The organism is Vulcanisaeta distributa JCM 11216 (assembly GCF_001315985.1).
Lineage (GTDB): Archaea > Thermoproteota > Thermoprotei > Thermoproteales > Thermocladiaceae > Vulcanisaeta > Vulcanisaeta distributa_E.
On record NZ_BBBI01000017.1, the window covers coordinates 1 to 46,022 of the forward strand.

At 42.8% G+C, this 46,022-nt stretch carries 57 protein-coding genes, 1 tRNA gene and 10 pseudogenes; 37 read left to right on the forward strand and 31 right to left on the reverse strand.

Annotated features, from left to right (window positions below; all coding sequences use genetic code 11):
- Positions 1–73: 73 nt before the first annotated feature.
- The 5 genes and pseudogenes from JCM11216_RS11350 to JCM11216_RS11360 all read left to right on the forward strand — a co-directional run bounded on the left by JCM11216_RS11350 (position 74) and on the right by JCM11216_RS11360 (position 4,157).
- Positions 74–1,660: a hypothetical protein gene (locus JCM11216_RS11350; RefSeq protein WP_243676187.1), complete on the forward strand. Its 1,587-nt coding sequence runs from the start codon at positions 74–76 to the stop codon at positions 1,658–1,660.
- 87 nt (positions 1,661–1,747) lie between these two features.
- Positions 1,748–1,866, forward strand: a tRNA-Ala gene (locus JCM11216_RS19400).
- Positions 1,867–2,199: 333 nt separating this feature from the next.
- Positions 2,200–3,117 (forward strand): MFS transporter, encoded by a 918-nt coding sequence (locus JCM11216_RS11355; protein WP_054854259.1) that lies wholly within the window; start codon positions 2,200–2,202, stop codon positions 3,115–3,117.
- Between the two features lie 86 nt (positions 3,118–3,203).
- On the forward strand, positions 3,204–3,341 hold the full coding sequence (locus tag JCM11216_RS19405; protein ID WP_243676160.1) for a hypothetical protein: 138 nt from the start codon (positions 3,204–3,206) through the stop codon (positions 3,339–3,341).
- A 44-nt stretch (positions 3,342–3,385) separates the two neighbouring features.
- Positions 3,386–4,157: pseudogene (locus JCM11216_RS11360) on the forward strand (ATP/GTP-binding protein).
- Here JCM11216_RS11360 and JCM11216_RS19410 read toward each other — a convergent pair.
- Complete coding sequence (locus JCM11216_RS19410) at positions 4,145–4,312, reverse strand: hypothetical protein (RefSeq protein ID WP_243676161.1); 168 nt, start codon at positions 4,310–4,312, stop codon at positions 4,145–4,147. The pseudogene JCM11216_RS11360 and the gene JCM11216_RS19410 overlap by 13 nt on opposite strands.
- A 23-nt stretch (positions 4,313–4,335) precedes the next feature.
- Complete coding sequence (locus JCM11216_RS11365; RefSeq protein ID WP_054854260.1) at positions 4,336–5,154, reverse strand: substrate-binding domain-containing protein; 819 nt, start codon at positions 5,152–5,154, stop codon at positions 4,336–4,338.
- A 102-nt stretch (positions 5,155–5,256) separates the two neighbouring features.
- Here JCM11216_RS11365 and JCM11216_RS11370 point away from each other — a divergent pair, with 102 nt between their 5' ends.
- Together JCM11216_RS11370 and JCM11216_RS11375 are read left to right on the forward strand one after the other, a co-directional pair.
- Positions 5,257–5,502 carry a hypothetical protein gene (locus JCM11216_RS11370; RefSeq protein ID WP_054854261.1) on the forward strand — a complete coding sequence of 82 codons (246 nt, stop codon included), beginning with the start codon at positions 5,257–5,259 and terminating at the stop codon, positions 5,500–5,502.
- A gap of 1 nt (position 5,503) precedes the next feature.
- Complete coding sequence (locus JCM11216_RS11375; protein ID WP_243676162.1) at positions 5,504–5,908, forward strand: HAD family hydrolase; 405 nt, start codon at positions 5,504–5,506, stop codon at positions 5,906–5,908.
- Here JCM11216_RS11375 and JCM11216_RS19415 read toward each other — a convergent pair.
- The 3 genes from JCM11216_RS19415 to JCM11216_RS19425 form a co-directional block, all read right to left on the reverse strand.
- Complete coding sequence (locus JCM11216_RS19415) at positions 5,883–6,551, reverse strand: hypothetical protein (RefSeq protein ID WP_243676163.1); 669 nt, start codon at positions 6,549–6,551, stop codon at positions 5,883–5,885. The two genes, JCM11216_RS11375 and JCM11216_RS19415, sit on opposite strands and share 26 nt — an antisense overlap.
- Before the next feature lie 25 nt (positions 6,552–6,576).
- Positions 6,577–7,128 carry a hypothetical protein gene (locus tag JCM11216_RS19420; protein ID WP_243676164.1) on the reverse strand — a complete coding sequence of 184 codons (552 nt, stop codon included), beginning with the start codon at positions 7,126–7,128 and terminating at the stop codon, positions 6,577–6,579.
- A 152-nt stretch (positions 7,129–7,280) separates the two neighbouring features.
- Positions 7,281–7,859: a hypothetical protein gene (locus JCM11216_RS19425; RefSeq protein WP_243676165.1), complete on the reverse strand. Its 579-nt coding sequence runs from the start codon at positions 7,857–7,859 to the stop codon at positions 7,281–7,283.
- Positions 7,860–7,970: 111 nt separating this feature from the next.
- Between JCM11216_RS19425 and JCM11216_RS11385 the strand changes: the two are divergent.
- Positions 7,971–9,341, forward strand: a pseudogene (locus tag JCM11216_RS11385) (tRNA (N(6)-L-threonylcarbamoyladenosine(37)-C(2))-methylthiotransferase).
- A 7-nt stretch (positions 9,342–9,348) separates the two neighbouring features.
- On the opposite strand, the gene JCM11216_RS11390 reads toward JCM11216_RS11385, so the two are convergent.
- On the reverse strand, positions 9,349–10,509 hold the full coding sequence (locus JCM11216_RS11390) for an ABC transporter permease (protein WP_243676166.1): 1,161 nt from the start codon (positions 10,507–10,509) through the stop codon (positions 9,349–9,351).
- A gap of 301 nt (positions 10,510–10,810) precedes the next feature.
- Between JCM11216_RS11390 and JCM11216_RS11395 the strand changes: the two genes are divergently transcribed.
- The 4 genes from JCM11216_RS11395 to JCM11216_RS11410 all read left to right on the forward strand — a co-directional run bounded on the left by JCM11216_RS11395 (position 10,811) and on the right by JCM11216_RS11410 (position 13,189).
- On the forward strand, positions 10,811–11,995 hold the full coding sequence (locus JCM11216_RS11395) for an FAD/NAD(P)-binding oxidoreductase (RefSeq protein WP_054854263.1): 1,185 nt from the start codon (positions 10,811–10,813) through the stop codon (positions 11,993–11,995).
- 111 nt (positions 11,996–12,106) lie between these two features.
- A complete protein-coding gene (locus tag JCM11216_RS11400; RefSeq protein ID WP_243676167.1) occupies positions 12,107–12,490 on the forward strand; it encodes a DUF1641 domain-containing protein in 384 nt (127 codons plus the stop codon).
- A 115-nt stretch (positions 12,491–12,605) separates the two neighbouring features.
- Entirely contained in the window at positions 12,606–12,851 is a 246-nt protein-coding gene (locus JCM11216_RS11405) for a MoaD/ThiS family protein (RefSeq protein ID WP_243676168.1), read from the forward strand.
- Between the two features lie 53 nt (positions 12,852–12,904).
- Entirely contained in the window at positions 12,905–13,189 is a 285-nt protein-coding gene (locus tag JCM11216_RS11410) for a MoaD family protein (RefSeq protein ID WP_054854265.1), read from the forward strand.
- Between the two features lie 25 nt (positions 13,190–13,214).
- Here the strand turns inward: JCM11216_RS11410 and prf1 are convergent.
- The 3 genes and pseudogenes from prf1 to JCM11216_RS19435 form a co-directional block, all read right to left on the reverse strand.
- Positions 13,215–14,325, reverse strand: a pseudogene (gene prf1 / locus JCM11216_RS11415) (peptide chain release factor aRF-1).
- Positions 14,326–14,412: 87 nt separating this feature from the next.
- Entirely contained in the window at positions 14,413–14,754 is a 342-nt protein-coding gene (locus tag JCM11216_RS19430) for a hypothetical protein (RefSeq protein WP_243676188.1), read from the reverse strand.
- 123 nt (positions 14,755–14,877) lie between these two features.
- Positions 14,878–15,610, reverse strand: a pseudogene (locus JCM11216_RS19435) (thiolase family protein); the annotation flags it as partial.
- 156 nt (positions 15,611–15,766) lie between these two features.
- On the opposite strand from JCM11216_RS19435, the pseudogene JCM11216_RS11425 reads away from it, so the two are divergent.
- The 3 genes and pseudogenes from JCM11216_RS11425 to JCM11216_RS11440 all read left to right on the forward strand — a co-directional run bounded on the left by JCM11216_RS11425 (position 15,767) and on the right by JCM11216_RS11440 (position 19,042).
- Positions 15,767–16,800 (forward strand): annotated as a pseudogene (locus tag JCM11216_RS11425) (polyprenyl synthetase family protein).
- A gap of 85 nt (positions 16,801–16,885) precedes the next feature.
- Positions 16,886–17,653 carry an isopentenyl phosphate kinase gene (locus tag JCM11216_RS11430; RefSeq protein WP_054854266.1) on the forward strand — a complete coding sequence of 256 codons (768 nt, stop codon included), beginning with the start codon at positions 16,886–16,888 and terminating at the stop codon, positions 17,651–17,653.
- Between the two features lie 759 nt (positions 17,654–18,412).
- Positions 18,413–19,042 carry an alpha/beta fold hydrolase gene (locus tag JCM11216_RS11440; protein ID WP_054854267.1) on the forward strand — a complete coding sequence of 210 codons (630 nt, stop codon included), beginning with the start codon at positions 18,413–18,415 and terminating at the stop codon, positions 19,040–19,042.
- Between the two features lie 21 nt (positions 19,043–19,063).
- Here the strand turns inward: JCM11216_RS11440 and JCM11216_RS11445 are convergent, their stop codons facing one another.
- Positions 19,064–19,360, reverse strand: coding sequence for a hypothetical protein (locus JCM11216_RS11445; protein ID WP_054854268.1), 297 nt, complete (start codon positions 19,358–19,360; stop codon positions 19,064–19,066).
- A 130-nt stretch (positions 19,361–19,490) separates the two neighbouring features.
- Between JCM11216_RS11445 and JCM11216_RS11450 the strand changes: the two genes are divergently transcribed.
- Together JCM11216_RS11450 and JCM11216_RS11455 are read left to right on the forward strand one after the other, a co-directional pair.
- Positions 19,491–20,477 (forward strand): ornithine cyclodeaminase family protein, encoded by a 987-nt coding sequence (locus tag JCM11216_RS11450; protein WP_054854269.1) that lies wholly within the window; start codon positions 19,491–19,493, stop codon positions 20,475–20,477.
- A gap of 93 nt (positions 20,478–20,570) precedes the next feature.
- A complete protein-coding gene (locus JCM11216_RS11455; RefSeq protein WP_054854270.1) occupies positions 20,571–21,026 on the forward strand; it encodes a helix-turn-helix domain-containing protein in 456 nt (151 codons plus the stop codon).
- A gap of 35 nt (positions 21,027–21,061) precedes the next feature.
- On the opposite strand, the gene JCM11216_RS11460 is transcribed toward JCM11216_RS11455, so the two are convergent.
- Positions 21,062–21,475, reverse strand: a complete 414-nt coding sequence (locus JCM11216_RS11460) for a roadblock/LC7 domain-containing protein (protein ID WP_054854271.1) — start codon at positions 21,473–21,475, stop codon at positions 21,062–21,064.
- Positions 21,476–21,559: 84 nt separating this feature from the next.
- Complete coding sequence (locus tag JCM11216_RS11465; RefSeq protein ID WP_054854272.1) at positions 21,560–22,039, reverse strand: metal-sulfur cluster assembly factor; 480 nt, start codon at positions 22,037–22,039, stop codon at positions 21,560–21,562.
- A gap of 123 nt (positions 22,040–22,162) precedes the next feature.
- Between JCM11216_RS11465 and JCM11216_RS11470 the strand changes: the two are divergent.
- Positions 22,163–23,253: pseudogene (locus JCM11216_RS11470) on the forward strand (L-threonylcarbamoyladenylate synthase).
- Positions 23,254–23,382: 129 nt separating this feature from the next.
- Positions 23,383–24,312, forward strand: coding sequence for a malate dehydrogenase (locus JCM11216_RS11475; protein WP_054854273.1), 930 nt, complete (start codon positions 23,383–23,385; stop codon positions 24,310–24,312).
- Between the two features lie 35 nt (positions 24,313–24,347).
- Here the strand turns inward: JCM11216_RS11475 and JCM11216_RS11480 are convergent, their stop codons facing one another.
- Together JCM11216_RS11480 and JCM11216_RS11485 are read right to left on the reverse strand one after the other, a co-directional pair.
- Positions 24,348–24,776 (reverse strand): hypothetical protein, encoded by a 429-nt coding sequence (locus JCM11216_RS11480; RefSeq protein WP_054854274.1) that lies wholly within the window; start codon positions 24,774–24,776, stop codon positions 24,348–24,350.
- 36 nt (positions 24,777–24,812) lie between these two features.
- Positions 24,813–25,055, reverse strand: coding sequence for a hypothetical protein (locus tag JCM11216_RS11485; protein WP_054854275.1), 243 nt, complete (start codon positions 25,053–25,055; stop codon positions 24,813–24,815).
- Positions 25,056–25,207: 152 nt separating this feature from the next.
- On the opposite strand from JCM11216_RS11485, the pseudogene JCM11216_RS11490 reads away from it, so the two are divergent.
- From JCM11216_RS11490 to JCM11216_RS11495, 3 genes and pseudogenes are all read left to right on the forward strand, one after another.
- Positions 25,208–25,820: pseudogene (locus tag JCM11216_RS11490) on the forward strand (diphthine--ammonia ligase).
- A 119-nt stretch (positions 25,821–25,939) separates the two neighbouring features.
- Positions 25,940–26,104 carry a hypothetical protein gene (locus JCM11216_RS19440; protein ID WP_243676169.1) on the forward strand — a complete coding sequence of 55 codons (165 nt, stop codon included), beginning with the start codon at positions 25,940–25,942 and terminating at the stop codon, positions 26,102–26,104.
- A gap of 2 nt (positions 26,105–26,106) precedes the next feature.
- Entirely contained in the window at positions 26,107–27,225 is a 1,119-nt protein-coding gene (locus JCM11216_RS11495) for an amidohydrolase (protein ID WP_243676170.1), read from the forward strand.
- Between the two features lie 15 nt (positions 27,226–27,240).
- On the opposite strand, the gene JCM11216_RS19445 is transcribed toward JCM11216_RS11495, so the two are convergent.
- On the reverse strand, positions 27,241–27,600 hold the full coding sequence (locus tag JCM11216_RS19445; RefSeq protein ID WP_243676189.1) for an isoaspartyl peptidase/L-asparaginase: 360 nt from the start codon (positions 27,598–27,600) through the stop codon (positions 27,241–27,243).
- Positions 27,593–28,201, reverse strand: coding sequence for an isoaspartyl peptidase/L-asparaginase (locus JCM11216_RS19450; RefSeq protein ID WP_243676171.1), 609 nt, complete (start codon positions 28,199–28,201; stop codon positions 27,593–27,595). The genes JCM11216_RS19445 and JCM11216_RS19450 overlap by 8 nt, the downstream gene beginning before the upstream one ends.
- 131 nt (positions 28,202–28,332) lie before the next feature.
- On the opposite strand from JCM11216_RS19450, the gene JCM11216_RS11505 reads away from it, so the two are divergent.
- The 5 genes and pseudogenes from JCM11216_RS11505 (at position 28,333) to hemC (ending at position 32,259) form a co-directional block, all read left to right on the forward strand.
- A complete protein-coding gene (locus JCM11216_RS11505; protein ID WP_054854276.1) occupies positions 28,333–28,893 on the forward strand; it encodes a helix-turn-helix domain-containing protein in 561 nt (186 codons plus the stop codon).
- A gap of 90 nt (positions 28,894–28,983) precedes the next feature.
- Entirely contained in the window at positions 28,984–29,484 is a 501-nt protein-coding gene (locus JCM11216_RS11510) for a hypothetical protein (RefSeq protein WP_243676172.1), read from the forward strand.
- A gap of 38 nt (positions 29,485–29,522) precedes the next feature.
- The gene (locus JCM11216_RS11515) at positions 29,523–30,404 is read left to right on the forward strand and encodes a hypothetical protein (protein WP_054854278.1); all 882 of its coding nucleotides are present in this window, start codon (positions 29,523–29,525) and stop codon (positions 30,402–30,404) included.
- A 101-nt stretch (positions 30,405–30,505) separates the two neighbouring features.
- Positions 30,506–31,297: an AAA family ATPase gene (locus tag JCM11216_RS11520; protein WP_243676173.1), complete on the forward strand. Its 792-nt coding sequence runs from the start codon at positions 30,506–30,508 to the stop codon at positions 31,295–31,297.
- Positions 31,298–31,322: 25 nt separating this feature from the next.
- Positions 31,323–32,259: pseudogene (gene hemC / locus JCM11216_RS11525) on the forward strand (hydroxymethylbilane synthase).
- Between the two features lie 344 nt (positions 32,260–32,603).
- Here the strand turns inward: hemC and JCM11216_RS11535 are convergent.
- Positions 32,604–33,338: a hypothetical protein gene (locus JCM11216_RS11535; RefSeq protein WP_054854281.1), complete on the reverse strand. Its 735-nt coding sequence runs from the start codon at positions 33,336–33,338 to the stop codon at positions 32,604–32,606.
- On the reverse strand, positions 33,292–33,762 hold the full coding sequence (locus tag JCM11216_RS11540; protein WP_054854282.1) for a DUF371 domain-containing protein: 471 nt from the start codon (positions 33,760–33,762) through the stop codon (positions 33,292–33,294). Before JCM11216_RS11540 ends, JCM11216_RS11535 begins: the two co-directional genes overlap by 47 nt.
- A 52-nt stretch (positions 33,763–33,814) precedes the next feature.
- On the opposite strand from JCM11216_RS11540, the pseudogene JCM11216_RS11545 reads away from it, so the two are divergent.
- Positions 33,815–34,940, forward strand: a pseudogene (locus JCM11216_RS11545) (tyrosine--tRNA ligase).
- 50 nt (positions 34,941–34,990) lie between these two features.
- Here JCM11216_RS11545 and JCM11216_RS19455 read toward each other — a convergent pair.
- From JCM11216_RS19455 to JCM11216_RS19465, 3 genes are read right to left on the reverse strand one after another with little or no spacing between them, the layout of a single operon-like run.
- On the reverse strand, positions 34,991–35,314 hold the full coding sequence (locus JCM11216_RS19455) for a hypothetical protein (protein WP_243676174.1): 324 nt from the start codon (positions 35,312–35,314) through the stop codon (positions 34,991–34,993).
- Between the two features lie 19 nt (positions 35,315–35,333).
- On the reverse strand, positions 35,334–35,864 hold the full coding sequence (locus JCM11216_RS19460; protein WP_243676175.1) for a hypothetical protein: 531 nt from the start codon (positions 35,862–35,864) through the stop codon (positions 35,334–35,336).
- A 2-nt stretch (positions 35,865–35,866) separates the two neighbouring features.
- On the reverse strand, positions 35,867–36,133 hold the full coding sequence (locus tag JCM11216_RS19465) for a hypothetical protein (protein WP_243676176.1): 267 nt from the start codon (positions 36,131–36,133) through the stop codon (positions 35,867–35,869).
- 54 nt (positions 36,134–36,187) lie between these two features.
- On the opposite strand from JCM11216_RS19465, the gene JCM11216_RS19470 reads away from it, so the two are divergent.
- Together JCM11216_RS19470 and JCM11216_RS19475 are read left to right on the forward strand one after the other, a co-directional pair.
- Complete coding sequence (locus JCM11216_RS19470) at positions 36,188–36,955, forward strand: HD domain-containing protein (protein WP_243676177.1); 768 nt, start codon at positions 36,188–36,190, stop codon at positions 36,953–36,955.
- Positions 36,956–37,004: 49 nt separating this feature from the next.
- Entirely contained in the window at positions 37,005–37,895 is an 891-nt protein-coding gene (locus tag JCM11216_RS19475; protein ID WP_243676178.1) for a hypothetical protein, read from the forward strand.
- Here JCM11216_RS19475 and JCM11216_RS11560 read toward each other — a convergent pair.
- The 5 genes from JCM11216_RS11560 to JCM11216_RS19495 all read right to left on the reverse strand — a co-directional run bounded on the left by JCM11216_RS11560 (position 37,848) and on the right by JCM11216_RS19495 (position 39,326).
- A complete protein-coding gene (locus JCM11216_RS11560) occupies positions 37,848–38,126 on the reverse strand; it encodes a hypothetical protein (RefSeq protein ID WP_243676179.1) in 279 nt (92 codons plus the stop codon). The two genes, JCM11216_RS19475 and JCM11216_RS11560, sit on opposite strands and share 48 nt — an antisense overlap.
- 108 nt (positions 38,127–38,234) lie before the next feature.
- On the reverse strand, positions 38,235–38,600 hold the full coding sequence (locus JCM11216_RS19480; protein ID WP_243676180.1) for a M24 family metallopeptidase: 366 nt from the start codon (positions 38,598–38,600) through the stop codon (positions 38,235–38,237).
- A gap of 44 nt (positions 38,601–38,644) precedes the next feature.
- Positions 38,645–38,779, reverse strand: coding sequence for a M24 family metallopeptidase (locus JCM11216_RS19485; RefSeq protein WP_243676190.1), 135 nt, complete (start codon positions 38,777–38,779; stop codon positions 38,645–38,647).
- Positions 38,761–39,204 carry a hypothetical protein gene (locus JCM11216_RS19490; protein WP_243676181.1) on the reverse strand — a complete coding sequence of 148 codons (444 nt, stop codon included), beginning with the start codon at positions 39,202–39,204 and terminating at the stop codon, positions 38,761–38,763. The genes JCM11216_RS19485 and JCM11216_RS19490 overlap by 19 nt, the downstream gene beginning before the upstream one ends.
- The gene (locus tag JCM11216_RS19495) at positions 39,204–39,326 is read right to left on the reverse strand and encodes an aminopeptidase P family N-terminal domain-containing protein (RefSeq protein ID WP_243676182.1); all 123 of its coding nucleotides are present in this window, start codon (positions 39,324–39,326) and stop codon (positions 39,204–39,206) included. The genes JCM11216_RS19490 and JCM11216_RS19495 overlap by 1 nt, the downstream gene beginning before the upstream one ends.
- A 53-nt stretch (positions 39,327–39,379) precedes the next feature.
- Between JCM11216_RS19495 and JCM11216_RS11570 the strand changes: the two genes are divergently transcribed.
- Both JCM11216_RS11570 and JCM11216_RS11575 read left to right on the forward strand, forming a co-directional pair.
- Positions 39,380–39,976, forward strand: a complete 597-nt coding sequence (locus JCM11216_RS11570) for a hypothetical protein (RefSeq protein ID WP_243676183.1) — start codon at positions 39,380–39,382, stop codon at positions 39,974–39,976.
- 207 nt (positions 39,977–40,183) lie between these two features.
- Positions 40,184–40,579, forward strand: coding sequence for a MarR family transcriptional regulator (locus tag JCM11216_RS11575; RefSeq protein WP_054854284.1), 396 nt, complete (start codon positions 40,184–40,186; stop codon positions 40,577–40,579).
- 55 nt (positions 40,580–40,634) lie between these two features.
- On the opposite strand, the gene JCM11216_RS11580 is transcribed toward JCM11216_RS11575, so the two are convergent.
- The 4 genes from JCM11216_RS11580 to JCM11216_RS11595 form a co-directional block, all read right to left on the reverse strand.
- Positions 40,635–41,390 (reverse strand): carbohydrate kinase family protein, encoded by a 756-nt coding sequence (locus JCM11216_RS11580; protein WP_054854285.1) that lies wholly within the window; start codon positions 41,388–41,390, stop codon positions 40,635–40,637.
- A gap of 135 nt (positions 41,391–41,525) precedes the next feature.
- Entirely contained in the window at positions 41,526–42,260 is a 735-nt protein-coding gene (locus JCM11216_RS11585; RefSeq protein ID WP_054854286.1) for a hypothetical protein, read from the reverse strand.
- Between the two features lie 45 nt (positions 42,261–42,305).
- Positions 42,306–42,743, reverse strand: a complete 438-nt coding sequence (locus JCM11216_RS11590) for a hypothetical protein (RefSeq protein WP_243676184.1) — start codon at positions 42,741–42,743, stop codon at positions 42,306–42,308.
- A gap of 35 nt (positions 42,744–42,778) precedes the next feature.
- On the reverse strand, positions 42,779–42,997 hold the full coding sequence (locus JCM11216_RS11595; protein WP_054854288.1) for a hypothetical protein: 219 nt from the start codon (positions 42,995–42,997) through the stop codon (positions 42,779–42,781).
- Positions 42,998–43,131: 134 nt separating this feature from the next.
- Here JCM11216_RS11595 and JCM11216_RS11600 point away from each other — a divergent pair, with 134 nt between their 5' ends.
- The 5 genes and pseudogenes from JCM11216_RS11600 (at position 43,132) to JCM11216_RS11615 (ending at position 45,164) form a co-directional block, all read left to right on the forward strand.
- Positions 43,132–43,323 (forward strand): hypothetical protein, encoded by a 192-nt coding sequence (locus JCM11216_RS11600; protein ID WP_054854289.1) that lies wholly within the window; start codon positions 43,132–43,134, stop codon positions 43,321–43,323.
- 58 nt (positions 43,324–43,381) lie between these two features.
- Complete coding sequence (locus tag JCM11216_RS11605; protein WP_243676185.1) at positions 43,382–43,762, forward strand: hypothetical protein; 381 nt, start codon at positions 43,382–43,384, stop codon at positions 43,760–43,762.
- 236 nt (positions 43,763–43,998) lie between these two features.
- A complete protein-coding gene (locus JCM11216_RS19500) occupies positions 43,999–44,241 on the forward strand; it encodes a hypothetical protein (RefSeq protein WP_243676186.1) in 243 nt (80 codons plus the stop codon).
- Between the two features lie 5 nt (positions 44,242–44,246).
- Positions 44,247–44,896: pseudogene (locus JCM11216_RS11610) on the forward strand (RimK family alpha-L-glutamate ligase).
- A 55-nt stretch (positions 44,897–44,951) separates the two neighbouring features.
- Positions 44,952–45,164 carry a hypothetical protein gene (locus JCM11216_RS11615; protein ID WP_054854290.1) on the forward strand — a complete coding sequence of 71 codons (213 nt, stop codon included), beginning with the start codon at positions 44,952–44,954 and terminating at the stop codon, positions 45,162–45,164.
- A 14-nt stretch (positions 45,165–45,178) separates the two neighbouring features.
- On the opposite strand, the gene JCM11216_RS11620 is transcribed toward JCM11216_RS11615, so the two are convergent.
- Complete coding sequence (locus tag JCM11216_RS11620) at positions 45,179–45,838, reverse strand: PRC-barrel domain-containing protein (RefSeq protein WP_054854291.1); 660 nt, start codon at positions 45,836–45,838, stop codon at positions 45,179–45,181.
- Positions 45,839–46,022 lie beyond the last annotated feature (184 nt).

Here is a 46,022-nt window from a genome sequence, read left to right on the forward strand (position 1 = left end):
GGAGGGTGAGTTGCGTGGGCTGCAGGGCCGCGCGGCGGAGAGGGGGGGCCCAGCCACCATATGCTGGGGGGGCGTGAAGGTCAAGGGCTCGAGGAGATTGAAGTGCGGTGAATTGGTTGATGACCCAAGGGTCATTGAGGAAACGATGAGACTAATCAACGAGTTCATGAGAAGGCTTGAGAAACATAGGAACGTGTTGCTGAGTGATGAGACAACGCCATTTGACGAGACAATCAAGGCATTGAGTGAGTGGCTACCAAAGATTGAGGAGGAAGTTAATGAAAATAACGATAAAACCATCACTAACCTGAGGAAAACAACGCTCAAAGCCGGCAGGAAGATACTCAGGTATCTAGATCGAGCAAGGAAGAAGTGGCTAAAGACCTACAGACAAGAACTCGAGGAACTAATTAATAAGCTAAGAAGTGGTGAGACGAAGATAATTATTAGCGGTGAGCCGTTTAATGAGGATAAGAGCTTCGCGGTGCACCTATACGCTAAGCACATAGCGATTAATGCGTCGAGGATGGCAAGCTCGGGTGGTGTAGCAGTATTGCTGCGCTTAACCGGGCTCAGGGGGGGCTTTCGCGTTATCACGCCCAAGCTATTCGGCGAAAACAAGCTAAGGGCCATGCGGTGCGGGCTATTGATGACCGATGGAGCAATCGACAAGAAGGGCTACCCAGAGATGGACACAAACCAGGCGTGGCAAGTCTTTGCCTGGTTAATTACGTGGCCCGGGAGGAACAGCATGTATTTACATGGCGTGGGTCTTAATGACCACGTAAGCATTACGTGGAATTTAATGGCTATTGACCATAAGGGCGTGTTCGAGGACAAAGCCGAGGTTTCCAAGCAAGCCGGTGGGTTAGGCTATGATGACTTCATGGCATTCCTACTGTTTGCGATACTCGGTGATGGTGACATCAGCGCTAGGTGGAAGTCAATTAGGCTTGTAATGGGTAAGTCAAAACGTGAAGTGTGGGGGGGTGAAGTTATCAAGAGACTTGAGGGTCTAGGGTTTAAGGAGAGGAAAAGAAAGCATAAAATAACATACGTAATTAAGTCCTCAAAGGCTGCCGAGTTGGCTAAGAAAATGCTCGACAACCCCTCAACCAAGGCATTGATCGAGGATTTGGGCCTACTGCCAGACGCCGAGAAACTTAAGCGATTAATAACGCTGGTTGGCATGAAGAGTGAGCCGAAGGGTAAGTCATCAGTTGAGGTCGCCGGCATTAGAATGACTGTCAGTGTAAATGGCGTTAGTCGTGTTGAGCTTAGGGTCACACGTAGGGACTATGAGGAAGCCAGAGCCATCCTGGAGAGGTTGAAGGGCGCTGGTTACGAGGAGGTTGACCTGGTTAGGCGGGGTAAGAGGTACGTGGTCTACATGGGCATGGATGCGATAAGGAAGCACCCAGAGCTCGTGACCAAGGTCTGCGAGGTGCTGAGGAGGATGCTCGAGGAGGCAGTTAGCGAGGGCAAGGAAAGGAGGGCAAAGGCAATAACAAAGGCAATGGCAAAACTGAACTGCCCCCCGCCCAAAGCCCACGGGCACGATAAAACCACACACCTGGAGTCCAGGCTCATTGGCGTGGTAATACCGATGGTGAGTGCGGATCGCCTTAGGAAAGGCGTCCAGCAAGTAAACAACGAATAAAATAAGGCCCACACCACCACAACGCATAGAGTCACTAACGAACCCACGAAACTAAAAGCTTAAAATTACCCACGAAATGACAATTACCGGCCGGTAGTCTAGCCTGGAAGGATGCCCAGGGGGGGCTAATGCCCCCGCATAGGCTTGGCGCGCGGGAGACGCATATGCGCCCGAAATCCCGGGTTCAAATCCCGGCCGGTCCACCACAATCAATCCTCAGTCATTATGGAGTTGGCTTTTGTTTATTGCCTTGCTCGATGTCTCTGTGGTTGTTGGGTATTGACCCTATGCTCACTTTATGCTTCGGTGGGTTTTGTCGTAACATTTGTAATAGTACTTTTTGTGTTGGTACTGTTCATGGGTGATTTGGCATACCTAATGATTAAAGGTCCTTAGTGGGTAAGTCTTATTTTTATTGTATTTATGGAGTATCTGTGGTGATGAGTACTGGACCAGGATGACCTAGTGATTGGTAGAACCCGGGCTGAATCTGGGTATGGTTTTTAAGCGATTTAATTCATTCAATGGTTAGTTAATATATGGATCATAAGAAATTGAAAAATTACATACTCATCCAGAACCTCGCTAATGGACTTGCATCACCCTTCATGAGTTTCCTAGCCGCCGTAATAGGTGTGCCTAACGTTGGTATTAGTATTGTTTCGTCGGCATCCTCGTTCTTTAGTGGCGTAGTTCAGTTGCCATTGAGGAGGGTTAGGCGGGTTGAGCAGTTGCTGAAGTTCTCAACGCTGTTGCTTGCCGTTCTATGGTTCATAATGGCATTCATAGCCTATGGTAATCCCATAATGTACTTAATAACTTACGTCTTGATAGCCGGTGTTGGTGGTGCGAATTCGTTTGCGTGGGCATTAATAATGGAGAGATTAAGTAGAGGTAGTAGGGGGGGTTGGGTATTGGCTAATTTTGCGTTTTATGGTTCTATAGGTAGTTTATTGGCTACGTTAATTACGGGCGTCATAGTCGGTAGTAATTATGTGGTAATGCACTATGTGTTCATGACCACGGCATCGCTTATTTTCATTAATGCCATTAATGCGTGGGGGGGCATTGAATCGGCGGACCCTAGCGATCAGGTAATTACCGAGCCGTTATCAATGCTTAGGAGTAATAGGAAATTGACAAGGTTCCTCCTCATCAATACTCTATTCGCCATTGTATGGAGCTTTGCATGGCCGCTCTTCCCATTGGCTCAGGTTTATCTGCTTAATATGAATGTTGAGCAGTTGGCTATTGTTAATGTGATTAGTGGTGTGTCAACCCTAGTCCTGCAGAGATTTGTGGGTAGGTGGTTTGATAGGAATAGGAGGTTGGTAATGTTTCTGGGGGGGAGGTTCTTGCTTGTGACGTTCCCGCTATCGTATGCCTTAGCCAATAATGTTTATGTGATTTACCTGGCAAACACGGGTGGCGGGGGGGTTCACGAACTCTGCCTCTAATGTTGCTATATATCCTTCGTATATGATAATTCCGAGGATAGAAGAACGGCGGTTAGCTGTACAACCTATTCTATGGTGTTGGTACATTGATTGGGTCATTAATAGGCGGTGCATTAGTGACTGTGGTTGCCAACTACGTGGATTTAAAGGATAGTATTAGGTACATGCTGCTTGGCGATGCCACGGCCAGGGCATTAACGGCCATGCTCTACGTGAGTGTTTAGGCGGTTCGGAAGTTTTTTATTGGAGTTTTTAACTTCCGTAGTGAATGTTCACAGTATTTATTGTTGGGACCGCCGGATCAGGAAAGACAACGCTCGTCAGTACCTTTGCTGAGTGGCTTGAGAATAATCAGTACGATGTTGCCATAGTTAATTTGGACCCAGCCGTGGAGTACGTGCTACATACCGGATATAGACATTAGGGATGTGGTTTCGGCTCGGGAATTAATGAGGAAGTATAAGCTTGGTCCTAATGGTTCGATAATAGCCGCCATAGACATGCTTGCTGTTAGGGCCCAGGAAATCAAGAGTCAGATAATGGATATTGGTGCGAATTATGTCCTGATAGACACGCCTGGGCAGATGGAGCTATTTGCATTTAGAAGCGTTGGTTCGGTATTAATTAATAGGTTGAGCATGGATAGGTCGGCCGTGGTCTTCGTAATCGATGCGACGCAGGCGCAGACGCCCAGTGGTTACGTGTCATCGATGCTCCTGGCTCTCTCGACGCAGTTCAGGTTCAACATGCCCCAGGTGAATGTGCTCAATAAGATCGACCTGCTTGATAGATCTGTTATTGATGAAGTACTTGAGTGGGGGGGTGAGGAGACGGACCTACTCAGGGAGGCGCTGATGTCTAACCAGGCCAATAAGTTGGAGACCGACCTAAGCATTAGGTTATCGGACATATTGACGGCCATCGGCACCATTCCAAGGCCAATACCAATAAGCGCAAAGACAGGTGAAGGCCTTGATGCGCTTTATAGAGTCCTCCATAACGTTTATGTTGGAGGTAGTGATTATGATTACCTGGAGTAAAACTCGCCAGTGTTCCTAAGCATTATATAACCAGGCCTAGGCCCTACCTTACTTATCCTACGCATGAACTCTCTAACCGTTGGTTTATTAATGCTTGCCCTGGAAATCACTATGTCAAACTCCTCAAGTGCTATGGGCTTAACGGCGAGGCCCATCGTGAGTGCTTGACCGGCAATGGCTATGCCGTAATCAGCAATCCCCTGGCAACCTTTTCAGTGACCTCTACATGTGTTTTAACAACATCGTTATAGCCCTTCACGACACTCCTTATCTCATCCATACTATATCCAATGTGCTTAGCTATTCCGTTGAGTAGGAGCTCCGTTGCCAGCCTTGTGCCTGAGCCTGGATTCCTATTAACCATCCTTAGCCCTAGTATGTCCGTTAAATCGCTAATGCTTAGGTACGGCCTATGCACAATACCCAGCAGTCTCATGTAACCTCTCATTAGGACAGCATTGTCCCAGGCGCCCAATGAATGCATATAGGGTATGTTGTACTCACCGCTTGTTGGGTCGATTAGGTGAATACCGGCTATGTCGGCCAAGCCATTAATGACCATGCTCAATCCACCCATTGAACCAACCCAATAGGCATCAATGCAGTAACCCTCACTCCTCATTTCGTTAATTATGTCCCTAACTATGCAATCATCGCTCCCGGCGTAGACTGTGTCGCACACGGTGCCGTCGGGGGGGCTCCACACATACCTACTCACTATTGACCTATACGTACTCAGCAATTCCCTGCCTTCCGTAGTTAATGACATGCCTCCTTTATAGCCCCTCCTTGAATTAACGATCTTGATGTCCAACCCACTTTCCAACTTATTAATCAATTCCCAAGCCCTTGAATATGGCAATCCAAGGTCCTTAACCACGGATAGCAAAGAACCCTTTCTCTCAAGGATCTCAAGAAGTCTCGCCGTTAGATCATCCATTAGTACCTTCCCATCTTGTTCAAGGATTATTTCGATTCTAAACCTTGGCTTGTTCACTGTATAGTTAAGTTGTGATTTTCTTAATAAGTGTTTTACTCTTCATCAAATGTAGTAAAATGGTTTATTAATGAGTTAAGAAGAAAGCATATTCCCTACACTATGGTTATCAAAGCCGTAATTCTGGATCTCGACATGACCTTGGTAAATACGTTACCTAAGTTCCTAGGCATATTAAGGGAGTGCGCGGCGAGGTATGGCAAGAACGTGAGTGGCGATATTAATTACCTGCTCAATGTTTATTACAGAGATCCATCATTAAGTGAGATACTTGGTGATTTATCGAGGAATTTCTGGTTCTGGCATGAATGCTGGACATTGTACATAGAGAGGGGGAGAATATGGTGAGGTGTTCCCAGGCGTTCTAAGTTCGCTGAAGACACTGCGTAATATGAATAAGAGGTTAATCATAGCCACCGGTAGGGAATTGGAGTGCCCGCGCATGATGCATGAGTTAAGGTATTACGGTTTCACAGAATTCATAGAGGGGGGGTGCGTGTCACTGGGTGATTTAGGCCCCCCCGGCCATGATAAGCTTGACTTAGTTAAGAGGGCGCTCGGTATCCTCAAATTGCCACCCGGCGATGCTGCCTATGTGACTGACCATCCAAGGGATATCCTGCTGGTTAATGGGTTGGGTACAGTAAATATAGGAGTGTCCACATGGGCTAGGGATTTTCCGACAAAGTTCGTGATTAGAAGCGTGGCTGAGCTACCGGACCTTATTGCTACGCTTGACGGAGTTTACGATTAATTACTATGCCCATTGATACTCCAAGGGCCATTGATATTAAGTAGGCAAGTAATGTGTACCAAGGTATCCCCAGAAGGCCTGGTATTACCGTTACATAATACGGTCCGTAGATACTTCGCATGACGTAATTATTACCGGGGGGGTATTGTACAAACACTTCATAAAGGCCAGGTTCAGAGAATTGTATTGAACTTTTCATATAGTATCCATTAATTGGCACTTCATAGGTATTTACAGTTTTGTTTCCACTTCTAATTACTATTGTTAAGTTTCCACCAACATAGTTAATTGGTATGTCCGTCGTGATATTTATACTAAATGTTTCATAGCCACCTGCTGCAATTAAGTTACTACTTCCGTTAACGTAAAGAGTTAATGGCGCCTTCATCACATTTAGCGCATAAGTTGCGCGGCATCCCTGGTAATTAATGTTTCCAGGCCAGGATACTATTATTGTATAATTACCAGGTAGTTTCGGTATGAAGGTATATGTACCAACTCCAGTTGCATTTATGTACATTGTTCCAATTATTGATGAGGTATTACTTATTACTAATACGTTTAATTGAGCGTTTATGATTACCGGCTTCATTTGACTTAAAATGAATATTTCATGCAATACCTCTGGTGTTCCGTTAATCATTATTGATAATGAACAGGGAGCTTTATTAACAATTATTGTTAGGTTTGCGGAGCTTGGTAGGTAATTGGGCGAGTTTATGTAGTAAATAGTTATTAAATATGTTCCTGCCTGCGGCGGAATCCAAGTCACCTGTGCCGTGCCATTTACTGGGGGTATAACTACCTATTGTTCCCATGGTTGTTGTCCCATTGATTAGGTAACTTATGGTTAGTGTTCCACCTGAAATTGGTGGTGATAACTTTACGTAAATACTAACTGCATTACCGTACGTCACATTGGTACTATTCACATTGGCTATTATATACACGGTGCCTGGCTGCACAATGAAGGTATAATTAATGACGGCCTCCTGAAAATACGTGGTGTTAGTAAACGCTACTGTTAATACATGGGAGCCAGGACTATAATTGGCTTGTAGTAAGTACTGCGCGATCCCATAGTTATTGGTTATTAATGATGTTATGTAATTATTATCAACGTAGATACTTAATTTCTGGTTCTGCAGGGGGGGCCCCACGGGCGTTGTTGCATTTATGGTTATGGGCATGTAATTGCCATAATTAACAGTGCCCTGCATGACTAGATTTAGGTAAACCGGTGTTGATACTACCGTGAAAGTCTCTGTCTCTGTCTCGTTCCAGGTATAGCCTCCAGCATCGGTATATGTTATCCTGAATGTTATTGTTGATGTACCCAGCGAGTACGGGCCCGGGGGGGTTATGGTTATGCCTACGTTTGTTGGGGGGGCTTTACGGTAATTACGCCATTACCAACTGCAGCGTTTACTCCGGTCACGGTTATTAATGCTGAGCTTATTGGTATGGGTGTGCTATTCATTATCTCAAACGTAACTACTTGAGGCATGCCACTATAGAGTCTCGTTGTTGTTGTATTTATGGTTATTCCAGGCACCACTGAGGACACCGTGAAGTAGTATTTAATGGTATAACTTACCGTGGATATTATTAGATTTGCATTATAGTTATTCTCGGGCAACGCCGGTACTGTTATATTAAATGAGTTATTCCCTGGCTGTAATTCCCATAGGCCCTGGATTGAGTAACTTCCAATGCTTAGGGTGTAGGAGACATTGATTGGTATTGATAATTCATCATTTACGCTAATCACTAAGGTGCTATTTACATTAACGCCTGTGTATACATGAGTATAATTACCCACGGACTCCGTGTAGGATCCATAGTACCAAGTGATTCCTGTCACGGTGAATGGGGTCTGCGGATCTATCCCAAGTATCGTAAGTATTGCATGTATTATTAATGCCGTTATCATCATGTCCCTAGTACTCAATGAATTACCCATTTAAAAACACTGCCTGTTTTTAACGAAAAAGGTGCCAGAGTTGTGATTATGCGCGCCTGGGTTTTTAAGGGCGTTAATGTTGCCCGTTACTAATGAGGTATGGGCGGTAGGTTTGCCGTGATAACATTTGGTTGTTGGCTGAATAAGGCGGATAGTGACATAGTGATTACTAGGCTTAGGTCATTGGGCTGGGAGTACACGGAGGATGTGGGGGGGTCTGCTGACGTAGTAATCGTGAATACATGCGCCGTTAGAGAAGAGGCCGAGAGGAATGAGCTTAAGCTCCTGAGGAAGTTGAGCAAGGAGTATCAGGATAAGAGGTTAATCGTTATTGGGTGCTTAACCAAGGTCAGGCCAGCAGCCATAAAGGACGCGGCTCCTAATGCTGTGCTTGTCACATCACATGGGGGGGCTGAGCTTATAGATGAGGCTATGAATGGTAATGCGGATATTTATATCTATGATGATAGACCGGCAAAGTACCTGCCCAATTACTACCCCGAGCTTCATGGGCATAGGTACGTAGTACCAATACAGGTTGGTTGCCTAGGTAATTGTAGTTTCTGCGTTACTAAGATTGGTAGGATGGGTTTCGGCAGGGTGAAGAGTTACGACATAGACGATATAATCAATGCCATTGCCAATGCCGTTAGTAAAGGCGCACGGGAGATTTACCTGACGGGGGGGCAGGAGATTAGTGCTTATGGGCGTGACAGAGGTTATGACCTTGTGGACTTACTTGAGAATATTCTGAGAAAGGTTGGTGGTAGATTCATGATTAGGCTGGGCATGATGGAACCCCTTGAGTTAAGCCGAATAATTGATAGGCTCCTTGATGTTGTGAAGTCCGATTGGCGTGTTTATAGGTTCTTCCACATACCAGTGCAGAGCGGTAGTGATAGGGTGTTGATGCTCATGAGGAGGAAGTACTCAGTTGACCTATTTAGGGACATTGTCACGAGGATTAGGAGGGTCTTTCCCGACGCAACTATTGCCACGGACATTATCGTAGGCTTCCCTGGGGGGGAGACCGATGAGGACTTCTGGGCAAGCGTGAAGCTAATTGAGGAGTTGGGTATTGATAAGGTTAACCTGGCCAGGTATAGCCGTAGGCATTTACTGAGGCTGCGTATATGGAGCAGGTGCCTGAGCAGGTTAAGAAGGAGAGGAGCAAAATAGCCACTGACGTGTTTAACAAGGTCGCCCTAGAGAGGAATAAGATGTTCATTGGCAGGGAGATGTGGGGGTATCGTGAGCGAGATTGACTTCAAGGGTGAGAATTACGTTATTCGTTCATACAATTACAAACCGATCGCCGTGAAGAAGGCCGACATTGGCGCATTCGTGAAGGTTAGGGTCACGGACGCAACACCGCAGAGACTCTTTGGTCAATTACTTGAATCGGAGAGCCTAGGTGTCAGGTATAGGGTTGATTTCAGGATAACAGAGGGCCTTGACCTAATTTCCTAAGCTTAATTTACTCAATCCTTAGCACCTCCATAGGTCTGATCTTCGTTATTGACACTAACGACGGTATTGACGCAATTACCGATGTGGCTATGGCTATTACTAATGAGTATATGTATAGCGTTGGTAGTAATATTACGGGTATTATTATTGGCAGGTTTAGCCTAATCATTATGTACCTGGCCAGGTAGGCACCTGCTATGCCGAGTACTATGCCTATTACCGAGCCTATTATGCTCATTATGAGTATTTCAAGGAGGAATATTAGTATTACCTGGTTATTAGATGCGCCTAACGCCTTTAGAATTCCGATCTCCCTAGTCCTCTCCCTAACATTCATGATGGCGGTATTCGCGACACTAAGTCCAGTGACTATTAGGCTTAGCGCTATTATTATCACGAAGAATAGGTTGACCATGGACAACGCATTAGAGATTGAACCAAGGACAGACTTCTGTTCATAAACATCGGCATTAGGGAAATACTCGCTCAGTGCCGTAGCCAATTGATTAAGGTATTCCGGGTTCTCCTGGGATAGTTTTATGAATATTGCATTAACAAAGCCCTCATCATTTAGGTTATTTTGTAACGTGCCTATTGGCGTCACAATCATGTTCAGCTGAAAACCAAGGAAACCACCAAGTATGCTGCTGAATGTTCCAGTGACCTTGAGGGGTATTATTTCGGAGCCTCCTTGAATACCCGTTAGTACCTGGACATAGATCGTATTGCCAATACTTATGTTATCCTTTTGGGCCAGGGTATCCTGTATTATTGCCTCGCCATCGCTCATGGGTAATGAACCACTATCCATATGTACCTCGAAGTATGAGAAGTACTGGCTGGGTATCCCAATCAAGGTGACGGACTGATCATTAACCTGCGCCGTACTTATTATAATCGCGGGGACTACGTAAGACACGTGAGGAAGCTTTGCAATGACTTGAGCCACGGCCTCAGGTATTGAAACACTTTGTGAATAAACCATTAGGTCCGTGGGTAGTATGTTCTCAACCTCACTGGTTATTGCAACCTTGAAGCCGTAGGTCATGGTCTCAAGCGTTATCATCAACGCCACACTATAAATTATTGCGAGCATTGTTAATATAGCCCTCGTCTTTCTACCACCAAGGTTCCTAATCGACATTGTGAATAAGGTCCTTAAGCTCATGAGCCGGTTTAATACAATTACATGGCCCTTAAAAACGCTTCTAACAAGGATAATCAGCCTTCACCTCCCTCCTCATTTTAAGTATCAGATTGTTGATCCATCATCACATAACTAATTATTAGTATGATGTTGATTATTAATAATCTTTATTATTACGTTACTACGTATCGTGGTACTAAATATTAATTTATTTAAATATATTAGTTTATAAAAGTTTATAAATTAATTACTTTTTATTCTTTCGCATGCATATAGCGTAATTAATAATAATGCTTAAATAGTGGCATTCATGTAGGGCCACGTGCCTAAAAAGATACTTATCCTAGGTGGCGGTGTTGGTGGTGTCGTTGTTGCTAAGAGATTAGCAGAGAGGTTGAGGGGGGGTAGGGTTGATGTAGAGATAACGTTAATAGATGATAAGGATTATTATCTATTGCCACCATTGCTCGTTAATATAGCGCTTGGTGATGTAGAGCCTAAGCAAGCACAATTACCATTCTCATTGCTTGAAAAGAGGGGGGGTGTTAAGTTCGTTAAGGCTAAGGTGACTAAGATAGACCCTGATAATAGAGTCGTAGAGACTGACCAGGGGGGGAAGTTCAATTACGATTACCTACTGGCAAGTCTAGGGGGGGTTGAGAATGACTTCGTTTCATATAACTTAGGCGTTGGTTACCATAACTACACGCTTGATGGTGCATTAAAACTTAAGGAGGCACTAAGATCCTTCACCGGCGGCAGGGTCGTCCTAGTGGCGCCTGAACCAATATATAGGTGCGGTGTTTATCCCTTTGAATTTGCCTGTCAATTAGATACGTTATTTAGGAAGAGGGGTATTAGAGATAGAACAAGTATAACGCTACTCTACCCATTCAATAAGCCTCTAGAACCTTTAGGCCCTGAGGCCGTTAAAATATCTGAAGAAATCGGCGCTAAGAAGGGTGTGGAATGTGTAGGTGGTGTTAAACCGCCAATCACCATTGATGATAAGGAGAAGGTCGTTGTTTTATCTAACGGTGAGAAGTATAAATATGACCTATTGATTGTGACGCCACCAGCAAGGTTACCAAAGCCTTTCGAGGGCACTCCATTGGTTGCTGAGACTCCAACTGGAAAATGGACGGCAATAAATGTGTATACAGGTAGGAGCCTAAAGTATGATGATGTGTACTTACCCGGTGAGCACTCAATGCCGTACGTAGGACTTCCAACGGCAGGTGTTCCCGTACACTTCACGGCATTAGCCAGTGCTAGCGCTATTGCAGGTGAGTTGCTTGGTCAACCCGTTGACCCGGCTCAAATAAACGCTATGACATGCGCCTTGGATTATGGTGATGTTGGTATGATGTTTAACTGTGATATAAAACTGGATTTAAGTAGCAATAAGGCTGCGTGGACAGGTAGTTGCTACAGTATATTAACGTCACCACTTGGTAGGTTGATTAAGGATCTATTTTATAAAACCTGGTTAGCAACAACCATGTGAGGTGGTGACCATGGCGCAGGCACAACAAACACAGGTTGAGAAGAGCCCAGACGAGCAGATCGCAGAGGCTCTCAATGTGCTTGTCCAGAATATTGATGAGATTAGGGGGGTTTGCTTGATCAATTAATCGAACTTAAGCGTAGTGGTGTAATTGATGCACTAATGATAATTGTCAATAGGTTTGAGGAGGTTATACAGTATCTATTCCAGGACCCAGCAATATTTAGGCTGTTGTCCATCTTAGTTGATGGTAGTTTACAGGCAATGAATAAATTGGATACCCAGGACGTACTTAGGTTGAAGGGCTTGATTCAGGATATGGGTGGGTGTCTAGGAAAGAATGTGGATCTAGCAAATGCTAAACCCGTAGGTGGCTTAATGGGGGGGCTTTGGAGGGCGTTAGGGGGGGATAAGGACGTGCAGAGGGGGGGTCTTGGTGTTGCAATGGCGCTTTTGAAGGCGTTGGGCAAGTGTTCGGCTCAGCAACAGGGATAATAATTGCCTAAGGCTGAATTAATTAAATCAAGACTTGGTAAAAAGATTTTTATATATTGACATTAATAGCAGAATAATGAAGGTAAAAGTCAAATTTTTGACTTTACTATATGAAATGACTAAGACGTTAAGGACTGAAATTGAATTGCCTGATGGAGCAACACTACTTGACTTGATAAGAAGGATTGATGACATTATATACCCAGGCTTTTCTAAGGTGATCCTTGACTGTAACAATAGGATTAAGGATAAATTCCTGGTTTTGATTAATGGCAGGTCTCCGGAGTTCCTTAACGGTATTAATACGAGATTATCAGATGGCGATGAGGTCACGTTTTTACCGCACTGTGGTATTGCATAATCAATGCTCTTCCGTATTAAGCTTTTTAAACTAATTCTTGTTGCCAAGATTTGATGAAGGTTCAGGTTAAGTTCTTGGCATCATTATACGACATAACCAAGGTACTTAAGACTGAACTTAACATACCCGATAATGCGACAGTTAAGGATCTTATTCAATTCATTGATAATTCAGTAAGTCCCAACTTCTCAAAGGTCATATTGGATGATAATGGTAAGCTTAAGGATCAATACGTGATCCTGGTTAATGGTAGATCAATAGATTTCCTAAATGGCTTAAGCACGAAGTTATCTAATGGCGATGAGGTAGTATTTCTACCACCTGCTGGTGGAGGCTAAGAGATATTTGTAATTATTTTGCATGCTATGAATTATTTCTATCCTGGTCCTCATTAGAGGTCTCAAGAATCCATGATGGTGTTGATAAAATGGCTACGTAACCACCGAACGTCTGTGTTAGTGTCAGGTTTTCCTCAACGGACTTGGGCATTACGAATAATTCGACGTCTCTTCTTCCCTTAAGCGTTAGTGTTAGGTTCATTATCTCATCCTCACCAACGTCCTCACTAACAACAACCACCTTAGCAATGCCCTTCTTAACTGCGTCCATCACGGAGTCCTTACCATAGATTAGGTACTCGGGTTTCTTAACGGCTAGGTACATTATTTCCTCCATTAATTTCTTAGCCTTGACATACTCGGTCTCCTTAAGTTTATCCTCGGCGTTCCTAATAGCCTCAAGGACACCACCAATGTCCGCGCAGCATGCTGATACGATGGCGATGACCTTATCTCTAATCCTATGGTCAAGTTCACCCTCCTCAAGGAACTCCTCCTTCGTTGGTCCTGGTCCAGCAACAACAATGCCTTTAGGCTTGGTATTTCGGTAAATACCTTATTGGCTCTCTCGGCAACTAACTTGTAGAATGTCTCGGCTAAATGCTCCGTCTGTCTCTTGTACCTAAGGGCTGACTGGCCGCCGGCAGCGTGCTTATTTGGTACGAAGAACTCCACCTTATCAACAATCTCCCAGTAATTACCCCCTCAGCAACGCAATGACAGCCTCACCTCTCTCAATAACTATTATACCGTAGGTATCGCTGCTCTTAACCATGCCCTCAAGTATTTCCGTGTGGAATGAGGTATCGCATATGTACTTGAAGGTTGATACTGGTATTGGCGGTATTATTGCGTGAAAAACCCACTCATAATTGCCTGGATTTATCATGTGGAAGCCTGCGAATATGGCTAGCCCATTCTCTGGGGGCCTTTGAAATACCCTTTATTGAATTTATAATCCTCTCGAGTGCGTCCTGAACATGGGTTCTAGTGGTCTTATCCTTAATATTACTCGCCAATGCCCACTCCTGCCTAAGCATTGATACCACATCAGGTATTGGCCTATTACCGTTGATGTATAGGCTTATGAGCGTCGTTGCATAGCCCCCCCTATACTTCTTGAGTAGGTTTATCATTATTTTCAGTTCCGAGAAATCCTTTATTCCAGGGCATCAACCATACTATGGATGGTAGGGACTATTGCGTTTAAAAGTCTTTTGCTTTTAGTTAAAGCATCTCAATGGCCACAGCCGTAGCGCCGCCGGTCCCATGGCACAACGCAGCCACCCCCCCCTCCTTCCACCTACATGCATTAATGCCGATATTAACGTTGTAACTATCCTGGCGCCACTCGCGCCGAGTGGATGGCCCAGGGCTATTGCGCCTCCGAATATGTTCATCTTATCATAGGGTATACCCAACTCCTTATTCATTAGGACATTAACTACGGCAAAGGCCTCATTAATCTCAAAAACATCAACATCATTAATACTCCAGCCAACCTTACTCAATAGTTTCCTGATCACGTAAATTGGCGCCTCTGGGAATCTCCAGGGCTCGAGCATATGCCATGCATAACCAACAATCCTTGCAATGGGCTTTAAACCAACCTCCTTAGCCTTATCCATGGTGGTTAACAATAGCGCCGCAGCGCCGTCAGACAATTGCGATGAATTCCCAGCTGTATGTAGGCCATTTGGCCCAAAGGCTGGTTTTAACTTAGCCAACTTCTCTAGCTTGTGTCAGGTCTAATGCCCTCATCCCTATCCAGGTAAACCCTCTCCCCCCCATTTACCACGGTATCGATGGCTCAAGCTCGAGGTAGTACTTATTCTCCGTAGCCCTCAAAGCCCTCATGTGGCTCTCATACGCCACCTTATCGAGTTCCTCCCTGGTTATTTCATGTTCCATGGCTACCTTATCGGCTTCCTGACCCATGAGCATCATGTTAGTAGGATCCATCAATCCATCATAAATCATCAAGTCCATGAATTTCAAATCCTTACCAATCAAGTGCTTGATTCCCCACCTAGCCTCATGCGGTAATGCGAGTGGTTGTGTGCTCATTGACTCGGCACCGCCAGCAATTGCCATATTGATATCGCCAACCTTAAGGGCCCTGACGACCTCGATAATTGCCTGCATTCCCGATGAGCAAACCCTATTAACGGTAAATGCGCTGACTTCTATCGGTAATCCAGCAAGTAATGCCGCAAACCTACTGAGGTTCTGTCCCATGCCACCCTGGAGTGTTGATCCAAAGACAACCTCATCAATCAGCTTACCATCAATACCCGTCCTCTTAATCAACGCCTTTATTGCCTCAGCCGCTAGGTAGGGTGTCTTCACGTTCTTAAACGCGCCGCCGAATTTACCAATCGGTGTCCTTACGAAACCCGTAATGACTACTTCCTGGCTCATACACGCTTAATCATTAGCTAAGCAATATTAAGCTTTGTCCATAGTTAATAATTAACATGTGTTTTCAATCATAAGCTAATTTCTATTCAACAGTTAAAAATGCCGTGGGCATCATAAGGATATAACTTAATTACTTTAGTATTAATCGTGGATCCAATGGACATTTTGGAGAAGCTTCATAGCCTCTATGGACGTGAAATCGACGAACAATTAATTAAATACCTAAGTAGGGAAGTTAGCGAGGAGTTTAGGGATGCCGTTATTTACCAAGTATCCACTGGCGGTAAGAGGTTAAGGCCATTAATGACGCTGACGGCCGCAAGGGCCTGCGGCGGTGATTATAAGTACGCACTGCCGGCCGCGGCAATTGTAGAGCTAATACATAATTACTCCCTGATATATGACGACATTATTGACGAGGCATTACTAAGGAGAAATAAGCCAACAGTCAGGGCAAAGTACGGCGATAACGCAGCCATACTAATCGGCATATGGTATAGGGAGCTATTGAGGAGGCCATACTCGAGACCAGGGATCCAATAGCCTTTGCGAGGGAGACGGCGAGTACAATACGCGCCATAGATGAGGGTGAGCGTCTCGATATTTTACTTGAGTATGCAGGGCGCAGAGACCCCCCCTACTTCGCCGAGAATAGGTTGGGGCCTAGGCTATTAGGTAATTGGGAGGCCCTGTATAACACCTACGTGAAGATGATAAGCCTAAAGACAGCCGCCTTAATAAGGACGGCCGCGGTCTTCGGTGCGATGTCCGCCAACGCGCAGCATTGCATAAAACCGCTGTCTGACTATGGCACGTACCTAGGACTCGCCTTCCAGGTGCTAGATGATATATTGGATATATTTGGTGATGTTAGGAAGTTCGGTAAGGAGATTGGTAAGGACATCAAGGAGCATAAGTTGGGTAACGCAGTAGTTGTCATGGCCTTGAGGGAATTAAGTGATAAGGATAGGGAAGAGTTATTGAGTATTCTTGGTAGGGTTACTGTCACGAATGATGACGTTAAAAGGGCTGTGGAGATAATATCTAAGACAAATGCTAGGGATAATGCGTTGAAGATGGCTATGGAATTCGCGGAGAAATCTGAGAGAGCGTTAAGTGAATTGAGTAAGAATGAATTTGTCGATGATCTTAGGGAAATACTGAGATTCACGGTGACTAGAGAATTCTAGTTTTGATACTAACGCATTAAATCAACGGTGTACCCTATATGCTTAATAAGGCTAGGCTTACGGTACTAATTACAGGAGATACGTAATGAATCTATTCATAATAAAGCTCGGAGGTAGCGCAATAAGTGATAAATCAAGACCACTTAGTTATAGGGAGGACTGGGTAAGGAGTTTAGGTAATCTGCTCAATGCAAGGTTGAGGACAGGTGATAGGTTTATACTGATTCACGGAGGCGGTAGCTTCGCTCATCCCCTGGCCCTAGCCTATGGGTTAAGTAAGTACAGGGACTATGACCAGTTAGTGGGTATTTCATTTACGTCTGCAGTACTTAATTACCTAAGTATGAGAGTAACGCTTACATTAGCCTCTGTCGGCTTACCTATTTATCCCTTAAGGACGGGGGGGTCCATCTACATTATAAAGGACGGCAAGCCCCAATTACTGATAGACCCAATGCACATGATAGAGCTGATAAGTAGAGGTGTAATACCCATGCTTTATGGAGATGTTGTGGTAAGCGATGAGGGCTTCTCAATAATTAGCGGTGATGACTTAATGCTTGACCTAGGCGCAAAATTAAGGCCTTCAGCATCGATCTTCCTGACCGATGTACCTGGTATACTTGATACTAATGGTAATGTGGTTAGGGAATTAACCGAGCGATCAGTAATTAATGAGAGGGATGCACGACATATCGATGTAACGGGTGGGCTAATGAGGAAGGTTCGATCTGCAATAGAGCTGGCTAGGTATACAAGGACATACCTATGCGCGATCTGGGATCTGGGATCAATAAGTAGGATCTTTAATAATGAGGAACCGATTAATTGCACGAGGTTTTTGCCCGATTAATTACTCTTCATAAATAATGTATTGCTTAGGTACGTATTATTTAAGAGCTGCGGGCCATATATTATTCCCGAGGCATTTACGTTATCGTGAGGCTTAATAAGTATCAATAATGGGGGGGATAAACATTACTTGCATTGATACCTAGCTTATTTAGCAATTGTAGTAATAATGTTTCATAATTGCCCCAAAATGCCGTTGCGATACTGAAATTCGTAGATCCAAGATTGAAATTACAAAGCTGATTTACGTTATACTCAAATTGCTGAATATCTAATGTTGACGCAGGCCCTGTTGTTGGGGGGGGTAGGGAAATACTACAATTATCACGTTGTATCCATAGTAATGTGTGGCGTTGTAGAGCACGGGCCAAACATTACAGTAGCTGCCGATTAAGCGTGGATAATTCAATATTATGTACATTAGTATGGGTTTCGTATTACTCACATTCGTTATTGAATAGGTATTATTATATGGATTTATCAATTCTGAAAGCATTTCTTCTATAATGTCAGTAGTATTATACTCAGTTGGCCCTGAGATGCGCATCATACCACGTAGGAAAGGATACGCTACGAAAGCAGCCTCTGCAAATATTATTAACGCTAATGATAAATAGAAACGTTTTCCTTTGCGTCTTTGGGTTCTTTTCGTCTTCTTGGGTTTTGCCATGATCGATGTAGGTATCTTATAGTAAATTTATTAGGTTAACTCTCCTCAAGTCCTAAAACTTTATAACCAATTAATTAATGCGTCTCAGTAATGAAGGCGTTGGCATTGCACGGCTTTGGTTCAAGTCCCGAGAAAATAAACTGGCTCACGGGCCCGCTCAAGGCATTAAACCTGGAGGTAATAACGCCAACCTACAGGGATTTTGAGGACGGCCTTAACAAGGTTAGTGAGTTATTGCGGGGAGCAAACGATAGGTATATCCTTGCAGGGCACTCAATGGGTGGTTCAATAGCCTTGCTTGCTGCGTCAACGCTTAGTAATGTTGCCTGTGCAATATCCGTATCAGGGCCGACCGATAGATTAGCACAGATTAGATGGTTGCTCGCGGGCGAGCCTGGTAGTATTAGGCGGAGGACTTATGAGGAGTTAGCAAAGATCGATAGTAGGCAGGTCACGGAGGAATTCCTAATAAAGACCTCGCCAATAAATTACCTAAGGCCCAATTTACCACCAATACTCTTAATACACGGTACTAATGACGAGTTAGTGAATATTAAACAGGTGGAAAATTACTATGAGAGGGCTAAATTCCTTGGTAATGTTATTGAGCTAATACGAGTTGAGGGCATGCCGCATACACCCAGGGGGGGTAAGGATATTAAGGTAATAGCAGGGTCTATTGAAGGCTTTATACGGAAATACTGCATAAATATGATTTAAAAGTAAAGTCTTAGAATGGTGCTAGTCGGCTACGTAGGTTTCTAGGTGTGATTCCTCGTCTATGTACGGTATTTTCACTAACTTATGCCCCCCCTTATGGAGCGGTAATAGAGATTTATGTATCATTGTTTTACAATCAACACACCAGTAAAACTCATCCTCACTACCTTCCTCGTTGAATTCCATGAAGAATGGACATTGCCACTCAGTCATGACTAACCTCATGTAGTATGGGCTATCCTTGTTCATGCAAATGCCGATATTGTCGTGTAACTCATGAAGTCTAAAGTACCTGCAATTAATGCATTTAATCTCCATAATTTCACCCCCCCACTATTTTACTTATAACTAGAATTAATAAATCTGTCGCAAAATGCATAAGCGGTATTTCTCTATTCATGCCTATAGATAATAATGCTTAAATTTTTCATCATAGTTCAAATGTAATATGAAGCTAACAATAGTAAGCGGGAGGGAGGTTGATGAAATGCTTGATAGTACTGACGGTGTTACGGGATTAATAAATGCCATAGCCACAGCCTTTAGGGATTACAGCTCTGGTAAGGTTAGGATGCCCCAAAGAACGGTTATTCACCTTGATAATGACTGGTGGGGGGGTGTCATGCCCTGCGGTGCACGTAACCTTGGATTCTCCGTGAAAATAGTCAATGTTATTGAGAGTAATAAAGTGCGTGGTTTACCAACGACACAGGGAATAGTCGTACTTATGGATGATATTACGGGACAGCCGATGGCAGTCATCAACGGCACGGTATTAACGGCGTGGAGAACCGCGGCCGCGACTGCGGTATCGATTAAGTACCTAGCACAGAGTACGGACAACCTGGCAATAATAGGCGCCGGGTTACAGGCTAGGTACCACGTATTACTACTATCCAGGGCCTTCCCCATTAGGAGAATACTCATATATTCGAGGACGAGAGAGAAGGTTGTTGAATTAGCGAAATTAGCCCAGGGTAGGGGGGGCATTGATGCGGTGGCCACGGACTCAAGCCATGACGCCATTAGGCAGGCCGACGTAGTAATAACGGCAACGACTAGTAGGGAACCCATCATTCACGGGTCATGGCTACACGAGGGCATGCACATAGTGTCAATTGGTGCACCTGAGGTTGATGCCAGGGAGTTGGATGATGATGTTTTACGGAGGGCTTCGGTAATTGTCGTTGATTCACGCATCGCGGTAATGAATGAGACTGGTGATGTAATAATTCCTATGAAAAATGGATTAATTTCTGAAAAGAATTTAATTGAAATTGGTGAGATAATAAGCGGGGTAAGGAATGGTAGGTCCAGGGATATGGACATTACGTTGTTTAAGTCGGTGGGTATTGCGGTTGAGGATCTCGCCGCTGCATCATACATATACGGCTTAGTGAAAAGTAGGAATATAGGCATAACTGTAGAAATATAGGTTTTAATTATATATAAATAACATAACAATTAATGTGCTCTTAAAGTGAAAAATGTTGGTGGAAAAGGTTTATAAAGAAACTTTGTGACACTGATGTTGGTGGTTAACGTGGTGTCTCTCATAACAATTAAGGAGAAGAGTACCGAAGAGATCCTTGAGGATGTCGATATTAAGTACATCCTTAGGTGCATACTTAGGCTTTCACCAACTGAGGTTGAGATTTACTACCTATTGCAGAATAAGGCTAAGGAGCCACTGACCGTGGCTGAAATAGCCAAGGAAATGAATAAGTCAAGAAGCACAATAGAGAGGTCCCTCGTTAAGCTTGTCCAGCTTGGCCTAATCGCCAGAAGGCCGGTGCTGGCTAAGAATGGAGGCTATACATACGTATACTACACAAAGCCGATAGACTATGTCAAGCAGAAACTGTTGCAATTAATTAATGCTTACTATGAGAAATCGAAGCAATTAATTGAGAATCTAACGTCAGCTGCTTTAATTGAGTCATTGAATAGTATGGCTACTGAGGAGGCGCAAAATAATAATTAAATATCAACCATTTATGTTACAATTCATAAATTACCTCATCCTAATCCTAAATCTACCGTTAAATCTCGTAATCCCTCCTCAATCTCGTACATAACAACGTTCATATCCAGTGTTTTATCAACAATCATTATCAGTGCCAACTTACCTATGGATTTCACAATTAATAAGTTCTGTCCAAGTGATATGACTAATTCCGATAGGTTTGCCTCATTCAATACTTTTTTTAAATTAAGCTCAAGGTTCCTAATTGAGGATATTATTAAGGCGCCTAACCATTTAGGGTCAACATTGATATCATCCTTCATCCTTGAGTCTATTGTAAATCCATCCATGGTTACTAGGGCAACGAATTTTATTAAGTCACTTGATTCGAGGATTTCATTTAGCTTCTTTTGTACATGTTCCGTTAATGTCCTCCTTGATGAGGCGCTATTCGTTGATGATAGCACATTTTTTATTTTATGAGATACCCTTTAAATCTTTTATTCATAATGTAAAATACAAGCGTCTAGGTAAATTTATGATAGAAAATATTAAGTACTGTTTTCATTAACTCCTTGTTCGTTAGTTTGGCTACCTTGTTCGCCCTGCGTCTTTAACCATTGTTCAACAATGTCATACCCATAAATTGCCTTAAACATTTCACGCCCTAACTTCGTCATCTTTAATGGGGGGGTCCAGGGTGGGTCAAATATAACATCAATCTCTATATCCTTTGCATCAGGTAATGCTTGCTGTATGGCTGCACCAACCTGGTATGCCAGGTTCTCTGATAATGGGCAACCCACGGCTGTTAGGGTCATTTTTACGTGAACAACCTTATCATTATCCATCGTTACTTCATAAATAAGGCCTAGGTCATAAACATTTATTGGTATTTCAGGGTCGTAGACATTACGTAAGATCTCTATCAACTCCTTAGTCTTATCACCAGGTAGGTTTGTCTTGAATATTGGTTCCTCAACTTCCTCATTGTTTGTCGCGTTCGTTATCTCTTCGTTAGACACTGCCATTATTAATCACCAACAGTGTCACGAAAGCTTACTTATAAACCTATCTAGCTTATTGGTGATAATTACCCGTGGATAGATTGTTATCATTATAGATGGGTTTATAAGCGTTAAGCATGAGTAAGCATGGTGCTTAAGGTACGTAAAGTAGATCCATTAAATCCTGATGAGGCCATAATTAGGGAGGCTAGCGAATATATTAAGCGTGGGCATTTGGTGGCGTTTCCGACGGAGACTGTTTACGGTTTAGGCGCCGATACTTTTAATGGTGAGGCATGCTTAAGAATTTTCAAGGCCAAAGGAAGGCCGCCAGATAACCCACTCATTGTACACATAGCAGATCTAAGTGAACTTTACAGGGTTGCCGTCAATATCCCAGATATTGCGTTACGAGTGGTTAGGAGGGCTTGGCCGGGTCCCTTAACGTTAATTCTACCTAAATCACCCGATGTGCCCAGGGAGGTCACTGGTGGCCGTAATACGGTCGCCGTGAGGTCACCTGCACATCCTGTTGCACTTGCGTTAATTAGGTCGTCTGGAACGCCTATAGCCGCGCCAAGTGCTAATAAGTCGGGTAGACCAAGTCCCACGTTGGCCGAACACGTAATTGAGGACTACGCCGGTGATAACGATATCGAAATGATTCTTCTCGATGCAGGACCTACATTCTTTGGTGTTGAATCTACGATAGTGGACATGACGAGAAACCCACCTGTATTGCTAAGACCAGGTCCATTCACTGTTGAGGAATTAAGATCGTTATTTAATACCGATATAGTGATTCCAGAATTTGCGAGGGGGGGTCTAGGTGAGGCTGATGCCGCCTTGGCACCAGGCACAAAGTATAGGCATTACGCACCACGTACACGATTAATAGTTGTTGAGTGTGAGGATTATGGGTCATTGATTATGTTATTACGCGATACCATTATTGATTATTTAAATAAGAAATTGAAAATAGCATTACTAATAACTAAAGAAACAGCAAATGAATTGATGAAGTACTCCGAGATCAATGAATTACCGATAATAATAATAGGTTATAGGGAGAATCCATACACAATAGCATCATCACTCTTTGATTCATTAAGAAGCCTTGATAAGTTGAATGTGGATCTGGGCATTGCGAGGGCATTGAGGATAGGGGTATTGGGTTGGCCGTAATGAATAGGTTAAGGAAGGCGTCAGGATTTTCCATAGTTAAATGTAAAATGTAGTCAATAAGTGACTCGGCGTTGATTTTCACAAATAAACAATGGCATTTCAATAATGTCTATTGTCAATGATACATTGTGAATAGATTAAAGTTAAAAACGCGTCATTAATGCCAGTAATGGGTGAATTAGATGATCACGATAATAGGTAGCGGGCGTGTTGGCGCAACAACGGCCGCCTTCCTAATGTTCTTCGAGCTAGACAACGAGATCACACTAATAGATGTAATAAAGAATCTGCCTCAGGGCGAGGCTGTTGACTTAAACCATGCGGCTGCCATACTCGGTAAGTCCGTCAGGTTCAAGGGCAGCAATGACTACAAGGACATGGAGGGTAGTGACATTGTAATAGTTACTGCAGGTCTCGCTAGAAAACCTGGAATGACTAGGGAGGAGTTGGCAGCCAAGAACGCAGAGATAGTGGCCTCGGTGGCTGAGCAGATCAGGAGGTACGCACCGAATTCAATAGTCATAATTACCACAAACCCACTTGATGCAATGGTTTACGTACTCTACAAGAAGTTGGGCTTCCCAAGGAATAGGGTCATTGGCTTCAGCGGTGTGCTAGACTCGAACAGGATGGCCTATTACGCTTCTCAATTAATTGGTATAGCGCCTGAATCAATAATACCAGTCGTCCTTGGGCAGCACGGCGAGAACATGTACCCAGTGCCAGAGGCATCGTTTGTGTACGGCAAGCCACTCACTGAGTTTATAACCAAGGAGCAGTACGACGAAATAGTAAAGAAGACAATACAAGCTGGTGCGGAAATAACCAACTTAAGGGGCTTCAGCAGCAATTGGGGTCCAGCGGCTGGTTTGTCGTTAATGGTCGACTCAATAAAGAAGGATAGGAAGAGGGTATTTGAAGCCTCGGTATATCTAGATGGTGAATATGGCGTAAGGGATGTTTTTGCGGAGGTTCCCGTTGTACTTGGTAAGAATGGTGTTGAGAAGATAATAGAGCTGAAACTTAATGACGAGCAGAGAAAGAAGTTCCTAGCAAGTGTTGAGGCAATAAAGAAGAACCTGACGCAAGTACCTCCGCAGTTCTTATCATAAGTGCCCCCCCAACTTTATGATTAAATTAATAAAAATTAAGCTAAGTTATTCATGAATTTTCTAATGTTCTCCCGCAGTGTATTAATAATACTCGATAGTAGTTCCTCATGATATAGCATGTACTTAATGAGGGTTTTTATAGCCGTTTCAGGGTCATTAATATAACTACTTATGAACTCAGGGTCATTAACCAATGCGATGCCATCTCTTACATTTTTTACAAAACCATTGAGTAAGAGCGAAGTATTACCATCCACGCAATCCTTCAATCTTAACATGTTACCTAGCATTCTATCCTCCTTATCTAGGTGGTCCCTTACCGTATTTAGTAATTGGTCATATGCATCGTTTGCACTCCTTGCCCTAATTATTAGTAAGAAAACCATGTAATGTTCAATAACAGCCACCGAGTAAAAGGTCATTACTGCATTAAGCAGATCCTCAATGCACTCCATATTCCTCATTACTAAGGTATCGATAAACCATTATTAATTTAATTATCACTTCTTCGCGCCCTTCTTAACTTCACCAACGACTTCGCCATACATGCTTATTGAGAATTGCTTACCGCATTTGGGACAGGTTATTGAAATACCCATGTTATACCAGGACTCACCCATCTCGACTTCAAATACATGGCCGCAGTATGGGCACTTAGCCCTAATTCTTAACATTCTTTCTGGTACACCGCCAGAGTACTCCCAATCCTCAGGGAACTGCCATTCCTCTCCTTCGCCACTCATCGGCTTGAGCGCTAGTTAGTGAATTAAAAACATTACTATTTACGGGTTACGAATACTAGCCTTTACCGGCCTTCAATGGTCACCCATAACCCCCCCATTGTGGTACGGCTCGATTAGTGTTTTAAATTACCAATCTTTGAAATACATTAGCAATGAGGGTTTGTTCCTTGTTTTCGGGTGGTAAGGACTCAACCTACGCCCTGCACTGGGCCGTGCTTAAGGGCTTCGATGTTGCTTGCCTACTCACGTTAAGGCCTTACCGCGTTGATTCTTGGATGTTTCATTACCCAAATGTCGAGTGGACGAGATACCAAGCAAAAGCCCTGGGTATTCCCCCCCAGGTTATTCACGACACTAGCGGTGTTAAAGACCTCGAGCTTGAGGACTTGAAAAATGCCTTTGAAAGTGTTAAGAGTGAATTTGGGATTAATGGCATAGTGACGGGGGGCTTTATTATCCGATTATCAAAGGATGATGATTAATGTCATCGCCCACGAACTAAACTTAAGGGTTTATTCACCATTATGGAGAAAAAACCAGGTTAATTATTTGAGGGATTTATATAACCATGGTTTTAGGTTCGTATTAACATCGATAAGCACCATGGGTATAAGCCCCCCCAGGTTACTTGGTAAGGTATTAACGCTTAATGATATTGAGGAGCTAATAAGCGCTGCGTTAAAGTACGGTTTCAATCCTGCACTGGAGGGTGGTGAGGGGGGGAGACATTCGTTGTTGATGCACCGTTATTTAGGGAGAGAATAGTTATTGATGATGGCGAGGTTCGTAAGTTGGACCAATACTCATGGATTTACGTAATTAGGTCCTTGCATTTAGAACCAAAGGTTTTAGTTGAGTAATAGCGCGAGATTAATGACCTTAGCATGGGCTATTTACTCAGGAATTGCGATTTTGTATTAACATGGGTCAATGATGAATTAAGGATACTTAATAATGTGGATATAGCGATCGATGACGGATTAATAGTAAATATTGGTACCATAAATGGGGGGGTGAGTTCGAAAGAATTGATTGCTCCGGTCATGTAGCAATGCCTGGACTTGTTAATGCCCATACACACACGCCGATGTCCCTGTTGAGAGGTTTCTATGACGATGCAGAGTTAATGACATGGCTTGATAGGATGTGGAGTGTGGAACGTGAGTTGTCCAGGGATGTTATTACCCTTAGTAGCGAGTTATCGATCATTGAAATGATCATGAATGGCACAACGGCGTTCATAGACATGTACCTCTACCCAGATGCAACAGCGGATGTCGTGTTAAAATATGGGTTAAGGGCTGCCCTGGGTCCTACATTCATAGATACGTTGGCAAACCCTACGTTAGTTGAGAATGAATTAAGGAATTTCATGAGTAGATATGGTTATTCGCAATTGATAAAGCCAATAATCAATGTCCATAGTATCTATGCAGTGGGTAAGGACACGTTACTGAGAATTAGGGAGTTAAGCAATGAGCTTAACTTGCCAGTGCAGATACACGTGTCTGAAACGAGGGATGAGGTTTACGAGGCTAGGAAAAGGTACGGTATGTTTCCTGTGGAATATCTAAACTCACTGGGCCTAGTATCCAACAGGTCCCACCTCGTTCATCTAGGCTGGGTCACTAACTGGGAGTTGAGTATCATAGCCAGGGCTAATGCACGTGTAGTTCATGCACCGACATCAAACATGAAGTTAGCCACTGCGGGTCACTTCCCAATGAGGGAGTTAATGGACGCTGGCGTCATAGTGACGTTAGGCACCGATGGACCAGCTAGTAATAATTCCCTTGATATGTTTAGGGAGATGAAGATGGCGGTACTGCTTCAGAGACATTCATATTGGGATGTGAGTATTAAGGCCCTTCATGCATTTAAGGCGGCGACGCTTAATGGTTACAGATTACTAGGTCTTAATGGTGGTTGCATAAACAGTGGTTGTGTAGCAGATCTGGTGTTACTTGACCTAGGTAGCCCAAGGCTTCAACCCGCTAGGTCTGACAATATCCTATCGAATATTGTCTATTCGGCCGATGGCTCAGACGTGGATATGGTGATCGTTAATGGTAAGGTGATTTATGACAAGTCCAGGGATTATTGGGCATTAAAGGAGCGGGCGAGGATTATTGGAGAGAGACTTAATGACTTTATTAAGAAATTTTTATGACATATAAAGCCTGGCTCATGGAAATGGGTCACTTGGTAGGTGGGCTACAATGACCTTACCCATGCCCTCCCTACTCCATGCCCTACCCATGACCTCCGTATTGAACGCTGACGCCACATTACCAGAGCTATCAATCGCAATCAACCCAATGTTACCTGGACCAAATAACTTGGTGACGTAATCAACAACCTGCCTAACAGCATCATTAATTCTAACGCCGCTCCTAACTAATGTAGCCACCCTAAACGACGCCATGGCTCTAATTATGAACTCCCCCCCAATGCCCGTGGCCGATACAGCACATACGTTATTCTCAGCCCAGTAACCTGCACCTGCTAATGGTGAGTCGCCTACTCTGCCGGGCCACTTAAGTATTGTACCCCCCCGTGGACGTTGCAGCGGCTAGATTGCCGTCCCTATCAATCGCAACAGCGCCAACCGTACCTAGTAAGCCTAATTTCCTGGCGAGGTCTGCGTTCTTCTCGTATCGCGAACGTAAATTCCTAATAAGGGATTTGTACCTATTAATTTTAATTTCGTTAATTAACTCCGTTGATGGCACCCAAAGACCGAATTGCTTAGCCAATTCCTCAGCTCCGTCTCCAGTTATTAATACGTGGTCGGTCCTCTCCATGACAAGCCTGGCGAGTCTTATAGTGTTTATCACGTGCTTGACAGACGCCACAGCCCCCCCCACACTTAAATCCTTACCCCCCCACATTACACCAGCGTCTTGTTCAACCTCACCATATAGGTTCAACACGGAGCCTCTGCCGGCGTCGTAGGATCCATCGAATTCCATGACGGTGACTGCCTCGACAACCATATCCAAGGCATTACCTTTTTTGGCCGCTTCTAGTCCTGCACTTACTGCATTTGATAAACCGCTTAAGTATCTTCGTCTATGTTCCTCATTGGTAAAGTAGCTGAGCCCTCCTGCACCGCCATGTACTGCTATCGTGGCTTTAATGTTCATCAGGTCATGCAGTAATAAGCGTTTATATTATTTATCATGGTATTTATTGTATATTATCAAGTATTATATGAGTAATTCATTAATTTAGGAACATAAACTGATTTTTAGTTAAGGTCAATAACCAATAATGTATGTCGAGTAAATTAACGAAGACTGAGGAATTAGCTGCTAAGCTTTACTTTAATGAGGGATTGAAACCTAAAGAAATAGCGCAGAAGCTTGGCATATCTGTAAATACCGTGTACAAGGCAATATCTAAATACAGGGCTTTCACGAAAAACATAGATCAATCATTAAACCAAGTAAGTAATGATAGGCAAATGAGCAATAGCCCTCAGGTAAGTGATAGTCCATACGTATTGAGTAATTATGGTGGTGTATTTAACGTAAGTCTTTCAATTATTTCAGGTTTACCAGTGCCTCAATCTAAGAATGATTTCTTATATGAAGACACTTATCAAGGTGAATTAATTAAGGAGTTGAAATCCCTCAAGGAATTAATAGGTAAGCTTATTGAGAAGGTTGAGGAATTAGAGAAGAAAAACAGAGATAATAGTTGCCTTCCTAATTTTGAGAAGGGGCAGGATTATGTCATTAGTACTAATGATAAGCAACCTAGTGATGATTCGTTGCCTGAATTCATACGAGACAATCCATGGATTGACGTGATCAAGTCAATACATAGCACCTAACCTTCATTTTTGCTTTTTTCTGGTTTTGTTTCTTTTCTTTCAATTAATATTGAGGAAATGGTTTATAAAAGGTATTTTTAACTTCATTTTGTGAAACAGAACGTACTAACGAGTATACTTTATACTTTAATGGATATTATCACGACTACGGTGTTGTACCTAGTCTTCCCAATAATATCGCCTTACATATTTATGGTATTATTAATCCTGGTAGCTGCGTTATCGGCTTTTAAGAGGTATGGTGTGGTGACGGCTATTATAATAACGTATGTAATATTGGCATTTATAACCACCTTAGGTCGTTCGTTATTACTATTAATACCATTACTACTGCTTACCTACTTAATAACTGAGGCCGGCATCATTAATGACATAGCCGTAATATCATGGACCCTACTCTTCACGCCATTTTACTGGTTATCAATACCTCTTTCAATAGCACCCTCAGTAAAGGGATACGGCATTAGGTCCATTATTATTTTTTCACTATTATCATTACTATACGTAATTGGCGCCGCGTATCAAGGCATTTTATGGCCCCCCCATAACAATGTTTCATGTAACGAATTTAAGCCTTGTCCAAGGTATTGAACAACTTATGTCCGTATCTCCAGGGGGACTTGTCTGCCGTGTTTAAGGAATTAAGTGATGCAGTGCTTTACCTGGTATTCGTAATAATAATTGCGGTACCTACCTTAATAGGTAAATACTTACCAAGATTAAGCATGAATTGGTCAATGAGCACGGAGGTGCACCAAGCTATTATGAATATATTACCACAGTTAATAACAGCATCTCTACTCTACATACCATTAATTGACGGTACATGGAATTACACCATAACACCCTTAATCATTGTTGGTTCACTTATTATTGGACTTGGAACCTACGTGCTTGATATCGCCCAAATAAGGCTTGGCGCTGGATCCCAGGCTATACCACGTGCAAATAAGAAACCACCGATGATAATACCAGTGACTGATGCATCGATGATTATTGAGTATAGTTATTGGGCAAAGAAACTGCCTAAGGACGACATCGACCTCGTTAACACGGTGGCGAATACCCTAACCAAGACCGGGATAGTTGCATTAAATGCATCGTTACCTCAGGATAAGATAGAGATAATCGCCAAGGTACTGTTTGGAGTAATTAGGGCTAAGGGCTTCATAATTAAGGGTGATTTTAACGAATTATCTGATGATATTAACTGGTTCACTAGGACCAATGAGAGATCATTACTTGTATTGATCCCCCCCAATGAGGTAAGTAAGGACCTAGTAACTAAGTTAATTGAGCATAATAAGCACACTAAGCTATACGCATTGATAATAAATGGCAATAGTAATGCCCTAAATAGATTGAGGAAGTACGGTATTGAGGTCGTAAACTACAGCGTGCCTCAGGGCGTTGAGTCAAGGCAGATACAGACTAAGTTCATTGAAGAGGGTAAAACTGAGCAAAGTAGCACTGCTAGGCCTATTAACGTAAGTACCCCAGTAATAATGTAGGCAGGGATAGTCAAGTAATTAGCCAATCAATTGTGGGTACCGAAAGCGGTACAAAATTAGCCAAGGTAGACGGTGAATTAGGTACGGGTAAAGGTACTGGGGTGACAGCCAATCTCTTACAGCCGAAGGAGGTCATCGCCAGGGAGGAGAAGCCTGTCGAGCCACCTAAGCCGCAGGTGCCTACGGAAAAGAAGGAAGCAGTGAAGGAAAAACCCAAGGCAAAGGGTAAGGGCGTTAGCGGCAATGTGGTTATTACGTTGGATCCCGTAGACTTAATAGACATGAATGTAAAATCCAAACTAATTGATTATATTGATTCCTCTATTAGACTGAGAGATATGATGAGTAACCTCGGGCTTAGGTACATAACATCAATACTAATAATAGGCCCGCCTAGGTCGGGAAAGACCGCGTTGATAAATCATGTAGCCAAGCACCTAGGTGTGCAAATAATTAATTATAAAGACCCAAGTATCTCCATTACTGATAATGCGGTGATTCATGTACCAAACCTTGAAAAGGCCATTAATGAGGATTTAAACCATATAACAAGGCTCCTGAATATAGCAAAGGCCAAGCACTTAGTTATTGTATTTGAGAGTAGTAACCCATGGGCCTTAGATCCTAACTTCATTAAGAAGAGTATCGACGCTGTAATACCCGTGTTACCAGCACCTGACGGCTACATTAATGAGATTATTCAAAACAAGCTTAAGGTTAGTAATAATAGAGACCAGGAAATAATTAGAGGCATAATTAAAACATGCCCTGCTGTTGAGGCAATAGAGAAAATAAGGCTTTACATATCCTCTGGGGGGGATAGTGCGAGCATAATTTGTGAGGACATTTTTAGGAAGTACCAGGACTTTACTCAGTCATTAGTGTTTAAATAATTGTATTTATCGGCATTATCACATAATGAGAATTAGGATTGCAACGAGGGGCAGTAGATTATCGCTAATACAGACGGAGATCGTGATGAATATGATAAGAAGAGTTGAGCCTGAGGTACAGTTTGACATAATTGTTGTGAGGACGACAGGTGATGTTATTCAGGATAAACCACTATACGCCATTGGCGTAAAGGGGGGTTTTTGAGAAGGAGGTTAACCTGGCGTTACTGAGGAATGAGGCTGACATAGCCGTACACAGTCTCAAGGACCTACCCAGTGAGATTAGCCCAGGTCTTATAGTTGCGGGTTTCTCACCTAGGGACCCGCCATATGACGTATTGGTTGTCAAAGGTGATTACCCAAGCGATCTGACGGCATTGCCTAGTGGGGGGGCTAGGGTGGGCACGTCAAGTGTTAGGCGCAGGGCATTTCTTCTTAACGTTAGAAGGGACTTATCAATAAGTGTGATTAGGGGTAATGTCGATACGCGAATTAATAAGTTAATCAGGGGGTGATTATGACGCTATTGTGATTGCGGAGGCTGGACTTACGAGGTTAATGAATAACATAGACCAACTTAACATTAAGTACACCCGCATATCCCTTGACCTATTACCTCCAGCGCCTGGACAGGGCATAATAGCGGTAGTCGCCCGTGAAAAGGACACGGACTTAATAGATCTCTTGAATAGGGCTAGTGATCCTAAGGCCAGGTTGAGGCGTTGGCTGAGAGGGCGTTCCTAAGGGCTATTGGTGGGGGCTGCCACGTACCTGTTGGCGGCATAGCGATTTATGAGAGGGATAGTATGGAGTTCATTGCCGGTATGGCTGATTTGAATGGGGGGGAGAGGAAGATTATTGTTAAGTTAAGTGGTTCATCAGCGAACCCTGAGGAACTCGGGATAAATGCAGCGCGTGAGCTACTGAGGCGGTGGAGTGGAAGTGAGGCCGTTGGATCCTAATGGCGAGGAACCTGGGTTTCACTGGATTTCCGGTGAGTTAATATAACCTATCAAGGCGATTTTGAGGAAGGGAATTCACGTATCTTAAGGGTCACTTTACCCTAGTTAGCGCAGTCAATTTAACCTGGGTACTAGGTACGTGACTGATGAGACCAAGGGACTAATGAGGGAGACAACTGGGTAAATTAAGTATGGCGCATTCGTTAGTAAGTGGGCCCTGGAGGGTCGCTTGATTACCTGGCCTTTAATAGGCCTTGAAATGAGGTCATGAGGAGTAGGGTTTAGCAGGATGGGGGGGACAGGCCCTGTAGGGCCTTGGGTGGGCGTAGGCTGGTGGTGCATCATTAAGCGATTATAGGTAACCTAAGAGCCATGGCCATTAAAGACGTGGTTACAGGTATTGCAAGGTTATCCTCCATCCCATAAGCCTCCGCCAATGCGGCGACCACGGTTATTGCTAGGGAGTTGATCAATTGATTCGTGAATAGGAATAGCACTATGGCTAGTGATGCCATGCCCACCAATGCGCCTTCCATGGTGGCATTACTGAAGGGTAGCTTAACCCTGCCAAGGAGTATGCCGCCTATTGCGCTCATTGTGTCGTATACTATAACTGATATTATTCCGTAAATAACGTAATTACCAGTCAATAATTGACTAATCAATACCCCCCCAATGGCGCCCATTAAAATGCCCAGGTAACCACCTCTCCTTTCGTAATCCCTCTCAACGCTCTCAAGTAATTCCTTTACGGTCTTCTCAAGCCTCATTAGTCCATCATCCAAGGTATCTATTGGTATTGCGGAGCCTATTGGCGATTTAATGACTTGCTGCAGTATTGATCTTCTAGCGCTTGTTAGTGCATCTAATAGGACCACCGTGATTATCGGCCTCTTAACCTGGATAACGTATATCACGGAAACGCCTAGGACAATCAACGTGAAGTACAGGGTAGTTGATATACCATAGGCCTCCAGATTAACTATGAATGGTATGATTAGGAATACGGATAACGTGACATGAATCAACTTCCTAAGTGCCATCGCCTTCAGTTGTTCTATCCTGCTCAAGGTCAACACCTACAATATAAATTGTCAGGGGGGGACTCTCCTTCTTTAATCTATCTATGAGTCTTCTATCGAGGTCGATGGCTGCCTTATTCGCCCTAATCATAAGTGTTGCATCATCAATGTAACCACTCCTTCTAATGATTAACCTGCTGCCATTACTTAGGGTTAGCCGTGACGAGCCCATGCCAATAACGTAATCAAAGTAGTCATCAACCACGAATATTGCTATTACGATAGACCCATCCTTCCTTATGACTTCTTTGAGCTCGGGACTTATGTCCAATAAGCCCTTATTAGCTTTAATACCGATTATGCAATCACCCCCCCTGGGTGTTAGGTAATCATCTTTAGTAACCTCTATAGTGGTTCTATGCCTAGCCCTGACATTCACGTGGCCCCAAGCCCTTATTTCATCAACGACTATCTTAACCACGTAAATACTATATCAATAAAGCTTAATTATCTTAATTTCTATGGTATTAGCAATGGATATTGAGGAGAGATTGACATTGATAACCAGGTATCCAACGGAGGAGGTGCTCACGGTTGATGAATTAAGGCAGTACCTCGAGACCGGGGTTAAGTTGAAGCATTACATAGGCTTTGAGATAAGCGGTTACATACACATTGGCACAGGCATTGTAAGCCTATCAAAGGTTGTCGACCTGCAGAGGGCTGGTATTGAGGTTTCCATATTACTAGCCGATATTCATTCATGGCTCAATAATAAACTTGGTGGAGACCTTGAATTAATTAGGAGGGTCGCGAATAGGTACTACGTGGAGACGTTTAAGAAAGTCGTTGAGTTACTCGGCGGTGACCCTGACAATGTGAGGTTCTACATGGCAAGTGACCTGTATCATAATAATGATGAGTACTGGTACCTAATACTCGACCTAGCCAGGATGACTAACCTAGCCGATATTAGGCATAGCCTGACAATACTAGGTAGGAAAATGGGTGAGTCAATACCCATGTCATGGCTCGTTTACCCATTGCTTCAGGTGGCTGACGTCTTCGTGATTGGGTCCCACATTGCGCATGGCGGTATCGACCAGAGGAAGGCCTACGTGCTCGCCAGGGAGGTTGCACTGAAGGTTAGGTTTTACCCATTAACACTCAATAATGAGAAGGTGAAGCCAATAGCCCTATTCCACAGCCTAATACCTGCCCTAAACATCACAGGTAAGGAGTCCAAGGAGGAGCTGAGCGAGATGAAGATGAGTAAGTCATTACCAGACACGGCAATATTCCTACATGACAGCGCTGAGACAATTCGCCAAAAAATACTTAAGGCTTATTGCCCACCTAAGGAGACTCAGACAAACCCAGTGATTGAGTTAGCGCACCTGTTCTCGTTCAGGGAACGTAGGGATAAGCCGTTCATTATTGAGAGGCCGCAGCAATACGGTGGCGGTAGGCTGGAGTTTTGGACATTTGACGAATTAATCAAAGCATATAGCGAGGGTAAGATACACCCACTGGACCTTAAGAATGCCGTTGCTGAAGAGGTTGTTAAATACCTTGAGCCAATAATTAAGTGGTTCCAGGAGGGGGCAGGGCGCCAAGTTGATAGAGGAGATGAGTGGTATAATAAAGGTGACTAGGTAAGGATTACCTCATAACTTCCTTAATTAACCTGTTAATCGAGTTTGGTTCGATTAACGATAATTCATTAATAACGGCGAAAACCGCCTAATAAACGACCAAGGCCTTCTCAATGCAGCTTTTAATATCGCATCAATGTGGTTATCGTAATCCTCAACATCAACCCTCGTTCCACTCATTGATTGCAATACTTCACCTAAGCTCTTATTCATCATCATATGTAGAATATACGACGCCGAGCTTAGTGCTTTTATCCTCTCCCTGACATACCTCCTAAATACAGTATCATAAATAACCAATGAATCACTTATAGAGAGTCCCTCCCTTAAGGCATTGATCATGCTATCGGCAAGCAATCTTGCGCTTAGCATTCCCATTATTATCCCACCCCCCCAGTCATTGGCTTAACGAAGCCCCCCCAGCATCACCTATAACTGCTACATTACCCGCAACAACATGATCTGGAGATCCGCCAATCACAATCTTGCCTCCAAATGGCTTTAAGTGCTCAGCATTGATAACCTTTAGTAGCTCAGTGAATTTAGCCCATACGTTTGCTTCATCAGCTAAACCAATCCTAAACTCGTGGGAACCCTTCGGGACAATCCAGGCGAAGTAGTGCTCAAGCAATTTCCTATCAAAAATAACCACAATCTCATCATCACTCCTTGGCATTAACTTACTTTCTGCAAATGACTTCGTATCGGTTTGTACACCATAAACATAGTTTGGGTTCCATGGAATAACATTCCTCGTCAATGTTAGGCCGGCGCCCTCGGCAATCACGGCCAAGTTAAATGCCTCCTCCCGCGATTTAGTTCTAATAACCCCCCCATTACCTAACTCAATAACCCTTTCACCTAGCAATAACGTGGCACTACCCAGCTCATCAGCGAGGTAATGCTCAAGACCTGGTCTGTCAAGCATTGCTATGGCCCCCCCCTCCTGAAGTCGAAAGTTATGCTATTACCGCCCAAGTCCGTTATCCTTATGTATCGGTAAGTACTTACAATAGGAGGCGATATACCGAGCGTCTCCAGTGAGTTAATATTAACAAGACCTGTGCAATGGGGGGGTGGTACACCGAGCATTTTATCCTCCTCAAAAATCGTTATGTTCATAACCTTGCTCAATTCACGGGCTAGGTAAAGTCCACTGGGTCCTGCGCCAATTATTACGGCATCACTTTTGCTCATTTCAACTAACCTGGATGGAGAAATTAAAATTAATATTTTAGTTCCTTGATTTAAATGACACTTAACTATACCAAGGTTATTGCGGATCCAACGCTTGGTTGGATTAGGCTAACTAATGAGGAGGCTAGGTTTATTGATTCCTGCAGGTATGTGCAAAGGCTACGATATATACATCAACTTGGCTTAACGTTCATGGTTTACCCATCAGCGCACCATAGCAGATTTGAGCATTCACTAGGTACGCTTCAAATAGTGACTTTAATGCTCGAGAAAATGCTAAGGTCTAGCGATGTTAAGGAACTGCTAATTAGCCTTGGTAAGTCTATGGGCCTTGACACCGAGGATGATTTGATAATGCACATGAGAATAGCCGCACTACTGCATGACCTAGGTCATTTACCCTTTTCCCACGTATTTGAGGGCGTTCTTGGTCAGGGTATTGACCCATTGATAAGGAATTGTAGCAGTAGTATCAACGAGGAAATGCTGGGTAAGGTCTTTAAGGGGCCCTTTAAGGAGCATGAGTTAATAACCTACTTCATACTCACGAATAATGATGAGTTTAAGCATGTACTTAAGGAGACGATGCCGAACATTGACTTGCGTATAATAAAGGCGTTATTACATGGTGACATAATAGGTAAGATCGCGGATGTATTACCGCAATACGTAGAAGTTATTGGTTACGAAGATGATGCGTTCCTTAGGTCTCTTAGCGATGAATCAAGACCACTCAATATTCTGAGAGGTTTAATAACGGGAGATCTTGATGCTGACAGGATCGAGTATGTACTTAGGGACTCCTACCTAACGGGGGGCTAGTATTGGCTCCATAATCAGTATTAGTGATGTTGAAAGGATTCTTGATAACATGAAAGTTGTTAAGAGCGGTAGGGATTATTTACTGGCTTTTGACGAGAAGGCCAGGGCCAACCTGGAGGGCTTCATAATTACACGCTTCAACATTTACAAGTTGGTATACCTGCATCATAAGGTTGTTTTATTTAATACATTGGCCAGGAACTTATTGAATGAATTATTAAGGCATTACGACGAGCTCAATGATGATATTAGGAATTACCTATGCCAGCTATACCGTTTCTCAATCGGCTACTTAAAGGGTTATGACATCATGTACGTGATAGATGACTACTTATTATCTATTCTAATGAGAAATAGACAGTACCTCATTAGTAAGATACGTGGTATATCCAAGTACTTAGACCCATTGATAACGAGAAGTACGACATTTAAGGCGCTATGGAAAAGGGACTTCGACTTCATAAATATCATTAATAAGCAGGGTATTGAACTTGCATTAATAAATGACATATTCCCATACCTACTAAGTAAGGTTGAGATTAAGGATAAAGTACTCCAGGTATTCTATGAGGAATTAAGGAGAGACATTAATGAATCACCACTTGAATGCTTGGTAAACTTAACTGATGGTGATCTTGAGTCCTTGGTAATAATAGGATTTAGGACATTTGAACCTGAGGCAAGGCTTAACATAATTCATGGAAACACCTTGGTCAGTATTAATGATATATCCCCCCCATTAGCCGCATCCGTGACGGATGCTTGGAAAAGATCGCCGCACGTATTCGTATTTGTAGATACTGAAAGGCTGAGCAGCGCTTGTCAAGGTATTGACATAAGTATAGTCCTAAATCACCTTAGGGTTTTGGTTATAAAGGCTATGCATGATGCGTTAAGGAGTTTCGGTAACATTATTAGTAAGTATTTCAATAGCCCGTAGGTAATGAAGGCCCTCACTACTTAACGATACCCTACCATTACTGATCTTTATAACATCGAGCAGGTAAATCACATCATCGAGATTTATTGAGTGACCCATATTGTTTAGGTGTTGAGTTATTTTGGATATAAACTCAGGGAATTCATTAATGCTTATATCACCTAGTTTATGAAGCTCCTTAATAACCATTAACTTAAGAATTAATGGGTTTGGAATCTCTCGAGTCATCATCAATATCAATGAATGATAACCCACTTATTAAGCTAATGATTAAAACATTACTTCTGTGCAGACCAAAACTTTTGATTTGCAACTAGAATAAATCCACAGGATACTTACTTATGGGCCTTGAGCTACTTCGGTAATTAATATCGTGTCCTCGATCCTGACACCGCCAATACCCTTGATATATACCCCCCCTGGCTCGACGGTTATTACTTCGTAAGGTTTCAGTTCTTCATCGTTGGAAGGACCTATGGCTGGTCTCTCGTGAACCTCAATACCAACGCCATGGCCAGTGCTATGTATGTAGTATGAGTCAAAGCCGTACTCCGAAAGAACACTTCTCGCAATTAAATCTATCTCCTTAGCCTTAATGCCAGGTCTAACGGAGCTAGAGGCCTTCCTAAAAGCCTCAAGCACGGCTACGGCCATATCCTTTAATTTGTCGTTTACCGGCCCCCCCACCGCAACCGTTCTAGTCATATCTGTGCAATAAAGGTGATATCGAGCACCTACGTCTATAGTCACTAATTCACCCCCCTCCTTATCACCCTATCAGTAAATGCATGATGCGGATACGCACCATTTGGTCCGGAGGCAACAATAGGCCTAAACGCCACGTCTTCAGCGCCCCCCCTGCTTATCATTCCCTGGTACAGCATTGCAGCCACGTCCCTCTCCCTTCTACCTCCAGTCCATTCTTCAGTACATTATCGAGAGCTTCCTCGGTTATTCGTGTAGCCTCCTCAATAAACCTAATCTCATAGTCATCCTTAACCTCCCTTATCCTTAATATGTAATCGTTGATACTCACAATCTTAACGCCAATGGAATTAAGTTCCTTAGCCACTGGTGAGTCTGGGTTATCGATACCAACAATATTGTTGGGTTTAAGACCAACCTCCTTAAGCAGATAATCACCAAGGCCCTTAGACACAAATAATCTCTCACCTTGTATTCTTTGCGGTATCTCAATGGTTGAGTAGCCAATGAGTGTTACCTCCCCATTAACTAGCTCCTGAACTCTCTGAAAATCAAGTCTTGGAACTATTAATGTCGCGTCCATTGACCTATTGATAATAAACATTAGCCGCTGTCAATACCTGTAAAGTACTGAAGGTTTGGGTCATTCACAATAATAATTAAATCGAGACTCAACTCATCAAATAGACCTAGCACTTTCTTTACACGATCCTTGATTAAACCCACGATATTGATGAAAGCTAATACATTTTTAAATTACTTCTCTTTATTCAATATTAATGATTAGCTGGAGCGCGGAGTCTGAGGATGTGTTGATGACTACGTATGTGAATAGGTACTCAGTATTTGGGAAGACCATTGAGACGAGGGTCGTGTACGACAAGGCCATTAATAAGTACAAGTTGAGGTTCATATCAATAAAGCCTATGAATGAGATTGAGGTATCCCTACTCACGATATTAACGCCTCATTTTAAGTTTACCATAGATTACGTCCAGGATAATAACATCGTAATGCTATACCCAAGCCCAGAGGCTGAGTTATATGATGATCTACACGCTGTGAGTACCTACGTTGACTCACTGGTTACACTGCTAATCGAATTATTGAGTTACTCCAATAACCCCCCCTTATTAAGGTCTGAAATAAACTATGAATTGGTATCAAGGAATTGGATACTTGATTTAAGCGAGGAATCAGCAAGTATGTTTAAGGTTTATGACACTAAGGTCGGCATTATTAGGGTGACTGTGGAGCTTGAGCACCGTCAGCTCGAGTTAGGTAGAGTGAAGGTTGATGTATTAATTAGGGCGATAACGACATTAAAGTGCATAGTTGATTCCCTAGTCAATAAGGGGGGTTTAATGCCCAAATAGTTTATGAGGACCTTGGCGTAGCCCACTTGATCGGTGAATTTCCAAGCCTTGGAATACTAACCCTAATAGCCTCAAAAATAGATGAAATGATAAATGACGTAGAAAAATCCTGTTCTTAGGATTGCTTAGATATGACTTACCGTCTGTATGTTTTATTCAAGGAACTAGTTTAATTTATAAATAAGCACGTTGTCTTTAGTGACTTGTATGGTATTAATAACGAATAATTATTACTTAATAGTTTCCGTGGCCCTTATTCAATTTGTAATCTTATCATCATTCATATACCAAATATTTAAGGAATCAAAGAAGCCAATAGATAAGGAGTTAGAAAACACCAAAACCAGTGAATCCTCCACTACGATCAGCCAACTGGAGTTTGATACTATAAGTAGGAATAAGGGAGACATGGTGAATTACAGTGAATCAATAAATGTGAATGAGGACGAAGTGAGGGTCCTATCATACCTATTGAACAGGGGGGGTGGCGATGCGTACCAGGCAGAGATAGCCAGGGAGTTAGGGCTTCCTAAGAGTACCGTTTCCAGGATTATCAGGAGATTACATGATAAGGGGGGGCTAGTAACCGTTAGAAGTTGGTAGGTTTAGTTATGTTCAGGTAACGGATATCGACTACGTAGGTGACATAATCAGTAAATCAGGTCTTGATAAGTCGCGAGAATAGCCTATTAGCGATGTCACTTATTATGTCATTACCTATGACCCCCCCATAAGGTCCCTCACCCATCGTCTTAGCGATTGCGGCGGCATTTGAGAAAATGAATGACCACTCAAGGTCCTCACCCCCCCTACTGAGCATGTACGTTAATGCGCAGGTCATTACATCACCCGCCCCCCCTGTGGGGGGGTCCCTAACGCTAACAATACCATTTGCTGAGATACGAAGTTTATGGCCATTATGCAGTAATACCGACCCATCAGCACCCATGGTGATTACGATAACCTTATTTGGATACTTATCAGCTATGGTATTGAACCCATCCATGGGTACATCATCTATACTGGCTTTAATTACGTCTGCATGCTCGATTATCTTTATGACGTCTTTAATGCTAATACTTGAACTCACATAATTATGCTCATCGAATACCCTGGTAAACCCCCCCTGTAAATCAACACCCACGAATTCAACTCCCTCCTTTATATATTGAAGGGTATCTAGGTCGATTTCCCTAGCTATTGGGTTTACGACAACAGTATCAGGTAGATCGTGTAGATCATCCCTGGAGAAATCGCTGCATTTATGTAATAACCTTAGTTTTCTTGTATTATCGTAATAAGTTATCTCATATGATGTGCTATTGCAACTATTCAGTACCTTAACTCTATCAGTAATTATACCCCCCCTTTCTTTATAATCAACCAGGTATTCATTAAAGTCCTTACCAACCAATGTAATAGGTAATAAGTTAATACCTAATTGACTCAGGTAAAATGAGCAATACGTTGGCGCACCACCAGGTGATTTCCTAATCGATGAACCCCCTCCTTATTATATCAATGGATGCGTGGCCTATCACTCCGAGCATTACACACCGTTTTTAACAGCAGTTAATAAATTATTAGGGATGAAGACATCAAGTAACATCTTAATGGAGTGCCCTATCCTACCAAACCTAGTCTCATTTATGACCCTTGAGGATCGTATTAATGACATTATGACGTTTGTGAAATTGCCAATGCCCTCTATTGTAGATACTAACGATACTCTGGCCTCATCACCACTATTCTCCCTAACTATTATTAAGCCATCATTACTATATATCCTAACCCTACCCCTAATATACTCCCTATACCCAGGGAACTTAACATTGCCATTTGTAATGAGCCTTAAGTAAGCCGTGTAAATCATGAAACTAGACTTTATGTAATTCCTCAGTATAGCATCAACAACACTTAATAACTCGTTCGAGGCATTTCCATGAAAACTAACACCCCTGAGAAATTCCTCGTTAACGCGATACCTTATGTATGACGCCTTACCATCCCTAATACTCAACTCATAGAGCGCTAACTCGCCCCCCCTTAGTAGTGCATAAACTTCAATACTTGATAGGTTGCTCCAAACAATGGGCTCAACGGGCTTGGTCTCTATGTAAGAGCCTTGATAGGGAATCAGCATTATGTAGTTACCGGATTCATTACATGGTGTAATGAAGTCAATATAATTATCCCTATGTATAATGCAGAGCATATCATTGTTTAATCTAAGCGGTAATATTGGATGTTTCCTCATTATTAAAAACTTAGGTAGCACAGCCATTAATCACCACGCATTTAATAGCCTAAAACTCAAAATTCAACAGTATTATTTAACCTTCTTAAGGAAAATGAGTGGTCCGTACTTCTCGAGAATGTCTGCCACCAAACCTAAGACGCCCTCATTCCTACTTGAGAACCCTATCACCCTAACATCCTTATCACTAAGCCTAATGTAATGATCAAGGTCAAACCTAATAATAACCTCCTTGGGTCCAAAGACCACCTTAAACTTAACCTTGTTCTCAGCAAGCTTCTTAACAGCCTCAGCCGTTGTTGATATTTGCTTAGGCGTTGGCTTACCCCTTGGGCTCCTCTTACGTAACTCACTAAGCTCCTTCTTCGTCTCCTCATCCCTTATCTTAACAATTCCCTTAACCTCATCAACCACTATTGAATCACCCTGATAATCAACAACCTCAAAGTTCTCTACATTGTTGACGATGCTTAATAATTCACTTAATGATACCTGCCTTGTCATAGTCATGTTTCCCTATGTAGAGGTACTAGGATTTAAATGTATTACGTGTTAATGTTAATCAAAAATCTCCTATATTTGCTATCATGCGTTGCCAAGTGCCTTACTGCGTCACTTAAACTAAAGAATAAGGCTCCGCACTCCTTACCATCCTTGCCCCCCCTGTACTTACACCTTATGTGAGGTGCATTACCTTCATGAACAATCTCCAGTACAGGCCTTAACTCAGCGGGTATTTCAGGTAACTTTAAATCATTACTCATTATTTCATGAGGGCTTTAATAAGTATTTTAATGCTTCGTTGCCCTATTGGCCCTATTTATTCTTAAACATTTATTAATTAGTTACTTATTGGTTATACGATCTAAATGATCCCACAAAGGGACATTAGGGGGGTATGTTATCGTCAATACCGTATTACAGCTTGAATCCTTACGTTAATAAATGCCCAAGTTGTGGGTCTGTTATGGTTGTTGATGGTGAGTGGGTTAGGGAGGATAGTAGGCATAAGGTTAAGTTAATTGAGAGATCGTTAACATGCCCCCCCAACTGCAAGGTTAGGATAAGACAGTACATATATCTACAGTGACTTGGGTGCTTGGGTTATGTATTCAAATGATGTACAAAGGCTTATTGAAAGGTCTTCAATGTTCATGTTCATATCGGTAATAGCATCATTGCTTTCAGTAATCATGATCATAATAGCGGTTAATTTCCTGTCAATCGACTTACCATCAGCAATAGCAGTGAAATACTTCCAAATACTTACATTTCCCGGATTGAACGCTGTTACTGGACTTACGGCCGCATCATCAATAATGGCTATAGTTGGAGGTTTCATAGTATACATGGCCAGGGCGAGCTTAAACAGGAGAGAGTTTCTTGGGCTGCCCTCAATAATCACGATAAGCCTAGTCCTAATTTTAATAGCGTTGGTATCAGTAATCGGTATATACGTCATTTACCAATCGTACGTCGGCCTTGCCGGTATGATAGGGCCGTTACTCCCCCCGGCACATTCTCGTTAGTAATATCGATAGTACTTCTATTGATTTCATTAATACTTACTTTCCTAGCCCTCACAATGATTAATGAAATAAGGAGGAAGTACTCACCACGTAGAATGAGAAGGCGCCAACCCCCCCCTCCACCCCCCCCACCACCTCCATCACCTCCAGTTTAGGTTAAGTAAAAATTAGTAAAATGTTACGTACATGTTTCTACGCTATAAGACTTATAAATTAATTTAGGTTGGGCACGGTGTATGCCCAATTCAGTCGTTATAATAGGCGATTCGCCAATACCAGACAGGCCAAGCAGGGACTTAATAATCTATGCTAGGGATTCAGGTCTAAATGCAATGTATGTGCCTATTTCACGAATATCAGTTAAGGTTGATAAGGATGGTCCTCTCACGGTTATTAGGGATAGCCGTTTAAGGTTGATGGAGTCTTCCTTAGAAGTCTCGGGGTTCTCATTGACGTTGAGACCTTATTCAGGAGGATGATAACCATGAGGTTAATTGAGGAGAGCGGTACCGTGGTTATCAATCCATTAGATGGGCTACTGAGGACTAGGAATAAGCTTGAGACAACGGTGATACTGAAGAGCAAGGGCTTACCTGTACCTGATACAATAGGCACTGAGGATATACTGTACGCGTACGAGATGGCTAAGAGCATGAGGGACGTGGTAATTAAACCGCTGCAGGGATCAAGGGGTTATGGCGCCGTGAAAATTAGCGATGCAGATATAGCGTTTCAAGTAATGAGGACACTGCTCACATTTAAGAAGCCAATATACCTACAGAAGTACATAGAGAAGCCTAACCGTGATATTAGGGTTATGGTAATTGATGGGGGGGAGGTCTTTGGTTGTATGATTAGGGTTGCCCCCCCAATGGTCAATGGAAAACTAACGTTGCCCAGGGAGCCATCGGTAAGCCCTGCATTAATGTTGATAAGACGGTGATGGAGTTAGCCGTGAAGTCTGTGGAGGCCCTTGACCTGGTCTATGGTGGTGTTGATATTGGTGAGGGTAGGGATGGATACGTAATATTTGAGGTAAATGGATCACCGGATTGGGCTGAGTTAACAGCGGTCACGGGTAAAAACCCAGCAAAGGCTCTCGTGCTTTCCATGATGAGGAGATTAAAGACTTAGGTTTATACTTCGCATAAGATTTATTTTCCAGAGTTTAAGCTAGGGTTCTTAGGTTATGACCAGGTGGTTGATTAAGTGTGATAGATGCGGTATCGAGTCGGTATTTAACGTGGGTTATGATCTAACGAACCTAGGCAGTAAATTATACATTTACTGTGAAAGGTGTAGAAGAAATACTGAACATACGGTGCTTGGTTACTATGATGATGATACAAATGAGTTCGTGCCATTCGAGAAAGCACTATCGTTTAAGTATAAGTCACTATGAAGGTTAAGATGCCTTTAATAGCATTCTTTTTCTAATTCCATTCTTAAGGAGAGTAATTCGGACCTAACCTTCCTTAACTGGTTAAGCAACTCATCAAGTCCTGCCAATTCATTTCTCTCATCATCTCCTAAATCACCAACCACTTGCTTAATCATTAACTCGCTCTTCCTTCTCTCCGCGTTACTAATCTTCCTATCAATCTCAGAGAGTGTATCATTTATTGCGCCAATCTTATCATTACACTGCCTAATCCACTTAACCCTCTCCTTCTCAAGTCTCTCCCTAATATCCCTATACAAGTCCTCCTTAATACCACCCTGAAGGAGCAAGTCGCTGAGTTTGTTTAGTTTATCCATGATATCCCTAAGTCTTTCCCTAATACTATTTACCTCGTTCCTATACATATTAACGAGGCTTGAATACTCATCACCAAATTTCTGAAAAACTACCTTATCTGCTGTGAATATTGCATTGACATCATTAACATTAAACTCCCTGGTACTCCCATCACCTAACCTAACAGTTATAGAGACCGGCCTTAAATCACTCTTACTCAATTTTATACTTATGACGGTGCCAATTACTTTACCATCATTAGTAACGACGGGTTTACCAACATATCTCCTAAACCTCTTCTCTGCTGATTTCGCTGAACTGAAGAATTTAAATACCATCGCTAGGGTGATCAAGCATCAATATAAATATGTATTATTTGGTAAAATACGCGTATTCGAATAGGTATTACAGCTAGCCTTGACCTAGTAAAGCCATTTAATGAGTAATAGTAAACGTACATTTTGCAGAGACTTAAATTAATATTAATTCTAAGTATAAATCCTTGTTTTTGTTTTTCATTTC

Coding starts and splice junctions, on each gene's coding strand:
- JCM11216_RS11355 (WP_054854259.1), top strand. CDS start 2,200: ATGGATCATAAGAAATTGAAAAATTACATACTCATCCAGAACCTCGCT.
- JCM11216_RS19410 (WP_243676161.1), bottom strand. CDS start 4,312: ATGGGCCTCGCCGTTAAGCCCATAGCACTTGAGGAGTTTGACATAGTG.
- JCM11216_RS11370 (WP_054854261.1), top strand. CDS start 5,257: ATGGTTATCAAAGCCGTAATTCTGGATCTCGACATGACCTTGGTAAAT.
- JCM11216_RS19415 (WP_243676163.1), bottom strand. CDS start 6,551: ATGATTAACGGAACACCAGAGGTATTGCATGAAATATTCATTTTAAGT.
- JCM11216_RS19420 (WP_243676164.1), bottom strand. CDS start 7,128: ATGCAGGGCACTGTTAATTATGGCAATTACATGCCCATAACCATAAAT.
- JCM11216_RS11390 (WP_243676166.1), bottom strand. CDS start 10,509: ATGAGCTTAAGGACCTTATTCACAATGTCGATTAGGAACCTTGGTGGT.
- JCM11216_RS11405 (WP_243676168.1), top strand. CDS start 12,606: ATGACTAAGACGTTAAGGACTGAAATTGAATTGCCTGATGGAGCAACA.
- JCM11216_RS11410 (WP_054854265.1), top strand. CDS start 12,905: ATGAAGGTTCAGGTTAAGTTCTTGGCATCATTATACGACATAACCAAG.
- JCM11216_RS19430 (WP_243676188.1), bottom strand. CDS start 14,754: ATGCTCGAGCCCTGGAGATTCCCAGAGGCGCCAATTTACGTGATCAGG.
- JCM11216_RS11430 (WP_054854266.1), top strand. CDS start 16,886: ATGAATCTATTCATAATAAAGCTCGGAGGTAGCGCAATAAGTGATAAA.
- JCM11216_RS11440 (WP_054854267.1), top strand. CDS start 18,413: ATGAAGGCGTTGGCATTGCACGGCTTTGGTTCAAGTCCCGAGAAAATA.
- JCM11216_RS11445 (WP_054854268.1), bottom strand. CDS start 19,360: ATGGAGATTAAATGCATTAATTGCAGGTACTTTAGACTTCATGAGTTA.
- JCM11216_RS11450 (WP_054854269.1), top strand. CDS start 19,491: ATGAAGCTAACAATAGTAAGCGGGAGGGAGGTTGATGAAATGCTTGAT.
- JCM11216_RS11455 (WP_054854270.1), top strand. CDS start 20,571: ATGTTGGTGGTTAACGTGGTGTCTCTCATAACAATTAAGGAGAAGAGT.
- JCM11216_RS11465 (WP_054854272.1), bottom strand. CDS start 22,039: ATGGCAGTGTCTAACGAAGAGATAACGAACGCGACAAACAATGAGGAA.
- JCM11216_RS11475 (WP_054854273.1), top strand. CDS start 23,383: ATGATCACGATAATAGGTAGCGGGCGTGTTGGCGCAACAACGGCCGCC.
- JCM11216_RS11480 (WP_054854274.1), bottom strand. CDS start 24,776: ATGAGGAATATGGAGTGCATTGAGGATCTGCTTAATGCAGTAATGACC.
- JCM11216_RS11485 (WP_054854275.1), bottom strand. CDS start 25,055: ATGAGTGGCGAAGGAGAGGAATGGCAGTTCCCTGAGGATTGGGAGTAC.
- JCM11216_RS19440 (WP_243676169.1), top strand. CDS start 25,940: ATGGGCTATTTACTCAGGAATTGCGATTTTGTATTAACATGGGTCAAT.
- JCM11216_RS11495 (WP_243676170.1), top strand. CDS start 26,107: ATGCCTGGACTTGTTAATGCCCATACACACACGCCGATGTCCCTGTTG.
- JCM11216_RS19450 (WP_243676171.1), bottom strand. CDS start 28,201: ATGAACATTAAAGCCACGATAGCAGTACATGGCGGTGCAGGAGGGCTC.
- JCM11216_RS11505 (WP_054854276.1), top strand. CDS start 28,333: ATGTCGAGTAAATTAACGAAGACTGAGGAATTAGCTGCTAAGCTTTAC.
- JCM11216_RS19455 (WP_243676174.1), bottom strand. CDS start 35,314: ATGGGAATGCTAAGCGCAAGATTGCTTGCCGATAGCATGATCAATGCC.
- JCM11216_RS19460 (WP_243676175.1), bottom strand. CDS start 35,864: ATGCTTGACAGACCAGGTCTTGAGCATTACCTCGCTGATGAGCTGGGT.
- JCM11216_RS19465 (WP_243676176.1), bottom strand. CDS start 36,133: ATGAGCAAAAGTGATGCCGTAATAATTGGCGCAGGACCCAGTGGACTT.
- JCM11216_RS19470 (WP_243676177.1), top strand. CDS start 36,188: ATGACACTTAACTATACCAAGGTTATTGCGGATCCAACGCTTGGTTGG.
- JCM11216_RS19475 (WP_243676178.1), top strand. CDS start 37,005: ATGAAAGTTGTTAAGAGCGGTAGGGATTATTTACTGGCTTTTGACGAG.
- JCM11216_RS11560 (WP_243676179.1), bottom strand. CDS start 38,126: ATGATGACTCGAGAGATTCCAAACCCATTAATTCTTAAGTTAATGGTT.
- JCM11216_RS19480 (WP_243676180.1), bottom strand. CDS start 38,600: ATGACTAGAACGGTTGCGGTGGGGGGGCCGGTAAACGACAAATTAAAG.
- JCM11216_RS19485 (WP_243676190.1), bottom strand. CDS start 38,779: ATGCTGTACCAGGGAATGATAAGCAGGGGGGGCGCTGAAGACGTGGCG.
- JCM11216_RS19490 (WP_243676181.1), bottom strand. CDS start 39,204: ATGTTTATTATCAATAGGTCAATGGACGCGACATTAATAGTTCCAAGA.
- JCM11216_RS11570 (WP_243676183.1), top strand. CDS start 39,380: ATGATTAGCTGGAGCGCGGAGTCTGAGGATGTGTTGATGACTACGTAT.
- JCM11216_RS11575 (WP_054854284.1), top strand. CDS start 40,184: ATGGTATTAATAACGAATAATTATTACTTAATAGTTTCCGTGGCCCTT.
- JCM11216_RS11585 (WP_054854286.1), bottom strand. CDS start 42,260: ATGGCTGTGCTACCTAAGTTTTTAATAATGAGGAAACATCCAATATTA.
- JCM11216_RS11590 (WP_243676184.1), bottom strand. CDS start 42,743: ATGACTATGACAAGGCAGGTATCATTAAGTGAATTATTAAGCATCGTC.
- JCM11216_RS11595 (WP_054854288.1), bottom strand. CDS start 42,997: ATGAGTAATGATTTAAAGTTACCTGAAATACCCGCTGAGTTAAGGCCT.
- JCM11216_RS11600 (WP_054854289.1), top strand. CDS start 43,132: ATGTTATCGTCAATACCGTATTACAGCTTGAATCCTTACGTTAATAAA.
- JCM11216_RS11605 (WP_243676185.1), top strand. CDS start 43,382: ATGTTCATGTTCATATCGGTAATAGCATCATTGCTTTCAGTAATCATG.
- JCM11216_RS19500 (WP_243676186.1), top strand. CDS start 43,999: ATGCCCAATTCAGTCGTTATAATAGGCGATTCGCCAATACCAGACAGG.
- JCM11216_RS11615 (WP_054854290.1), top strand. CDS start 44,952: ATGACCAGGTGGTTGATTAAGTGTGATAGATGCGGTATCGAGTCGGTA.
- JCM11216_RS11620 (WP_054854291.1), bottom strand. CDS start 45,838: ATGGTATTTAAATTCTTCAGTTCAGCGAAATCAGCAGAGAAGAGGTTT.